The organism is Bradyrhizobium sp. 33ap4 (genome assembly GCF_032654765.1).
GTDB lineage: Bacteria > Pseudomonadota > Alphaproteobacteria > Rhizobiales > Xanthobacteraceae > Bradyrhizobium > Bradyrhizobium australafricanum.
Window position 1 is genome coordinate 1 of record NZ_JAUMTJ010000047.1, and the last position, 56,802, is coordinate 56,802.

53 protein-coding genes and 1 pseudogene (1 of these 54 only partly in view) are annotated in these 56,802 nt (G+C 65.1%); 31 read left to right on the top strand and 23 right to left on the bottom strand.

The annotated features are described in order from the left end of the window. Window positions 1-140 precede the first annotated feature (140 nt). Together Q2M23_RS30205 and Q2M23_RS30210 are read right to left on the bottom strand one after the other, a co-directional pair. The gene (locus tag Q2M23_RS30205; RefSeq protein ID WP_410469790.1) at window positions 141-2,342 is read right to left on the bottom strand and encodes a putative bifunctional diguanylate cyclase/phosphodiesterase; all 2,202 of its coding nucleotides are present in this window, start codon (window positions 2,340-2,342) and stop codon (window positions 141-143) included. 353 nt (window positions 2,343-2,695) lie between these two features. Then, window positions 2,696-3,133, bottom strand: a complete 438-nt coding sequence (locus Q2M23_RS30210) for a L,D-transpeptidase (protein WP_225163662.1) — start codon at window positions 3,131-3,133, stop codon at window positions 2,696-2,698. Between the two features lie 195 nt (window positions 3,134-3,328). On the opposite strand from Q2M23_RS30210, the gene mepA reads away from it, so the two are divergent. The 6 genes from mepA (at window position 3,329) to Q2M23_RS30240 (ending at window position 8,779) form a co-directional block, all read left to right on the top strand. Continuing rightward, entirely contained in the window at window positions 3,329-4,291 is a 963-nt protein-coding gene (gene mepA, locus Q2M23_RS30215) for a penicillin-insensitive murein endopeptidase (RefSeq protein ID WP_316398004.1), read from the top strand. A 131-nt stretch (window positions 4,292-4,422) separates the two neighbouring features. Then, complete coding sequence (locus Q2M23_RS30220; RefSeq protein ID WP_316398005.1) at window positions 4,423-4,932, top strand: hypothetical protein; 510 nt, start codon at window positions 4,423-4,425, stop codon at window positions 4,930-4,932. Window positions 4,933-5,137: 205 nt separating this feature from the next. Beyond that, window positions 5,138-5,923 carry a molybdate ABC transporter substrate-binding protein gene (modA, locus tag Q2M23_RS30225; RefSeq protein WP_316398033.1) on the top strand — a complete coding sequence of 262 codons (786 nt, stop codon included), beginning with the start codon at window positions 5,138-5,140 and terminating at the stop codon, window positions 5,921-5,923. A 4-nt stretch (window positions 5,924-5,927) separates the two neighbouring features. Next, window positions 5,928-6,623 (top strand): molybdate ABC transporter permease subunit, encoded by a 696-nt coding sequence (gene modB / locus Q2M23_RS30230; RefSeq protein WP_316398006.1) that lies wholly within the window; start codon window positions 5,928-5,930, stop codon window positions 6,621-6,623. A gap of 103 nt (window positions 6,624-6,726) precedes the next feature. Continuing rightward, entirely contained in the window at window positions 6,727-7,398 is a 672-nt protein-coding gene (gene modC, locus Q2M23_RS30235; RefSeq protein ID WP_057019517.1) for a molybdenum ABC transporter ATP-binding protein, read from the top strand. A 94-nt stretch (window positions 7,399-7,492) separates the two neighbouring features. Further along, window positions 7,493-8,779, top strand: a complete 1,287-nt coding sequence (locus tag Q2M23_RS30240; protein WP_316398007.1) for a hypothetical protein — start codon at window positions 7,493-7,495, stop codon at window positions 8,777-8,779. 9 nt (window positions 8,780-8,788) lie between these two features. Here the strand turns inward: Q2M23_RS30240 and Q2M23_RS30245 are convergent, their stop codons facing one another. Then, window positions 8,789-10,582 carry a potassium/proton antiporter gene (locus Q2M23_RS30245; RefSeq protein ID WP_057019518.1) on the bottom strand — a complete coding sequence of 598 codons (1,794 nt, stop codon included), beginning with the start codon at window positions 10,580-10,582 and terminating at the stop codon, window positions 8,789-8,791. A 221-nt stretch (window positions 10,583-10,803) separates the two neighbouring features. Between Q2M23_RS30245 and Q2M23_RS30250 the strand changes: the two genes are divergently transcribed. Then, window positions 10,804-12,120, top strand: a complete 1,317-nt coding sequence (locus Q2M23_RS30250) for a mechanosensitive ion channel family protein (RefSeq protein WP_057019519.1) — start codon at window positions 10,804-10,806, stop codon at window positions 12,118-12,120. A 167-nt stretch (window positions 12,121-12,287) separates the two neighbouring features. After that, entirely contained in the window at window positions 12,288-13,112 is an 825-nt protein-coding gene (gene map, locus Q2M23_RS30255; protein ID WP_016844429.1) for a type I methionyl aminopeptidase, read from the top strand. 25 nt (window positions 13,113-13,137) lie between these two features. On the opposite strand, the gene Q2M23_RS30260 is transcribed toward map, so the two are convergent. Further along, a complete protein-coding gene (locus Q2M23_RS30260) occupies window positions 13,138-13,857 on the bottom strand; it encodes a DNA-3-methyladenine glycosylase I (protein WP_057019520.1) in 720 nt (239 codons plus the stop codon). A 124-nt stretch (window positions 13,858-13,981) separates the two neighbouring features. On the opposite strand from Q2M23_RS30260, the gene radC reads away from it, so the two are divergent. From radC to Q2M23_RS30285, 5 genes are all read left to right on the top strand, one after another. After that, window positions 13,982-14,695 carry a RadC family protein gene (radC, locus tag Q2M23_RS30265; RefSeq protein ID WP_076831172.1) on the top strand — a complete coding sequence of 238 codons (714 nt, stop codon included), beginning with the start codon at window positions 13,982-13,984 and terminating at the stop codon, window positions 14,693-14,695. A 364-nt stretch (window positions 14,696-15,059) separates the two neighbouring features. Continuing rightward, entirely contained in the window at window positions 15,060-17,183 is a 2,124-nt protein-coding gene (gene glgX / locus Q2M23_RS30270; RefSeq protein WP_057019522.1) for a glycogen debranching protein GlgX, read from the top strand. A gap of 240 nt (window positions 17,184-17,423) precedes the next feature. Further along, window positions 17,424-19,289, top strand: a complete 1,866-nt coding sequence (locus tag Q2M23_RS30275; protein WP_316398008.1) for a sigma-54-dependent Fis family transcriptional regulator — start codon at window positions 17,424-17,426, stop codon at window positions 19,287-19,289. Window positions 19,290-19,372: 83 nt separating this feature from the next. Then, window positions 19,373-20,956: a hypothetical protein gene (locus Q2M23_RS30280; RefSeq protein ID WP_057018921.1), complete on the top strand. Its 1,584-nt coding sequence runs from the start codon at window positions 19,373-19,375 to the stop codon at window positions 20,954-20,956. Then, entirely contained in the window at window positions 20,956-21,360 is a 405-nt protein-coding gene (locus Q2M23_RS30285; protein ID WP_057018922.1) for a hypothetical protein, read from the top strand. The genes Q2M23_RS30280 and Q2M23_RS30285 overlap by 1 nt, the downstream gene beginning before the upstream one ends. A 9-nt stretch (window positions 21,361-21,369) precedes the next feature. On the opposite strand, the gene Q2M23_RS30290 is transcribed toward Q2M23_RS30285, so the two are convergent. Continuing rightward, window positions 21,370-22,125, bottom strand: coding sequence for an SDR family oxidoreductase (locus tag Q2M23_RS30290; RefSeq protein WP_057018923.1), 756 nt, complete (start codon window positions 22,123-22,125; stop codon window positions 21,370-21,372). Between the two features lie 380 nt (window positions 22,126-22,505). Here Q2M23_RS30290 and Q2M23_RS30295 point away from each other — a divergent pair, with 380 nt between their 5' ends. Further along, window positions 22,506-22,982, top strand: coding sequence for a hypothetical protein (locus Q2M23_RS30295; protein ID WP_316398009.1), 477 nt, complete (start codon window positions 22,506-22,508; stop codon window positions 22,980-22,982). A 213-nt stretch (window positions 22,983-23,195) separates the two neighbouring features. Here Q2M23_RS30295 and Q2M23_RS30300 read toward each other — a convergent pair whose 3' ends face one another. The 3 genes from Q2M23_RS30300 to Q2M23_RS30310 all read right to left on the bottom strand — a co-directional run bounded on the left by Q2M23_RS30300 (window position 23,196) and on the right by Q2M23_RS30310 (window position 27,661). After that, a complete protein-coding gene (locus Q2M23_RS30300) occupies window positions 23,196-23,750 on the bottom strand; it encodes a flavin reductase family protein (protein ID WP_057018925.1) in 555 nt (184 codons plus the stop codon). 109 nt (window positions 23,751-23,859) lie between these two features. Continuing rightward, window positions 23,860-24,960 (bottom strand): LLM class flavin-dependent oxidoreductase, encoded by a 1,101-nt coding sequence (locus Q2M23_RS30305; RefSeq protein WP_316398010.1) that lies wholly within the window; start codon window positions 24,958-24,960, stop codon window positions 23,860-23,862. Window positions 24,961-25,315: 355 nt separating this feature from the next. Then, complete coding sequence (locus Q2M23_RS30310) at window positions 25,316-27,661, bottom strand: mechanosensitive ion channel family protein (protein WP_253588666.1); 2,346 nt, start codon at window positions 27,659-27,661, stop codon at window positions 25,316-25,318. A gap of 310 nt (window positions 27,662-27,971) precedes the next feature. On the opposite strand from Q2M23_RS30310, the gene Q2M23_RS30315 reads away from it, so the two are divergent. After that, window positions 27,972-29,702, top strand: coding sequence for an ATP-dependent Clp protease adaptor ClpS (locus tag Q2M23_RS30315; RefSeq protein ID WP_057018927.1), 1,731 nt, complete (start codon window positions 27,972-27,974; stop codon window positions 29,700-29,702). A gap of 7 nt (window positions 29,703-29,709) precedes the next feature. On the opposite strand, the gene Q2M23_RS30320 is transcribed toward Q2M23_RS30315, so the two are convergent. Then, window positions 29,710-31,800, bottom strand: a complete 2,091-nt coding sequence (locus tag Q2M23_RS30320; RefSeq protein WP_316398034.1) for a tetratricopeptide repeat protein — start codon at window positions 31,798-31,800, stop codon at window positions 29,710-29,712. A 317-nt stretch (window positions 31,801-32,117) separates the two neighbouring features. On the opposite strand from Q2M23_RS30320, the gene Q2M23_RS30325 reads away from it, so the two are divergent. Both Q2M23_RS30325 and Q2M23_RS30330 read left to right on the top strand, forming a co-directional pair. Further along, complete coding sequence (locus tag Q2M23_RS30325) at window positions 32,118-32,582, top strand: Rrf2 family transcriptional regulator (RefSeq protein ID WP_168857299.1); 465 nt, start codon at window positions 32,118-32,120, stop codon at window positions 32,580-32,582. Then, window positions 32,569-33,387, top strand: coding sequence for a class I SAM-dependent methyltransferase (locus Q2M23_RS30330; protein ID WP_316398011.1), 819 nt, complete (start codon window positions 32,569-32,571; stop codon window positions 33,385-33,387). The genes Q2M23_RS30325 and Q2M23_RS30330 overlap by 14 nt, the downstream gene beginning before the upstream one ends. Window positions 33,388-33,427: 40 nt before the next feature. Here Q2M23_RS30330 and Q2M23_RS30335 read toward each other — a convergent pair whose 3' ends face one another. The 9 genes from Q2M23_RS30335 to Q2M23_RS30375 form a co-directional block, all read right to left on the bottom strand. Further along, a complete protein-coding gene (locus Q2M23_RS30335) occupies window positions 33,428-33,595 on the bottom strand; it encodes a hypothetical protein (protein ID WP_168857300.1) in 168 nt (55 codons plus the stop codon). A 48-nt stretch (window positions 33,596-33,643) separates the two neighbouring features. After that, window positions 33,644-34,063, bottom strand: a complete 420-nt coding sequence (gene mscL / locus Q2M23_RS30340; RefSeq protein WP_076834941.1) for a large conductance mechanosensitive channel protein MscL — start codon at window positions 34,061-34,063, stop codon at window positions 33,644-33,646. A gap of 78 nt (window positions 34,064-34,141) precedes the next feature. Further along, a complete protein-coding gene (locus Q2M23_RS30345; protein WP_229192794.1) occupies window positions 34,142-34,426 on the bottom strand; it encodes a hypothetical protein in 285 nt (94 codons plus the stop codon). A 77-nt stretch (window positions 34,427-34,503) separates the two neighbouring features. After that, entirely contained in the window at window positions 34,504-34,908 is a 405-nt protein-coding gene (locus Q2M23_RS30350; protein WP_229192793.1) for a DUF3597 domain-containing protein, read from the bottom strand. Window positions 34,909-35,186: 278 nt separating this feature from the next. Further along, on the bottom strand, window positions 35,187-35,687 hold the full coding sequence (locus Q2M23_RS30355; RefSeq protein WP_057018933.1) for a GTP-binding protein: 501 nt from the start codon (window positions 35,685-35,687) through the stop codon (window positions 35,187-35,189). Beyond that, entirely contained in the window at window positions 35,687-37,438 is a 1,752-nt protein-coding gene (locus tag Q2M23_RS30360; protein WP_316398012.1) for an OmpA family protein, read from the bottom strand. Before Q2M23_RS30360 ends, Q2M23_RS30355 begins: the two co-directional genes overlap by 1 nt. Before the next feature lies 1 nt (window position 37,439). Continuing rightward, entirely contained in the window at window positions 37,440-37,826 is a 387-nt protein-coding gene (locus tag Q2M23_RS30365; protein WP_229161741.1) for a hypothetical protein, read from the bottom strand. A gap of 139 nt (window positions 37,827-37,965) precedes the next feature. Beyond that, entirely contained in the window at window positions 37,966-38,622 is a 657-nt protein-coding gene (locus tag Q2M23_RS30370) for a response regulator transcription factor (protein WP_028335911.1), read from the bottom strand. Between the two features lie 49 nt (window positions 38,623-38,671). After that, window positions 38,672-39,742 (bottom strand): sensor histidine kinase, encoded by a 1,071-nt coding sequence (locus Q2M23_RS30375; RefSeq protein ID WP_316398013.1) that lies wholly within the window; start codon window positions 39,740-39,742, stop codon window positions 38,672-38,674. 247 nt (window positions 39,743-39,989) lie between these two features. On the opposite strand from Q2M23_RS30375, the gene Q2M23_RS30380 reads away from it, so the two are divergent. From Q2M23_RS30380 to Q2M23_RS30400, 5 genes are all read left to right on the top strand, one after another. Further along, window positions 39,990-40,304, top strand: a complete 315-nt coding sequence (locus Q2M23_RS30380) for a hypothetical protein (RefSeq protein ID WP_225161524.1) — start codon at window positions 39,990-39,992, stop codon at window positions 40,302-40,304. A 222-nt stretch (window positions 40,305-40,526) separates the two neighbouring features. Then, window positions 40,527-40,979, top strand: coding sequence for a MarR family winged helix-turn-helix transcriptional regulator (locus Q2M23_RS30385; RefSeq protein ID WP_076834935.1), 453 nt, complete (start codon window positions 40,527-40,529; stop codon window positions 40,977-40,979). Window positions 40,980-41,020: 41 nt separating this feature from the next. Next, window positions 41,021-41,635, top strand: a complete 615-nt coding sequence (locus Q2M23_RS30390) for an isochorismatase family protein (RefSeq protein WP_076834934.1) — start codon at window positions 41,021-41,023, stop codon at window positions 41,633-41,635. Further along, entirely contained in the window at window positions 41,622-41,951 is a 330-nt protein-coding gene (locus tag Q2M23_RS30395; protein WP_253588658.1) for a hypothetical protein, read from the top strand. Before Q2M23_RS30390 ends, Q2M23_RS30395 begins: the two co-directional genes overlap by 14 nt. Then, window positions 41,948-43,210: an MFS transporter gene (locus tag Q2M23_RS30400; protein ID WP_316398014.1), complete on the top strand. Its 1,263-nt coding sequence runs from the start codon at window positions 41,948-41,950 to the stop codon at window positions 43,208-43,210. Before Q2M23_RS30395 ends, Q2M23_RS30400 begins: the two co-directional genes overlap by 4 nt. A 68-nt stretch (window positions 43,211-43,278) precedes the next feature. Here the strand turns inward: Q2M23_RS30400 and Q2M23_RS30405 are convergent, their stop codons facing one another. Then, window positions 43,279-43,455 (bottom strand): MJ0042-type zinc finger domain-containing protein, encoded by a 177-nt coding sequence (locus Q2M23_RS30405; RefSeq protein ID WP_316398015.1) that lies wholly within the window; start codon window positions 43,453-43,455, stop codon window positions 43,279-43,281. A gap of 391 nt (window positions 43,456-43,846) precedes the next feature. Here Q2M23_RS30405 and Q2M23_RS30410 point away from each other — a divergent pair, with 391 nt between their 5' ends. The 6 genes from Q2M23_RS30410 to Q2M23_RS30435 all read left to right on the top strand — a co-directional run bounded on the left by Q2M23_RS30410 (window position 43,847) and on the right by Q2M23_RS30435 (window position 51,395). Then, window positions 43,847-44,554, top strand: a complete 708-nt coding sequence (locus tag Q2M23_RS30410) for a TetR/AcrR family transcriptional regulator (RefSeq protein ID WP_076834932.1) — start codon at window positions 43,847-43,849, stop codon at window positions 44,552-44,554. Between the two features lie 20 nt (window positions 44,555-44,574). Beyond that, the gene (locus tag Q2M23_RS30415; RefSeq protein WP_057018944.1) at window positions 44,575-45,546 is read left to right on the top strand and encodes an ABC transporter permease; all 972 of its coding nucleotides are present in this window, start codon (window positions 44,575-44,577) and stop codon (window positions 45,544-45,546) included. Between the two features lie 42 nt (window positions 45,547-45,588). Continuing rightward, window positions 45,589-46,605 (top strand): sugar ABC transporter substrate-binding protein, encoded by a 1,017-nt coding sequence (locus tag Q2M23_RS30420; protein WP_057018945.1) that lies wholly within the window; start codon window positions 45,589-45,591, stop codon window positions 46,603-46,605. 76 nt (window positions 46,606-46,681) lie between these two features. Beyond that, window positions 46,682-48,805 (top strand): ABC transporter permease, encoded by a 2,124-nt coding sequence (locus Q2M23_RS30425; protein WP_028335920.1) that lies wholly within the window; start codon window positions 46,682-46,684, stop codon window positions 48,803-48,805. After that, window positions 48,802-49,902 (top strand): hypothetical protein, encoded by a 1,101-nt coding sequence (locus Q2M23_RS30430; protein ID WP_316398016.1) that lies wholly within the window; start codon window positions 48,802-48,804, stop codon window positions 49,900-49,902. Before Q2M23_RS30425 ends, Q2M23_RS30430 begins: the two co-directional genes overlap by 4 nt. Next, window positions 49,899-51,395: a sugar ABC transporter ATP-binding protein gene (locus Q2M23_RS30435; RefSeq protein WP_316398017.1), complete on the top strand. Its 1,497-nt coding sequence runs from the start codon at window positions 49,899-49,901 to the stop codon at window positions 51,393-51,395. The genes Q2M23_RS30430 and Q2M23_RS30435 overlap by 4 nt, the downstream gene beginning before the upstream one ends. A 78-nt stretch (window positions 51,396-51,473) precedes the next feature. Here the strand turns inward: Q2M23_RS30435 and Q2M23_RS30440 are convergent, their stop codons facing one another. Genes Q2M23_RS30440 through Q2M23_RS30450 form a run of 3 tightly spaced genes read right to left on the bottom strand, consistent with a single transcriptional unit; the run spans window position 51,474 to window position 52,982 of the window. Further along, window positions 51,474-51,848 carry a hypothetical protein gene (locus Q2M23_RS30440; RefSeq protein ID WP_057018949.1) on the bottom strand — a complete coding sequence of 125 codons (375 nt, stop codon included), beginning with the start codon at window positions 51,846-51,848 and terminating at the stop codon, window positions 51,474-51,476. Between the two features lie 50 nt (window positions 51,849-51,898). Then, window positions 51,899-52,186 carry a DUF5658 family protein gene (locus tag Q2M23_RS30445; protein WP_225161514.1) on the bottom strand — a complete coding sequence of 96 codons (288 nt, stop codon included), beginning with the start codon at window positions 52,184-52,186 and terminating at the stop codon, window positions 51,899-51,901. Next, window positions 52,173-52,982: a sterol desaturase family protein gene (locus Q2M23_RS30450; protein ID WP_057018950.1), complete on the bottom strand. Its 810-nt coding sequence runs from the start codon at window positions 52,980-52,982 to the stop codon at window positions 52,173-52,175. Before Q2M23_RS30450 ends, Q2M23_RS30445 begins: the two co-directional genes overlap by 14 nt. 229 nt (window positions 52,983-53,211) lie before the next feature. Between Q2M23_RS30450 and Q2M23_RS30455 the strand changes: the two are divergent. The 3 genes and pseudogenes from Q2M23_RS30455 to Q2M23_RS30465 form a co-directional block, all read left to right on the top strand. Further along, window positions 53,212-53,532, top strand: a pseudogene (locus tag Q2M23_RS30455) (recombinase family protein); the annotation flags it as partial. A gap of 259 nt (window positions 53,533-53,791) precedes the next feature. Beyond that, window positions 53,792-54,310, top strand: coding sequence for an isoprenylcysteine carboxylmethyltransferase family protein (locus Q2M23_RS30460; protein ID WP_316398018.1), 519 nt, complete (start codon window positions 53,792-53,794; stop codon window positions 54,308-54,310). 206 nt (window positions 54,311-54,516) lie between these two features. Beyond that, window positions 54,517-55,764, top strand: coding sequence for a tyrosine-type recombinase/integrase (locus tag Q2M23_RS30465; RefSeq protein ID WP_316398019.1), 1,248 nt, complete (start codon window positions 54,517-54,519; stop codon window positions 55,762-55,764). 54 nt (window positions 55,765-55,818) lie between these two features. Here the strand turns inward: Q2M23_RS30465 and Q2M23_RS30470 are convergent, their stop codons facing one another. Continuing rightward, window positions 55,819-56,802, bottom strand: partial view of a hypothetical protein gene (locus Q2M23_RS30470; RefSeq protein WP_316398020.1) — the 3' portion only. 306 nt of this gene lie beyond the right edge of the window; only the last 984 of its 1,290 coding nucleotides appear in the window; its start codon lies beyond the right edge, outside the window; it ends in the stop codon at window positions 55,819-55,821.

Below are 56,802 nucleotides of genomic sequence, written 5' to 3' on the forward strand. Positions count from 1 at the left end.
GAAAAGACCGATTTGCCTCGGTCCTGCCGAGCATGCACCGCGACACAGTGAATCATTCCCCGGACACCCCTGCCGCACGCGGGGCGAGGTAAGGGGAGCCCGACGCTCGATCGAGGTTACATCTCTGCCTCTAGGCTCCACTACGCCACCAGCGCCGTCGCGACGCGCTGCGCCTTCAGCAGGCTGATGACCTCGGCGTTCGGCCGCGCGCGGCTGAACAGAAAGCCCTGGCCCTCGTGGCAGCCTTCGGCGCGCAGGCGGCTCAACTCCGCTTCGGTCTCGACGCCCTCGGCGGTGATGGTGACGCCGAGCCCGATGCCGAGGCTGACGATCGAGCGCACGATCGCCTGCGCGTCCGGGTTCGCACCGAGGTCGCGCACGAACGACTGGTCGATCTTGATCTTGTCGAACGGGAAGCTGCGCAGATAGCTGAGGCTGGAATAGCCGGTGCCGAAATCGTCCATCGACATCCGCACCCCGAGCGCACGCAGCGCATGCAGCGTCGCCAAAACCTGGCTGCTCTTTTCGAGCAGCAGCGTCTCGGTGATCTCAAGCTCGAGCCGCCGCGCCGGCAGGCCGGATTGCCGCAGCGCGTCGGTGACCAGCGCCAGCAGATTGCCGGTACGGAATTGCAGCGGCGACAAATTGACCGCGACGCGCACGTCATCCGGCCATTGCGCCGCGTCCATGCAGGCGCGATGCAGCATCAGCGCGCCCAGCGGATTGATCAGCCCAGTCTCCTCGGCCACCGGGATGAACTCGCCAGGCGAGATCATGCCGCGCTCCGGATGCGGCCAGCGCACCAGCGCCTCGAAGCCGGTGATGCGCCCGCTCGCAAGATCGACCAGCGGCTGGTAATAGGGCCGCAGGCCTTCGTTCTGGATCGCATCGCGCAGGTCGATCTCGATCTTGCGGCGGCTCTGGGCGCGCGCGTCCATCTCCGCCTCGAAGAAGGAGAAGGTGCCGCGGAATTCGCTCTTGGCGCGCGACAAGGCCATGTCGGCGCTCTTCAGGAGCTTTTCGGAATCCTCGCCGTCGCCGGGCGACATCGCGATCCCGATGCTGGCGCCGATCACCACCGAATGCCCCTCGAGCAGATAGGGCTCGCCGATCGCGTCCAAGATCCGCCGCGCCAGCAGCACCGCGTCCTCGGGCCGCATCACGCCGCCCTGCACGATGGTGAACTCATCGGAGTTGAGGCGGGCCAGCGCATCTTCCTCGCGCAGCGTCGAGCGCAGGCGCTTGGCGACCGCGCGCAGCAGCTTGTCGCCGATGCCGTGACCGAGCGTCTCGTTGACCGCCTTGAAATTGTCGAGACCCAGCATCAGCACCGCGACCTTGTCGGTCGAGCGGCGGGTGTGCTGCAGCATCTCGTCCATCTGCTGGCGCAGCAGATTGCGGTTGGGCAGGCCGGTCAGGCTGTCGTGCTGGGCCATGAAGGCGAGCCGCGCCTCGGCGCGCTTGCGTTCCGTGATGTCCATCAGCGCGAGCAGCATCGCCGGCTGGTCGCCATGCATCAGCTGGCGCGAATAGATCGCAAGGTCGATCAGCGTGCCGTCGGCGCGCACATGCTTCCAGGTCCGCGCCGCCTGCTCGTCGCTGCTGCGGCCGGCCGCCCAAGGCAGGTCGGCGTCGAACGCCTGCAGGCTCCTGATCGTCATCCGCTCGAATTCGGCGCGGACATAGCCGTAATGCGCGATCGCGGCGTCGTTGACCGCGAGGATCCGCTCGCCGTCGAGCGCGCACAGGATCATCGGCACCGGATTGCCGTCGAACAGCAGGCGGAACGACGCCTCGCGCTGCTTCAGTTCGGTGATGTCGACGCGCAGGCCGACGATGCCGCCATCCGAGGTCAGCCGCTCCTCGATCAACACCACGCGGCCGTCGGCCAGCACCTGCTCGTGCCGCTCGCCGGGCTGGTACATCTTCCTGAGCCGTTCGGCGATCCACTCTTCCTCGCGGCCGGCAGCCTCGGGATAGTCGCCGCGCGCGACGCCGATGCGGATGGTGTCTTCGAGGCGCGCACCGTGCTCGAACAGGTCGGAGCTGCGCTTGTAGATTTCCGAGTATTTCTTGTTCCAGAGTGTGTAGCGGCCTTCCGGATCCAGGAACACGATGCCCTGCGGCAGGATGTCGATCGCCTCACGCAGCCGCGCGTTGGATTTGCGCGCCTCGGCGATCGCGGCTTCGGCCTGCGCGCGCTGGCGCACCAGTTCGCCGATCTCGACCGCGGGGCGGCGCGATCTGCCCGACACTTTCGGCATCGGTGTGGGACGACGGCCCCGAGGACGGGACAGTTTGGCCTGGTTCGGTTTCTTGGTCTTTTTCTTCGGCCGCATCATCGGTATCGCACGCCCCACGCGCATTCCAGTTCGGCGATATATCTGCGATAAGTCTCTGAAAAATTGGTATCTCTTGGCGAGTAGCTGCGCTGCCTGAGAAACCCTTGCATGCCTGCTTTGCAGGCGAATTCACGCCGGGCGCGAGTTTGCTCCCGGCGCGCCGGCGGCGCACGGCACAGATTCGCAGCGTGGAAGCGCCGGCGCTTGGTGAAGGAAGCGTAAACCGGCGCGCGATTGCACAATGAATGCGCCGAAGACGCTTCAAGCGCATCAATGTTCGTCAGCGTGCGGCAGGGTTATCGCGCGGTTAAAGCGCGGTGCGCCTCAGCCTTCGGATTTTGCCGGATCATACCTTAGTTGGTGATTTCGATGCGCGTGCCGCCTCGGCCGTTGCGCTCGACCAGCCCATAGAGCATTGCGGCGTGCGAGGGATGCAGGCGCACGCAGCCATGCGAGGCCGGCCCGCCAAGGCGCGTGAGTTCGTATGTTCCATGGATGGCAAAGCCGCGGTGGAAGAAGATCGAGTGCGGCATCGGCGAGTTATAGTACTTCTTCGAGTACCAGCGGCGCGCCAGCATCTGCGGACGGAACACCCCACTCGGCGTGCCATAGCCGCGGCGGCCGGTCGACACCGGCCAGTTGTAGCGTCTCGCGCCATCGACGCTGACCGCCATGCGCTGCGATGATTTATCGATGTGAACGACGACGTCGGCCCGCGCCGGCGAGAGCGCCAAAATCGGCGCGGCAATCGCGGCGGCAAACGCCAGCCGTACGCACGATACGCTCGTCACAACAACGCCTACCCTGAAATTATTGCGGACATGATGTCGCCCACAACGTGCGCTTGTAAAGTGGCGTGGCTCACATCGGAGCCTGGAAGCCGCAGGTAATCTTAATCCACCCTGTGGGCGATCAAGCGAATGGGATGAAAGCGCGGTCCGCCTGCTCCGAATCCATGCTAGCCTTGCGCCGACAGAGTGATCCGAATGACACCCCGCCTGCGTCTGTTCCCACTCCTGATCTTAGCCCTCGTCGCCTGCACCATCTCCGCGCGGGCGCAGGACAGGGGCTCGCTCAATCCACAGCCGCTGCCGCCGCTCGCCAACCCCAACGATCCAAAGATCGGGGCGAAGCAGCTGTTCGCGCGCAAGGTTTTGCCGGCGGCGCTGCCGACCCGGTCGATCGGCGGCTACACCAAGGGTTGTCTCGCCGGCGCCGCGCAGATGCCGCTCAACGGCGACACCTGGCAGGTGATGCGCCTGTCGCGCAACCGCTACTGGGGTCACCCGAACATGATCGCGCTGCTGAAGCGGCTGGCGGCCAACGCACACAAGGATGCCGGTTGGCCAGGCATCCTGGTCGGCGATATCGGCCAGCCGCGCGGCGGCCCCGCGCTGTCCGGTCATGCCAGCCACCAGATCGGGCTCGACGCCGACATCTGGCTGACGCCGATGCCCGATCGCAAATTGTCGCGCGAGGACCGCGAGGAGATGTCGGCGGTGATGATGGTGCGCGACGACCGGCTCGACATCGATCCGCGCGTCTTCACGCCGGGCCACGTGCTGGTCATCCGCGACGCGGCGCGGGAGCCGGCGGTGCAGCGCATCTTCGTCAATCCCGCGATCAAGAAGGCGCTATGCCGCGAGGCCACGGGCGATCGCGGCTGGCTGTCGAAGATCCGGCCGTGGTGGGGCCACGACTACCACTTCCACATTCGCATGCGATGTCCGCCCGGCAGCCCGGCCTGCGAGAGCCAGAAGGCGCAGGCTGAGGGCGAAGGCTGCAAGCCGTCCGATCTCGCCTTCTGGTTCAAGGATTCGGTGCTGCACCCGAAGCCTCCGCCGAAGCCGCCGAAACCCCGCCCACCGATGACGCTGGCGCAGATGCCGGCTGACTGCAGGACGGTGCTGAACGCCCCCGACGCCAAGCAGCAGCTGCCAGGGCAATGACATCTTCGTCAGGCGGCTATGCCGGCCGGCTCGAACTGCGATATGATCTCGTGCCGTCGCGCCGTAAGCGCGTTCGGGCGATGGATCGGGGCGGCTGATCTATTCTATCCGTCATCATGAATGGACCAGACATGCGCAAATCGCTCCTCGCCGCATCGCTCGTACTCGTCTCGACCTCCGCTTTCGCGGCGGAGCAGCCGAGCGGCTGTGACAAGTTCAAATGGTCGATTGAGCGCGCACGTGCCGCGCTGACCGCGTCCGATCGCGCCAAGGTCGTATCAGGGAGCGAGCAGACGGCGCTGCCGGCGACCGCGATCACGCTGGCGCTGGTGGCCCCCGGCGACGCCAAATTGCCGACTCCGCCGGAGCGCGCGCCGAAGGAGGGCACCTTCGCCGGCTTCACCAGCTTCAAGGCCGCGCCGAAGGCCGGGCTCTATACCGTCAGCCTGTCGGCCGGGGCCTGGGTCGACCTGGTGCAGGACGGGCATTTCCTGAAGCCAAAGGCGTTCAGCGGCGCGACCGATTGCGACGGTATCCGCAAGACCGTGAAATATGACCTCGCCGCCAGCCCCTTCGTGCTGCAGGTCAGCGGCTCAAAAGAGAACTCGCTGTCGATCGCGATCCAGCCGGCGGACGAATAGGACGAGCGGTTAGACAAACGGTCGCCTTTACCGTAAGCCCCAGCCTGCTATGTTTGCAGTGCGATATCCCTGAGGACCGTAAGTCCGTCGGGGACCAGCGGAACAGCGCTTCCGTTCGTCGCAGGCCAGACCTCACCCAACGCCTGATTTGCGCGCCCGTTCGCGCGTGAACCCGCACGGAGCGCTTTCCATGCCACGACTTTCAATTTCAAGGCTTGCCGGACTTTTCACCGCCTTCGTCATCCTGCTCGGCGCGCTGCATTCGCCCGCGAGAGCGGACGACAAGACGCTCACCGTGTTTGCCGCCGCCTCGATGAAGAACGCGCTCGACGACATCGATGCAGCCTATACCGCCAAGTCCGGCGTCAAGATCACCGCCAGCTATGCCGCGAGCTCGGCGCTTGCCAAGCAGATCGAGCAGGGTGCGCCGGCCGACGTCTTCGTCTCCGCCGACACCGACTGGATGGACTATGCGATCAAGCAGAAGAACATCAATGAGCAGACGCGGGTGAACCTGCTCGGCAACTCGATCGTGCTGATCGCGCCGAAGGATTCCAAGATCGACAACGTCAACATCGGACCGGGCTTCGATCTCGCCAAGCTAGCCGGCGACGGCAGGATCGCGACCGGCGACGTCAAGGCGGTGCCGGTCGGCAAATACGCCAAGGCCGCGCTGGAGAAGCTCGGCGCCTGGCAGTCGGCGGAGCCGAAATTCGCGATGGCCGAGAGCGTGCGCGCCGCGCTGACGCTGGTGGCACGCGGCGAAGCCGTGCTCGGCATCGTCTATTCGACCGACGCCAAGGTCGAGCCGGGCGTCAAGATCGTCGGCACCTTCCCGGCCGACACCCATCCGGCCATCATCTATCCGGTCGCGGCGACCACGACCGCGAAGCCAGAGACCGCCGAGTACCTGGCCTTCCTGCGCTCGTCCGCGGCGAAGACGATCCTCGAGAAATACGGCTTCAAGTTCCTGATCAGCCCGACGACTTAAGCACGTGTTCGAGATCTCGCCGGCCGAATGGACGGCGATCCTGCTGTCACTGCGGGTCGCCGTCATCGCAACACTGGTGGCGACCCCGTTCGGGGTAGCGCTTGCCTGGCTGCTGGCGCGGCGCGATTTCTGGGGCAAGTCGCTGCTCGATGCCGCCGTGCATCTGCCGCTGGTGCTGCCGCCCGTCGTCACCGGCTATTTGCTGCTGCTGACCTTGGGCAAGCGCGGCCTGGTCGGCGGCTGGCTGGCCGACCATCTCGGCATCGTGTTCGCATTCCGCTGGACCGGCGCGGCGCTCGCCTGCGGCGTGATGTCGTTTCCGCTTCTGGTGCGGCCGATCCGCCTCTCGATCGAGGCGGTCGACCGCCGCCTCGAGCAGGCGGCCGAGACGCTCGGCGCTGCGCCGTGGCGGGTGTTCGCAACCGTGACGCTGCCGCTGGCGCTGCCCGGCGTGCTGGCCGGCATGGTGCTCGGTTTTGCCAAGGCGATCGGCGAGTTCGGCGCGACCATCACCTTCGTCTCCAACATTCCCGGCGAGACCCAGACCATTTCGTCGGCGATCTATTCGCTGATCCAGACGCCGGATGGCGACCCCGCCGCCGCGCGGCTCGTGATCATCTCGATCGTGCTCGCGGTCGGCGCACTGGTCGCGGCTGAAGTGTTCGCGCGTCGCGCCACCGCGCGCCTGCATGGGCAATAGAGCATGATCCGGAAAAGTGTGAAGCGGTTTTCCGAAGAGGCCATGCTCAAACAAGGAGCTAAAGCGCGATGACGATTCAACTCAATCTCATCGCGCTTTAGCCATGCTGCGCGTCGACATCACCAAGCAGCTCGGCGAGTTCTCGCTTGCAGCCTCGTTCACCAGCGAGGGCCGCGTCACCGGTCTGTTCGGCGCGTCCGGCTCCGGCAAGACCTCGCTGATCAACACCATCGCGGGACTGTTGCGTCCCGACCGCGGCACCATCGTGATCGACGGCGAGACCGTCGACGATACCGCGACCGGCATCCACGTCCCGAGCTGGCGCCGCCGCATCGGTTACGTGTTCCAGGACGCGCGGCTGTTTCCGCATCTCGATGTCCGCCAGAACCTCGACTACGGCCGCCGCATGAACGGCCTCACCGAAGATCCCGCCCAACACCGGCGCGTCGTCGACCTGCTCGACATCGGCGCCCTGCTCGACCGCCGTCCCGGAAAGCTCTCCGGCGGCGAGCGCCAGCGCGTCGCGCTCGGCCGGGCGCTGCTGTCCAAGCCGCGGCTGCTGCTGCTCGACGAGCCGCTGGGGGCGCTCGACGAAAGCCGCAAGCTCGAGATCCTGCCCTATCTGGTGCGGCTGCGCGACGAAGCCGGCATCCCGATGGTCTATGTCAGCCACGACGCGGCCGAGCTGCGCCAGCTCGCCACCCAGATCGTGATGCTGCGCGGCGGCCAGGTGACCGCGTTCGGCGGTGTCAAGGTGCTGACGGCGGGCGCCTAGCTGGCCGTTTTTCCGAAAGTCGGCATAAGATAGCCTATCTTGTCTGCCAGGCCCGCGTCGGGACGTCCGATCGGGCATAGGGAAGGGTGTATTTGTGCGACTGACTGGCTGGGTGTTGCTGCTGATCGGCGGGCTGCTGTGCGCCACGATTTCGTGGGCCGCGCTCGGCTTCCTGCTGATGGGCGTCGGCCTGATCGCGCTGCAGGTCGACGAGCGGCGCCGGCGTCCGGCCGATGCCGCCGTGCCGGCCGGCGCCTCGGGATTTACCCCGCCGCGCCTCAGCGACGGGCTGCAGCCGCCGACCCTCGATCCGATCGCAGGCCAGGATACCGGGCAGCGTCAGTCGCGCCGGGTGGCCTGGCCCGACAAGAAGGGGGACGCAGCCTACGGCCGGGAGACTTACGACCGCGAGGCCTGGCGCCGGCTTGTCGACAGCGATCCTGATCTCGCCCAGATCGCCAATGTGCTCGCCGATTACGGCCCGCAATATGTCGATGAGCTGGCGGCGAGCTATCTGGCCGCCCCCGATAAGGGCCGCCTGGCGGCGATCGTCGACGGCATCATCGCGCGCACCGGGGACGGTCAGCCGATCCCGCCGCCGCCCGCACCAGTCGAAGCATCTCGGCCGCCGCCGCTGCCGCCCCCGCCAAAGCCGGTGATCATTCCTGCCGCCAAGCCGGCGACTTCGCCAAGCAATCGCGCAAACGCTCTCGAAGCGTCCCTGCTCGCCACAGTCGAGGAGGCTTCCGCCAAGATGGCCGCCGAACGCGCGGGTCTCTTCAAGCCTGCCAAGGAGCCTGGAACGGAGCCGGGCAAGGCCACCGACAGCCGACCGCAGGCGGCGAGCCAGCGGGAACCGCTGTTCGGTCGCGCCACCCGGGACGCGAAGCCCGCCGGGCCGCCGCCGGTGCCGGTCACACCGCCGCCGATGCCGGCTACACCGCCGCCCATGCCGGCCGACACGCCCGCCGCTCTCGAAGCATCGTTGATCGCCGCCGTCAGCGAGGCTGCCGCCCGGCGGGCGGACGCCCCCAAGGATGCGTTCAAGGATGCATCCAAGGATGCGTCCAAGCCGGCACCGGGGTCAGCGCCGCCGGCGCGGCGCGAGCCCGAAATCCGTGCGGTCGCGCCCACTCCACCGACGCCACCTCCGCCGGCTCCCGCCACGACGCCAGCTGCGACGACACCACCTGCGAAGACAGCGGCCGACAATCTCGACGAGACGCTGCTCGCGGCGCTGGCCGAGATTTCCGGCCAGAAAATCAAGGGCGAGACCAAGCCGGACGCGGCGTCAAAGGGCCCATCCGGTCCGCCGGACGACGGGCTGTCCGACATGATCAGGAAGTTCGCGCCGGATTCGAGCTTCCTGCGCAAGACGTAACGGCGCGCCTCAGACCCCCGCCACCGACGCCCAGATATCGGCGAGCTTGCGCTTGACGATCTGCATCCGCGTTTGCGGCGCGACCTTCTCCTCTTCCTCCGGCAGGCGCAGGCCGACGACGTTAACGCGGCCACCGCTGATGCTGCGCGCCACCAGCACGATCTCGTCGAGCGCCAGTTCGGCCCCTTCCTTCGGCGCGCGGTCGAGATTGACGTCGAAATAGTCGGCGAGCGTCAGCTTGGCCTGGTGCTCGTCGACCTTGACGCCATAGATCTCGGCGAGTTCGCCGAGCGTATGCTCCGCCGACACCATGAAGTCGCCGAGCAGATGCGGATCGGGCGCGCTCGACGGCGCCATGTCGACGAAGAAGCGGTCGAGCGCCTCGGCGCGCTCCGGCGGCGCCAGCAGGTAGATGTAGTCGCCGGGCGCGACCGGATCGGCCTCGGTCGGCGTCAGGATCCGCTCGTCGCGGATCACCAGCGTCGGCTTCGACCAGGACGGGATCAGCCCGCGGCGGAAGTACAGGCTCTTCGGCCGCACCGGATAGCCGACCAGCTGCTGCTCGAGCTGGCCAGGCAAATCGAGCTCGACGCGGCGCGGGCCGCGTTCGGCGCGCGGCAGCGCGACATGCAGCCGCCGCGCCGCCGGCGCCAGCGTCCAGCCCTGTAGCAGCAGCGAGATGATGACGACGACGAAGGCGACGTCGAAATAGAGATAGGCCTTCGACAGGCCGACCAGCATCGGGATCGAGGCGAGGAAGATCGCGACCGCGCCGCGCAGGCCGGTCCAGGCGATGAAGACCTTCTCCCGCCAGTTGAACTTGAACGGTGCGAGGCAGATCAGCACCGCCAGCGGCCGCGCCACCAGCATCAGCGCGAACGCCACCAGCACGGCGCCGCCGGCGCTGGAGAGCAGGCGATGCGGCGAGACCAGGAGGCCGAGCAGCACGAACATCACGATCTGCGCCAGCCAGGTCGCGGCGTCGAGGAACGTCACCACCGAATTATGCGCGCGGGTCGGCCGGTTGCCGATGATGATACCGGCGAGATAGACCGCGAGGAATCCCGAGGCGTGCACGATCTGCGAGCCGCCGAAGATCACCAGTGCCGCGGTGGTGACGAACGGCGCATGCAGGCCCTGCGGCAGCGCTACATAGTTCAGCGCGATCACCACCAGCCGGCCGCCGATCACCCCGATGATGGCGCCGAACACCGCCTCCTGGATGAACTCCAGCGCGATGTGCGAGGCCGAGCTCTGGCCGATCGAGATGAACTCGACCAGCATCAAGGTGAGGAAGATCGCGAACGGATCGTTGGTGCCGGATTCCGCCTCCAGCGTCGCGCCGACGCGTGGGCGTAGCCGCAGACCCTGGGTGTGCACCAGCAGGAACACGGCAGCCGCGTCGGTCGAGGCCACGACGGCGCCGACCAGCAATGACTCGGTCCAGTTGAGGTCGAGCACGAAACGGGCGACCGGCGCTGTGATCAGCGCGGTCAACAGCACGCCGGCGGTCGCCAGCACCATCGAGGGCACCAGCACGGTGCGGATGCTGGCAAACCGCGTCTTCAATCCGCCGTCGAACAGGATCAGCGCCAGCGCCACCGAGCCGACCAGATAGGTGGTGCGGACGTCGTCGAACTGCAGCCGGCCGGGGCCGGAATCGCCCGCCAGCATGCCGACCAGCAAGAACACCAGCAGCAAGGGAGCGCCGAACCGCAAGGCCAGCAGGCTCGACAGGATGCCGGCCATCACCAGCACCGCACCGAGCAGGATCGCTATACTGACGGAGTCGAGGGATGCCATGCGCCTTCGGAGGTCTCAAATACTTGCAATTGCATCCTTATCGTCGCCACACTGGGACGCCAACCGATTTCTGACATAAGCGGCAATGTGCCCGGTCTCATCAGCCCTAGGTCGCCCCGACACTGTGTTGTATCGATGGTCGCGTGTGCGCCTTTGTGGGATTCTCGCGGGGCATTCGAATCACATTTGGCTGACCCGCGCTTCGAGTTGAGATTTTGCCGATGGACATGAACTGGAAGGACGTCCTCGAATCGATCCAAATGGCGGCGCGCTCGGTCGGCGCCGAGGTCGCCTCGCCCTGGTTCTATCTGCAATTCGGCATCATCCTCGCCGCCGCCGGCCTCGCCTACGCCGCCGACACCGCCATTCATGCGCGGGTCGACATGTCGTCGCTGGCGATGCGCTGGCCGCTGCCGCTCCGGCACTTCGCCCGCGTGATGGTGAAGAGCGCTTCCACCGCCGTGTTCGCGGTCCTGATGATCATCTCCCGCATCGTGATGTGGCACGCGACCTGGCCGAGCCGCAGCTATCTGATCGCGGTCTCCGCCAAGCTGGCGCTGGCCTGGCTGGTGATCCGCCTCGTCACCTCGGTGATCGACAACGCCTTCATCGTGAAAACAGTCTCGATCGCGGCCTGGGTGGTCGCCGCCCTCAGCATCATCGGCCAGCTCGATTGGGCGGCCGACACGCTGGATGCATATGCGGTCGTGGTCGGCGGCCTCCGCCTTTCGCCGCTGCTGCTTATCAAGGCCGGCGCGCTCCTGATCGTGGCACTGTGGCTGACCAACCTCGCCGGCAATTTCGCCGAGAGCCGGATCAACCGCGCCACCGATCTGACGCCGTCGATCCAGGTGCTGCTGGTCAAGATCATCCGCATCGGATTGATGGTGACGGCGATCGTGATCGCGCTCGGCGCGGTCGGCATCAACCTCTCGGCGCTCGCGGTGTTCACCGGCGCGGCCGGCGTCGGCATCGGTCTCGGCCTGCAGAAGATCGTCGCCAATTTCATCAGCGGCCTGATCCTGTTGGTCGACAAATCGGTGAAGCCCGGCGACCTCGTCACGATCGGCGACAATTCGGGCCGGATCAGCGCGATGAAGACCCGCTACATCTCGGTCGCCGCCGGCGACGGCCGCGAGTTCCTGATCCCGAACGAGGACCTGGTGACGCAGAAGGTCACCAACTGGACCTATACCGACAAGAACACGCTGGTGAAGATCGCCTTCTCCACCAACTACGACGCCAATCCGCGGCAGGTCTGCAAGCTCGCGATCACGACCGCGGCGGCCCATCCGCGCGCCACCAAGGGCCGGACGCCGAACTGCATCCTGACCGAGTTCGCCGAGGCCGGGATGAAATTCTCCCTGACCTTCTGGATCGCCGACCCCGACGGCATGGACAATGTGAAGAGCGACGTCATGCTGTCGCTGTGGGACGCCTTCAAGCAGGAGGGGATCAGGGTGCCCTACCCGGTGCGGGAACTCCGCATCCGCGGCGGCGCGCTGCCGGTCGAGAGCGTGGTCGAGGTCTCCAATTAGCGCTTGAGCGCGGTCTTTTCGCCGCAGCGGTGGTCGCTGTTCCGGATATGGCCTGAAAATCAAGCCGTTTGGGCATGTCCCCATGCCCAACCTTGGCTTGCGCCGGGCGCGCCGATCATTAAATTAGGGCCTGAAATCAGCCCCTTGCCCGCAGAAGCAGCCCGCCCATGAGCTATATCGACGCCACCGACACCTCGCTTCGCAAGACCGGTCAGATCAAGCTGCACGGACCGAGCGGCTTTGCCGGCATGCGCAAGGCGGGCGCCCTGGTGTCGAAATGCCTCGATGCGCTCACCGACATCGTCAAGCCGGGCATCCCGACTTCGGTCATCGACGAGTTCGTTCGCAAGTTCGCCTTCGACCACGGCGCCTATCCGGCGACGCTGATGTATCGCGGCTATCGCTACTCGACCTGCACCTCGATCAATCACGTGGTCTGCCACGGCATGCCGGGCGACCGGCCGCTGAAGGAAGGCGACATCGTCAATGTCGACGTCACCTTCATCGTCGACGGCTGGTACGGCGACTCCAGCCGCATGTATGCGATCGGCGCCATCGCGCGGAAGGCCGAGCGGCTGATCGAGGTGACCTATGAGGCGATGATGCGCGGCATCGCCGCGGTGAAGCCCGGCGCCACCACCGGCGATATCGGCCATGCCATCCAGAGCTATGTCGAGCCGCAGGGCATGAGCGTGGTGCGCGACTTCTGCGGCCACGGCCTCGGCCGCCTGTTCCACGACGAACCGAACATCATCCATATCGGCCGCCCCGGCGAAGGCGCGCCCTTGAAGCCCGGCATGTTCTTCACCATCGAGCCGATGATCAATCTCGGCAAGCCGCATGTGAAGATCCTGTCCGACGGCTGGACCGCGGTGACCCGCGACCGTTCGCTGTCGGCGCAGTTCGAGCATTCGGTCGGCGTCACCGCCGACGGCGTCGAGATCTTCACGCTGTCCGAACGCCATGGCGAGAAGCCGTGGGTTCAGGTCTAATCGGGTTCAGCTGTAACCGTCCTCGTCAATAATCGCTCCGCGTGCGCTCGATGATCTCCTCGGGCGTATGGTTCTCTCCGATCGACATCGCGCAGATCCGCGACAGATGCAGATAGGACAGTCCGGTCTCCTCCGCCCAGGCGTTGAACTGCGCCTGCACCTTGGCGAGATCGCGCTTCGACTTGACCTCCTCGGCGATATCGAGGCCGGCATCGCGCAGGCAGGCGACGACGTCGCGCGAGGTGACGAAGCCGTCCCAACCGAGGAAGCGCAGCAGCATCTGTCCGGTGTTGCCGCCGAGCCGGCTGCCGCGCTTGGCCAATAGCTCCAGCAGTCCAACCTCATCCGATGACGGCCAGGCGCTAAGGAATTTGCCGAAGCTGCCATGCTCGCGCGCGATCTCCTGCACGAAGCGGCCGTTGTCGCGCACCGACATGATCTTGGCGCCGTTGCGCACGATCCTGGCGTCGCTGACGAGCTTCTCCCAGAATTCGTCGGGCTTGAAGGCGAGCTTGGCGGGCTGAAAGCCGAGGAACGCCTCCTCGAAGCCCGGCCATTTGGCGTCGATCACGCTCCAGGCAAAGCCCGCGCAGAACACGCGCCTGGTCATCTCGGCCAGCACGCGGTCGTCGCTGAGCTTTGCCAGCGCCTTGGCGCCCGCCGGCGGCCGCAGCAGTTTCTCCAGCGCCTTCGGCCCGCCCTTGCGCTTCTCCGCGCGCGAGCGGATCACCTTGAATGATGTCACGCCGCCCTCCCCCTCTTGCTCTCGAACCGTTGCCGCCGACGGTAATTCGCCCGAAGCATCGTGGCAAACCCGGCAGTTGCATCGGCTCTTGCAAATCGCCGCGAGCACGGCATGGTTGTAGCCGATGCCCGCCAAAGCCAGTGACAGCCCCGATCAGCCCGACGAGACGCCACATTATCACGGCCATCGCGAACGGCTGCGCGAGCGCTTCTATGCGGCCGGTCCCGACGCGCTGACCGACTATGAGCTGCTGGAAATGGCGCTGTTCGCCGCGATCCCGCGCCGCGACACCAAGCCGTTGGCCAAGGCGCTGTTGAAGAAGTTCGGCTCGTTCGCCGAGGTCGTGCACGCGCCGGTGGCGCGGCTGCGCGAGGTCGAGGGCGTCAAGGATGCCTCGATCAACCAGCTCAAGCTGCTCGCCGCGGCCGCCGGCCGGATCGCCAAGGGTGAGATCAGGCGCAACGTCGCGCTGTCGTCCTGGAACGACGTCATCGACTATTGCCGCACCGGCATGGCGTTCGCCGACAAGGAGCAGTTCCGCCTCCTGTTCCTCGACAAGCGCAACCAGCTGATCGCCGACGAGGTGCAGCAGACCGGCACCGTCGATCACACCCCGGTCTATCCGCGTGAGGTGATCAAGCGCGCGCTGGAATTGTCCGCCACCGCGCTGATCCTGGTGCACAACCATCCGTCCGGCGACCCGACGCCGTCGCAGGCCGACATCCAGATGACGAAAGCCATCGTCGACATCGCAAAGCCGCTCGGAATCGCCGTGCACGATCACATCATCGTCGGCAAGAACGGGCATACCAGCTTCAAGGGCATGCGGCTGATTTAGCATTGCACTCAACAAGCCCTCCGCTGTCGTCCCGGCTTAGTGCGCAATTGCACACGGGGGCCGGGACCCATAACTACGGGGTTGCGTTGTCGAAGCACGCTGTGGCTCCAGCTTTGCAAGCCAATTTGCTTTCGTGGTTATGGGTCCCGGGTCGCGCAGCGCTTGCCCGGGACGACATCGAGATTGTGGCAGAGAGTCATACGACCGCATTCTCGCGACATCTCTTGCCGAGCCTTGCATCTCGTTCCGCCCGCGTCATACGAACCAAGCGTAACTGCCGCTAAACTAGCCCATGCAACGTTTCCCGCGCGGCGGCGTTTGTTGCAGATTGATCTGACGGCCTGTCAGGGGCCTTGGGGGACCGATGTCCGATTACGTCATTGAGGAGGGGCTGCCCTATCCGCTGGGCGCCCACTGGAGCGGCCACGGCACCAATTTCGCGGTGTTTTCCGCCAACGCGACCAAGGTCGAGGTCTGCCTGTTCGACGGCGAGCGCGAGACGCACCGCTTCGAGCTGCCCGAATATACCGACCAGGTGTTTCACGGCTTCATCAATGGCGTGCAGCCGGGGACGTTCTACGGCTATCGCGTTTACGGTCCCTACCAGCCGGACGGCGGCCACCGCTTCAACCCGAACAAGCTGCTGCTCGATCCCTACGCCTGCGCCCATGCCGGCAGCCTGACCTGGAATCCGGCGGTGTTCGGCTACAAGATGGAGAGCGGCGACGACCTCACCTTCGACGAGCGCGACAGCGCGCCGTTCATGCCGAAATGCGTGGTGGTCGATCCCAATTTCGACTGGGTCCAGGAGGCGCAGCGGCAGGACGTGCATTGGGACGAGACCGTGGTCTACGAGACCCACGTCAAGGGGTTCACCAAACAGCACCCGGGCATCGACGAACATTTGCGCGGCACCTATGCCGGCTTCGGCTCGAACGCTGCGATCGACCATCTCAAGGCGCTCGGCATCACCTCGGTCGAGCTGCTGCCGGTGCATTCCTTCATCAACGACAGCAACCTGCTGGACAAGCACCTCACCAATTACTGGGGCTACAACACCATTGGCTTCTTCGCGCCGGATCCGCGCTACGCCGCCGACGTGCCGAACAGCCTGCGCGAATTCAAGGAGATGGTGTCGCGGCTGCATGGCGCCGGCCTCGAAGTCATTCTCGACGTCGTCTACAACCACACCGCCGAAGGCAACGAGCGCGGCCCGACGCTGTCGTTCAAGGGCATCGACAATGCGAGCTATTACCGGCTGCTGCCAGACAAGCGGCGCTACTACATCAACGACACCGGCACCGGCAACACGGTGAACCTGTCGCATCCGCGGGTGATCCAGATGGTGATGGACAGCCTGCGCTACTGGGCCGGCCACATGCATGTCGACGGCTTCCGCTTCGATCTCGGCACCATCCTGGCACGTGAGGTCTACGGCTTCGACGAGCAGTCCGGCTTCCTCAAGGCGATGAACCAGGACCCGCTGCTCGCGACCGTCAAGCTGATCGCCGAACCCTGGGATTGCGGCCCCGGCGGCTACCAGGTCGGCGGCTTCCCGGCGGGCTGGGCGGAGTGGAACGACAAATACCGCAACGTTGTGCGCGATTTCTGGCGCGGCGAGGCGGCGCCAGGCAGCCTGGCACCGCGGCTGCTCGGCTCGCACGACGTGTTCAACCGCGAGGGCCGCCGCACCTGGGCCAGCGTCAACTTCATCACCGCCCATGACGGGTTCACGCTGAACGACTGGGCGAGCTACAACAACAAGCACAATGAGGCCAACGGCGAGCACAACAATGACGGCTCGTCGGACAACCACTCCTGGAATTGCGGCGCCGAGGGCCCGACCTCCAATCCGGATATCCGCACTTTGCGCGAACGGCAGAAGCGCAACATGCTGGCGACGCTGCTGGCCTCGCAGGGCACGCCGATGCTGCTCGGCGGCGACGAGTTCGGCCGCACCCAGCGCGGCAACAACAATGCGTACTGCCAGGACAACGACATCTCGTGGTTCGACTGGAATTTTTCCGACGACGGCGGGAAGCTGCTCGCCTTCACCAAGCGGATGATCAAGCTGCGGCGCGACTACCCGATCCTGCGCCGCAGCCGCTTCCTCTCCGGCGATCGCGATCCCCAACTCGAGATTCGCGACGTGGTCTGGATCAGCACGACAGGCGCCGAGATGACGCAGGCCGACTGGAGCACCGGCTGGATCAAATGCTTCGGCGTCGTGCTCGACGGCCGCGCGCGCAAGACCGCGATCGCGCGTGAGGGCGAGGACGACACTGTGCTTGTCATCCTCAACAGCTACGAGGGCGAGGTCGACTTCAAGCTGCCGCCGACGTCAGCCGGACCGCGCTGGTCGCGGCTGCTCGACACCAACGCGCCGGAACAGCCGGCAGGCGCGCAGTTTGCGTTCGACGGCACGTACAAGGCGGTAGGGCGTTCGTTCGTGCTCTTCACCGCTGGCGAGGTGAAGTCATCCCCGTAGCCCGTTGGCTCCACTCGGGCTGCGATCCGCCTTCTCCTTCCCCCTGAAAGGGGGAAGGTCGGGATGGGGGTCAGCCGCAGGCGATGCTGCAAGAGAGCAGATCCCCACCCGCTTTGCTTTCACCAGCAAAGCGACCTCCCCTTTGCAAGGGGAGGTAAGAGTCCCGCGACGCCGTCGGCCAATTGACATTCGGCCGCGGACTGCCAGACTTCGCGGAAAATTAGGGGTGGAGACCTCTGGATGGCCAACCTTTCGGCCTCAAATCACGTCGCCCGTGTTCTGTCGGCGGCCAACCAGGTGGCCGGCGTCGACACCGAGACGCGGATCGCCGCGTCCTGGCGGCGCTGCCTGGTCAATCACAACCTCGATCCGGCCCGGCGCGGGCCGCCGCAGACCCTGACCGAGGCCGAGATCCGGCACATCGCCGAGCCGATGGAGGATTTGATCCAGGTCGCGATCCCCGAGCTCGAGGACCTCGCCCGCGTGCTCCACGATTCCGGCTACTGCGTCAATCTCGCCGACCCCAACGCCACCATGCTGGTGAGCCGGTTGCCCGGGGGCGACTACGCGCGGATGTTCCTTGAGTGGAAGATCTACACCGGCTCGAACTTCGCCGAGACGTTCGAGGGCACCAACGGGCTTGGCACCGCGCTCGCCGAGCAGCGGCCCATCCTGGTGCATGGCGACGAACATTTCCGCGAGCAGTGGCACATGTTCACCTGCGCGGTGTCGCCGCTGTTCGATCATGCCGGGCGGCTCGCCGGCGCCGTCAACATCACCTCGTGCCGCAGCGACCTCGGCCGCAGCGCGCATGAGCTGGCGCTCGCCGTCACCACGGAGGCGACGCGGCGGATCGAGCAGTCGTTCTTCCGCCGGCGCTACCGCGCCTCCTGGATCGCGATGCTGCCCGGCGACGGGCACGGCATGCTGGCCTATGACGACGACCGCCGTGTCGTCGGCGCCTGCCGCACCGCGCGCGCGGCGTTCGGCCTGACCGATGCGATGATCGACGACGGCATCGACCTGTCGCATCTTATTCAACTCGACGATCGCGCGACACGGGCCGCGGACGAGCAGGTCGCGCTGCGCCGCGCCGACGGCACGCCGTGGGGACGCGGCCATCTGGCGCCGCCGGTGCGGGCGCGTTCGCCGCGCCTGCCATCCACACCGCCGCGCGAAAAGCCGGCCGGACAGTTTTCCGGCCTGCACCGGCTGGCGGGCCGCGATCCCGTGCTGATCAAGGGCGTGAAGCGGCTGATGACGCTCGGCAATCTCGATCTGCCGATCCTGCTGCATGGCGAGACCGGCGCCGGCAAGGACGTGTTCGCGCGCGCCATCCATGCGGCGAGCAATCGCGCCGGCCGCAACTACGTCGCGCTGAACTGCGCAGCGATGCCGGAGAGCCTGATCGATGCCGAGCTGTTCGGCTACGAAGCCGGCGCCTTCACCGGCGCGCGGCGCGAGGGATCGAAGGGGCTGATCGTGCAAGCCAGCGGCGGCACGTTGTTCCTCGACGAGATCGGCGACATGCCGCTTTCGCTGCAAACCAGGCTGCTGCGCGTGCTGGAAAACCGCGAGGTCTGGCCGCTCGGCGCGCTGAAGCCTGTCGCGGTCGACATCCGCCTGATCAGCGCCACGCACCGCGACCTGGCGCGGATGGCTGAGGACGGCAGCTTCCGCTCCGATCTGTATTATCGGCTGCGCGGCATGGAGATCCGCCTGCCCGCGTTGCGCGAGCGTGCCGACCGCAAGGACGTCATCGCACAGATCGCCGACGATGAAGCGCCGCACTGCCGCATCGCGGCCGACGCCTGGGCGCAGCTGATGGCCTATCCGTTCCCCGGCAACATGCGCCAGCTTCGCCACGTGCTGCGACTCGCCGGCGCCACCGCGGAGGACGGCGTCATCACCGAGGCCGATCTCGATCTGCCGCCGTTCAGCGCACGCGGCGCGGAGGCCGATCACACAGCGAGCGAGCGCACCGCGATCATCGATGCATTGCGCGCCAATGACGGAAGAGTGACGGACGCGGCCAAGGCGCTCGGGCTCAGCCGCGCGACGTTGTACCGGAAGATCAAGGCGTTAGGGATCGCGCTGGACAGCTAGACCAGAACGGCCCCTGCTGTTCCGGCGGTGCGGGAAAGGTGATATCGTACGGTTTTCGCCTTCAACGCCACGGAGCGGGTCCCATGACACGGTTTCCCCTCGCTGTGGTCGTTGGCCTCATTGCCGCGACCATTTCGCAGCCTGCCGCCTCGGATTCCACTGAGCAACGATTGGGCAAAGTCCATTTTGTAACATCCTGCAAGCCCGAAGCGCAGGAGCTGTTCGATCGCGCCATGCTGTATCAGCATTCGTTCTGGTACAGCGCGTCGCGACGCACCTTCGAGGAGGCGCTGGAGGCCGACCCGCAATGCGCCATCGCCTATTGGGGCATCGCGCTCAGCTATCTCTACAATCCGCACGCGCCGCCGCCGCCGGAAAACCTTCCGCTCGGCCTTGAAGCTGCGAAAAAAGGCCAGGCGCTGAATGCCGGCACCCCGCGCGAGCGCGAATACATCGATGCGATCGCGGCGATGTATGTCGACTACGACAAGGTCGATCACCGCACCCGCGTGCAGCGATTCCTCGCCGCCGAAGAGCAGGTCGCGATGCACTATGCCGACGATGACGAGGCGCAGATCGCCTATGCGATCACGCTCAACGTCGCGGCCTCGCCGGGCGACAAGACCTACGCCAACCAGCTGAAGGGCGCGGCGCTGCTCGAACCGATCTTCAAGCGCCAGCCCGAGCACCCCGGCATCGCCCACTATCTGATCCATCTCTACGACTACCCGGCGCTCGCGGAGAAGGGCCTCCCCGCGGCGATGCGCTATGCCAAGATCGCCGAACACGCGCCGCATGCCCAGCACATGCCGTCGCACATCTTCACGCGCGTCGGCTATTGGAAGGAGTCGATCGCCTCGAACAAGGAATCCGCGCGCATCGCCAAGCAAGACGGCGAACAGCAGGACCAGGCGCACGCGATGGACTATCTGGTCTATGCCTATCTCCAGCTCGGCCAGGACAAGGAGGCACGTGCTGTGATCGACGAGCTCGGCAAGCTCCAGTTCAAGCTCGACCGGTTCGCAGGCCCCTTCGCGGTGGCGGCAAGCCAGGCCCGCTATGTCTTCGAACGCGGCGACTGGAAGGGTGCCGCCGCGCTTCAAGTGCATCCCACCAAATACGCCTATGCGGATGCCATCACCTATTTCGCCCGCGCGGTCGGCGCCGCGCGCTCCGGTGACCCCGCCGCCGCCAAAGCCGATGTCGCCAAGCTGATCGAGCTGTGCGACAAGTTGAAGGACGCCAAGGACGCCTACTGGTCCAACATCGTCGACATCCAGCAGCAGATCGCGAGCGCCTGGGTGCTGTACGCGGAAGGCAAATACGACGATGCGCTCAGCGCGATGAATGCCGCCGCGGAGGCGGAAGACAAGACCGAGAAGCACCCCGTCACGCCGGGACCGCTGGCGCCGGCGCGCGAGCTCTACGCGGCGATGCTGCTCGATCGCGGCATGGCCAGGGAGGCGCTCGCCGCCTATGAAGCCGTGCTCAAGAAGGAGCCCAACCGGCTGGCGACTTATCTCGGCATGGTCAAGAGCGCCAAGGCGGCCGGCGATCAGGCCAAGATCCGGGAATGCGCTGATCAGATTGCCCGGCTCACCGCGGATGCCGATCTGTCGCGGCCGGAGTTGATCGAATTGCGCCAGACTACCGGAAGCAAGCTGTGATGCCACGGGCGACATGGCGCAACGGCGGTGCGGCGCTGCTCGGCGCCGTTGCGCTAACGCTTTGCCACACACCGACACTCAGTGCGATGGAGATCCTCGGCCAGGCCGGCGTGCTCGGCGAATGGGAGCTGACCGGACATCTCACCGAAAGCGCGCCGGGCGCGCCGAGGCAATTCTCCGGACCGCTCAAGATGAAGCATGTGGGCATCTGCACGCAGGACGGGCCGGACGAACGCGCCGGAGAAATCAAGCTGCAAATCACGGGCGCGGATTCGCAGGTCACCGCCGAGCTGGTGCTGGACGGCGCGCCCTGCACCTACAGCGCCCGCAAGACGCGCAATTACGAGGGCACGCTGTCCTGCGAAGGACGCGCGCCCGTCCCACTGCTGGTGTGGCTCAAATAGCCGATACCGTCAGGCCGCCGGTCGCGCGCGGCGCAGCCATTCGTTCAAATCGATGCGGCCGAGGCGCGCCTCGCCGAGCGGCACCAGCGAGTGCTGCTCGACCCGGCCGCCCCAGTAAAGCGCGTCAGGGTCTTTCACCACCTCGCGCGGGTCACCTTTTGCCTTCAGGTAGCGGGCCACGATCTCGTTGAACGGCGCGCGGTCGGGACCTGCGATCTCGACGATGCCGTTGCGCGGCGGCTCGAGCGCGATATCGGCGACGAGCGCGGACACGTCCTCCGCCGCGATCGGCTGGAACAGGCCGGGCGAGAGGCTGACGGTGTTTCCAACCGCGCCCGCATCGGCGATCGCGCCGACGAATTCCATGAACTGGGTCGCGCGGATGATGGTGTAGGGAATCCCGGACGCCTCGATCAGCTTCTCCTGCGCCACCTTGGCGCGGAAGTAGCCGTTCTCGGGCGTGCGGTCGGTGCCGACGATCGACAGCGCGACATGGTGCTTGACGCCGGCCGGCTTCTCCGCCGCCAGCAGGTTGCGGCCGGAGGTCTCGAAGAATTCCATCACCGCCTTGTCCTCGAACGAGGGCGAATTGGCGAGGTCGATCACCACGGCCGCGCCGGCCAGCGCCTCCTTCAACCCCTCGCCGGTGATGGCGTTGATGCCGTTCTTCGGCGAGGCGGCGACGACGTCATGGCCGCGCTGGCGCAGAATGGCAACGGTCCTTGAGCCGATCAGTCCGGTACCGCCGATCACAACGATCTTCATGGTGATACTCCTTGTCGGTGACGAGGTTTCTTGAGACATGCTTTGCCGGATTTGCCGGCGGCAATCGTCATTGGTACGTCGCGCGACCTCTTGTGTCGCTCTCTCGCACGCAACCACACTATAGCACGCCACGGCTGTTCTGATGTCGCGGAGTCTGTCGTCTGACGAGCATGAGCCGTTGGTGTCTACGCTTGCTGAACCTCCTACCGTCGCGTAGACTAATGCGTGCGTTCCAGCCAGCGTGCTGGGGTACCGAAAGCTTCGACCGCTGCCGGGATATAACCGCGGGCTCTCTTTCGTGCTGCAACGCAAATGCTGGGCATGACGTATAGCCCGCTGTGCACTCCTTGATTTGATTTCAGCAAACGCAGGAGGAGTCTATGCGGAATTTTATCACCTTTTTCGTTTCCAGCGTGGCAATCATCGTTGCGGGGTCGACCGCGTTAGCGGGTGAGAAGGTGCTCGAGTTCAAGCTCGTCACCAAGCCTGTCGACGTCAAGGTCATCGAGGCAGCAAACGTCGAGGGGCAGACGGTCGTTTCCGGCAAGTTCTTTGGTGTCGCCATCTTCAGTGATGGCCATATCGGGGTGAAGGAGTTCGTCCATTCAGGAGACATGCTGAAGGGCTCGGGCTCCTATTACGGTTACAGCACCTACACGTTCGAGGAAGGCGCGATCACCGCGCGTTACACCGGCGCGATCAAGGACGGAAAATCAAACGGCGAATATACGATCCTTTCGGGCACGGGCGCTTATGCGAATGCAACGGGCACAGGAACGATCGAAAGCGCGCCGAACCCCTTCAAGGGGGTCAATCTTCTGAACATCAAACTGGTCGTGAGAACGCCGGGGTCATAGCAGCGCAGCGTCCGCGGGACCACGGCAAGGACAGCGACGCCTCACATGAGCGTTGGCTCGGCCAGCGGTCGCACGGCCGGGCCAAAGCCATCAAACGCGTGCAAGACGGGTCGTCAGCATTGCGCCCTCAAGGCGACGCAGCCCGACAGCTCTCAAACGATTGAGAGAGGATCGGGTACCTGGACCCGTCCGCCTCGCAGATGTCAGTACGTTTCAGGAAAATTCGTTCCAGCTCACACGCCGCGCATCGACGTCGCCGAGCTCGACCGGATCATGGATGTTGCGCACGCTCTGGAAGCCGGAGCGCAGATAGATCAGCGGGTCGACTGTGGTCGCGGCGCGGACGTGCTGGACCTCGCCGATGAAGATCGAATGGGTCTTGGTCTCGAGCTCCTGCGCCAGCACGCAGTCGAACGCCGCGACGGCATCCTCCAGCACCGGGGCGCCGGTGGCGCCGGTGGTCCAGCGCCCAAACGCAAAACGGTCGTCGCCGTTGACGCCCTTCTGTCCGGAGAAGGTCAGCGCCAGCAGCGCGTGGTCCTCGTTCAGGAAGTTGATGACGAAATGGCGCTCCTCGCGGATGCGCTGATGCGCGCTGGCGTTACGGTTAACGCAGACCAGCACCGAGGGCGGATTGTCCGACAGCGAGCAGGCCGAGGTCACGGTCAGGCCGGTGCGCTGCCCGGTCTCCGAGCCGACCGTCACCAGCGCGACGGCGCCCGCGCAATGGCGCATCGCCTGCTTGAAACTCTGTGCGTCGACCGTCATGCCGCAAACCCTGTCTGAGCATGATCCGCCGGATCATGCTTCGGTAAAAACACTTCGTACAAGATATGCGAGGCGGGGTGCGAGGCAAGCCCCGCACCCCGCGCAGCTGTCATGCAGCCTTCTCGAACTCGGCTCCGAGATGCTTGAGCCGCGGCATCACCTCGCTCTTGAGCAGGTCCAGCGAGTGCCGCCAGGCTTCCGGCTTGTGCTTGTAGTCGAAGCCGAACACACAGAGGACGCCGAAGCCGCCGACGTCCCGGTAGATCTTCTCGATCTTCTCGGTGACCGTCGCGGGCGAGCCGACGATCCAATTCCGGCGTGCGCAATATTCGACGGTGACGTCGCTGTCGGGCACGTCGGGCGCGTGCTTCAGATAGTCCTTGAAGCCGAAATGGCCGAGCAGCGGCAGGAAGTACTCGCCCATCATCCGGCCCATCATGTCGCCGGTCGACAGCTTCCACGCCTCCTCATCGGTATCCGCCACGAACACCTCGCGCACCAGCCGCCAGTCCTTGCGGCTCGGCTTGCGGCCGGTCTTGGCGGCGCCGGCCTCGACCGAATCCCAGTGGCTGCCGACATAGGCCGGGTTGAGGTTGAGGCTCATCGGGATGAAGCCGCGCTCGCCGGCGAGCTTCAAGGTGTCCGAATTCTTCGACAGGCCGGCGACGCCGATCGGCGGATGCGGCCCCTGCAACGGCTTGATGTGCGGCTTGAGGAAGTCGAACATCGTGTCCGGCTTGCTCACTGTCCAGTACTTGCCCTTGTGCGTCCAGGGTCCCGGCTCGGACCACATCTTCAGGATGATCTCGAGCGCCTCGCGGGTCATGTCGCGGTTCTGGCCCGACATGCCGTCGACATTGAACATCGCCCAGTCGCTGGGCAGGCCCGAGGCCGCGACGCCGAAGTTGAGGCGCCCGTTCGAGAGATGATCGAGCATCGCAACGCGGTTCGCGAGCTCGGCGGGATGATGATACGGCAGCAGGAAGCCGCCGGGCCCGATGCGCAGATTCTTGGTCTGCAGCAGCGCCTGCGCCACCAGCAGGTCGGGCGACGGGTGCGGCTCCCAGGGTGCGGTGTGATGCTCGCCGATCCAGGCTTCCTGGTAGCCGAGCTCGTCGAGCCAGCGCAGCGTCTGCAGGTCCCAGTCGTGGCCCTCCTTCAATCCGCACTCCGGCGGGTGCGAGGGCATGGTGAAGTATCCAAGCTCCATGTGCGTTTCCTTCCTTCGCGTTGGGTTCAGTCGTGCAATGCGTCTTGCCGCGCATTGCATGACGATCAGCAAGCGCTGTGCCAGCGGAGGAAGTCGCAGGGAATGGGTGAGAACGGCCGGATTTCGGCCGGCTGCGCGCCGGTCAGCGGGCTTGGCAAGGCTGGCAGCGTCTCACCGTCGCGAGACCTGTCGCAACCATGAGACGCGCCGGCAAGCATTCGCGCTGGTTGGCTCGGGCTGCCTTCGCACACACGGAAGCAGATACTCTCGCGGAGACTCCCCCTCACCCGAATTCGAGCTTCGCTCGAATTCGACCTCTCCCCGCAAGCGGGGCGAGGTGAAGCAGAGCGCCGGATCAGCCCGCCGCGCGGCGCGGCTGGGCGTTGGTATCGGGCTCGGAGGGTGGAGGAAGCTGCATCAGGATGGTCTGGCCCATCGAGGCGATCTCGATGCCCTCCTCCTGGAAGCGCCGTTTCATGCGGCGGTTGAACTCGCGTTGCACCGCCCAGCGTCCGCTATCGGTGCAGCGGATCTGGCCGACGATGGTCACGACCGAGCCGTCGACCTTGTCGACGCCCCACAATTCGAGGTCGCCTCGAATGAATGCGCGATACGCCGTCTCCTGGCGCATTTGGGCGACGATGTCCTTCAGCACCTCGCCGGCGCGGTCGGTGTCCTCCTTGTAGGACACGTTGACGCTGACCGCGGCATTGCCGGCGCCGCGGCTGGAATTGGTGATCGTCGTCACCGCGCTGAACGGCACGACGTGCACCGAACCGTCGCCGGCGCGCAGCCGCATGGTGCGGATCGAGACGTTCTCGACCACGCCCGAGAGGCCCGACACCGTGACGTTGTCGCCGACCTGCACGGTGTTCTCGATCAGGAGGAACAGCCCGGTGATCAAGTCCTGCACCAGCTTCTGCGAACCGAAGCCGATCGCGATGCCTACGATGCCGGCGCCGGCCAGCAGCGGCGCGACATTGACGCCGATCTCGCTGAGCGCCGTGAGGCCGACCACCGCGACGATCATGCAGAACAGCGCGGTTCGCAGCATCGGCTGAAAGGTGCGCAAGCGCGCGGCGCGGGCGTAATGCCCGTCGCGCGACAGGGTCTCGATCTGCCGGTCCATCAGCGCATTGGCGACTTCCCAGATCACGGCCGCGGCCAGCGCGGCAATGCCGATCGTCACCAGCGCCGAGATCAGGCGGCTTCCGATCTGGCCGCCATAGAACCAGACGATGGCATCGACGCCCCAGACCTCGAGCAGCGCGACGAAGCCAATGAAGGCGATCACTGCCGTGACCACCTTGCGCAGCAGCGGCAGATAGCGGTTGGCGCGCGTCTCCAGCCCCGGGAAGCGCTGGATCAGCTCCGGGCTGATGCGAAAGCCGCGATCGATCAGGCTCAGCACCACCATGGTAACGAGGCGGGTAACCAGCAGCACCGCGACAGTGCCGACGAAATATTGCAGCAGCAGCGAATAGCCGTTGCGGATGTTGAGCGCCCACACTGCCCACAGCGCGAGGTCGAGCGCGATCGCCAGCACATGCCAGAGCGCCGCGAGCCGGTTGCGCGTTCGCGCCGCAAGCCCGGTGCGATCGGCCGGCGCGCGGATGGCGTCGGCGACCTGGCGGCGGCACTGCAGGATGATGACGACGACGAACAGATGCACGACCAACATCACGAGCCGGATCAGCGCGGCATAGCCGGCGCGATGCAGCCCGAGCAGCAGCGCGACATTGGCAAAGGCGATGCCGGAGACGCCGACGGCGACGATGCGCCGGGCCCAGATCTCGATATAGGCCGCGGTCTCGGCACGGACGCGGAACAGGCCGAACGGCCCCGCCAGCGCGCGCACCGCGCAAATCAAGACGCGCGAGAACACATAGGCGTTGACGACGGCCAGGATCACGAGCCGCGTGGTCGATTGATCGCCGATCTCGGTGCCGAGCAGCGCGGTGGCGATGCCGCCGAACACGACGACCGGCAGCAATTCGAGCAAAAGGCGCCCAAGCACGAAGGGCAGCCGGACCAGCGACTGCCAGGCCCGCGCCAGGCTGAGCCGGCGCCGCTGCAACTCGGGCGCCGGCGTGACGTCGGCAACCGACGACGGCGGATCGACGATGGCGAGCGTCTGCACCGGCATGCGCGCGGTCTGCGGCAGCCGCGCTTCCAGGAACGCGACCGGCCGCTTGATCAGGCGGAACACCACCCATTCGGCGGCCAGCGCGCAGCCGAACACCAGCGCCAGCTTCCAGGCGATATCGATCAAGAGGCCATAGGCGACCGGATCGTTGGCGGTACGCACGAACCAGTAGTAGAACGCCGGGAAATGCGTCAGCGTGCGCGCGACGTCGGCGACCTCGCGCGACATCTCGCCGACCTGCTCGGACACCATCAGCAACAGCTGTGCGCCGAGGCTGTCGGCGGTGAGCGGGATCGGCGAATGCTGCTCCGGCGCAGGCGCCGGCTGGGCCGCCGCCTGCGGCGAGGCATTGGCGATGGCGCGCAGCGTGTTGATGATCTCGCCGCGCTTCTTGTCGTCCTGCAGCGTGTCGAGCGCACGTTTCGCCTGCTCGGGCGTCAGCGCGTCGCCGGTAGCGGGTTGCGGCGGCGCCGGCTTGGCGGCCGGCTGCGCCAGCGCGGGAGAGACGAACAAGGTGAAGACGAGAAGCAGCGCAAGGCGAAGTTTGTGCGACACGAGGGCCTCATAAAATAACTGCGCGACCGCAAACCCTTGGGAGGAATCTGCTCTCGCGCTCGCGCCATGTCGGATACTCCTTTTCGCCCCGATGGTGTGTCGGAAGTTTGCCGCTGTGACGGCCATCTCTTGGCATTTACCGCAACACAATCGTCACAGGCGTTGAGCCGCGTTTACACTTCCAGTGCGCGTTCCCGGCCGGCTCACTACACGTCAGGGGTGAGACCGCAGAATCTTTCGCTTGACGCGCAGGAGCCGCCGTGATGTTCTTACTTTGTTCTTTTGTTCCCAATTGCGTTTCGGGAGTTTCATGCACGACGTTTTTGCCGAGAACGGTCCGGTCAGGCTCTTCATCCATGATGACGACGAGACACCGATAGAATTCATGCGCAACCTGCTGCGCACGGTATTCGGCAAGTCCCGGAAAGAGGCTGTTGCCGTCACCGCGCGAATCGAGGCCCAGAACGGATTCGCATGCGGCCCCTATCCCGCGACGGTGGCCAAGGCACTGCTGGAGTCCGCCCAACAGCTGATCCGCAACAACGGGCATCCATTGCTGATCACCGCATCGGCCGCCGACGCGGCCCGGCCGTGCGATCTCTGTGGCGCGCTGGAGCCCGTCACCGACGTGTTTCTCATCCGCCGGACAGTCTGCCTGTGCGGCAACTGCCTGATCGCCGCGCGGGCAAGCTCGGAAAATCTACCGAGCGAGGAGTTCAGATATGCCTTCATGGCGCTCGATTGGCATTTTGCCGGGACGCCGCGCAATCAGATCATGACCCGGTCGCGACAATTTCCCGGTCACATGCGAGCGGACGTTCAGATCGCGATCGACAGGTTGTTCGATGTGCCGATCCATTTCTTCGGCATTCATGAGCAACACCGCTATGAGACCCTCGCGATTGCCTCGCTGATGGAGAACAGCCGCAACGCGCCGCCGATCGCGCCGCCGCAGTATCACGACGTCGACGTTGGCGAGCCTGAGTCGGTGAAATGCCTGACCAATGGCTTGTGGCTATGCCAAACCGGAGAGCTGCGCTACGCGGTGCTGCTCAGCTACCATCGTGATTATCAGACCGAGCCGGGCTTGCGGATCGAGCTCGCGGTGCCCGCAGGCGTCGCCGGAAACGCCTTGGTGCAGCGGACCTTTGCCGAGCTGGAAGCGGCCGTGTACGCGGCACGATCCTATCGCGGCAAGATCCTGTCGCTCGAGGATGCCGCCGACTATCGCGGCCGCGCCCGCGGCGTGACCGTGCATCGCCTGCCGACGGTCGCGCGCGATGACGTGATCCTGCCGGACCGGACGCTGCGGCTGCTCGACCGCAACGTGCTCGACTTCGTCGAAAGCCGCGATCTGCTGCGCGAGCTCGGGCAGTCGACCCGCAAGGGCATCCTGCTCTACGGCCCGCCCGGCACCGGCAAGACCCACACCATTCGCTATCTCGCCACCAACCTGCCGGATCACACCACGCTGATCATCACCGCCGAGCAGGTCGGCCTGCTCGGCGCCTATATGAGCCTCGCGCGGCTGCTGCAGCCGACCATGGTCGTGATCGAGGATGTCGACCTGATCGCGCGCGACCGCGAGGACATGGGCGGACCGTGCGAGGAATCGCTGCTCAACAAGCTGCTCAACGAGATGGACGGCCTGAAGGAGGACTGCGACATCCTGTTCGTGCTGACCACCAACCGGCCCGAGGAGCTGGAAGGCGCGCTGGCCGGCCGGCCCGGCCGCATCGACCAGGCCATCGAGGTGCCGGTGCCCGACGAGACCGGGCGCGGCAAGCTGATCCGACTGTACGGCAAGGGCCTGCCGCTCGAACCGCCCGTGGTTGACGCAGCGGTGCAGCGCACCGCCGGGGTCAGCGCCGCATTCATCAAGGAGCTGATGCGCCGCATCGCTCAGGCCAGCATCGCCCGCGGGGGAGGCCAGGATGTCACTGCTGACGACATCGGCGCAGCGCTGAACGAGATGCTGTTCGACGGCGGCCGGCTCAACGTGAAGCTGCTCGGCGGCGCGCAGGGGATGAGTGCGGGGTGATGGCCGGTCAACGCACTAAACGTGCCGGCAACAGCAACTCGCGCTCGCCGCCGGCGAGCCGCGCGAGTTCGTCCGACACGCGCGCCAGCGCGCGATCCCAGGCCTGCGGTCTGTCCTGGCGGAACAGCCGCATGGTCGGATACCAGGGCGTGTCGGCGCGATCGCGCAGCCAGCGCCAGTCGAGCGCATAGGGACACAGCATCCAGACCGGGCGGCCGAGCGCGCCGGCGAGATGCGCCACCGAGGTGTCGACGGCGATGACGAGATCGAGCGCGCAGACGGCCGCCGCGGTGTCGGCGAAATCGCCGAGCGTCGGCGCGAGGTCGACGATACCTGCGCCAAGGGCTCGCAGCACCGGAGCATCGTCCGGCCGCGGCTCCTTCTGCAGGCTGTACAGCTGCACGCCCGATGTGACCAGCCGCGGCAGCACGGCGTCCGCCGGCAGCGAGCGCTGGCGGTCGCCCTTGTGCCTGGGATTGCCGGCCCAGACCACGCCGACCTTCAGCGCGGTCACGCCGGCGAGCGCCTCGCGCCAGCGCGCGAGCTTGCCGGCATCCGCCCGCAGATAGGATATCGCTGCGGGAATGGTCTCGACGGTGGTGCGGAAGATCCGCGGCAGGCTCAGCAGCGGCAGTTGCAGATCGAACGGCGGCAGCGGCTCGCCGCGCGCGAACACCGCGACATCGGGCAGCATCGGCCGCAGCAGCGCGACCAGCCCCGGCTGCACCTGCAGAATGATCCGACCGCCCCTGCCCTCCAGCATCGGCACATAGCGGACGAAATTGATGGCGTCGCCGAGTCCATATTCGGCAAACAACAGCAGCGTGCGTCCCGCCAGCGGCTCACCCTGCCATTCCGGCTCGTCGAACACCGGATCGCCGTCGCTGAGCATCTTGGATTTGCGCCGCCACTGATACTCTTCGAACCCCTCCTCGAACTCGCCGTTCATCAGCAGGAAATGGGCGTGGTTGTAATGCGCCAGTGGCTGCGTGGGATCGAGCGTGATGGCGCGGCGCGAGGCCACTAGCGCGGCGTCGATTTCGCCGGCATTGCGCAGCGCGACCGCAAGATTGGCGTGGCCCTTGGCATAGAGCGGGTCGAGCTCGATGGCGCGCCGATGCGCCGCGACCGCCGCCTCGACCAGATTCTGCGCCTCGAAGATGATCCCGAGATTGGTGTGCGCGGCGGCGTAGTCCGGCTTGAGCGCCAGCGCGAGCTCGGCGCAGGCGATGGCGTCGTCGACCTGTCCGAGCTCGAACAGGCCGGCGCCGAGATTGTTGAGGATAACGTGATCGGACGGGTCGCGGGCCGAGACCTGCCGGTAGATGCGGACGGCCTCCGCGCGCTCGCCCAGCTCGTGCAGCACCATCGCCAGCAGGCGCTGCGGCGCGAGGTTGCCGGGATCGAGCGCGATCGCGCGGCGGTAGTGCAGGATCGCATCCTCCAGCAAGCCCTGGCGATAGAGCGCGGCGCCAAGGCCACAATGCAGCCCGGCATTGTCAGGATCCGCGGCAAGTCCGCGGCGATAGGCCGTGGCGGCCGCTTCGTGCCTTTTCTGATCGGTCAACACATTGCCGAGGTTGAGCCAGACGCCGCGATAGACCGGATCGCGCGCGATCACCTCGCGATAGGCCTGTTCCGCCTCGACCGGTCGCTGCTGCCCGGCCAGCGCGACGGCGAGGTTGAACCGCGCCCGCGTCAGGCCACCATCGAGCGCAATCGCGCGCCGGAACGCGGCCTCGGCCTCGTCGAAGCGCGACAGATCACACAATGCGACGCCGAGCTTGATGTACAGGCCGGCATCCTGCGGCCGCAGCGTCACGCCGCGCTCGAACGCCGCCACCGCGCCCTCGTGCTCGCCCTTCACGGCGAGCGCATCGCCGAGGGTGGCGAAGGCCGGTGCATGGTCCGGATCGAGGTTGAACACCCGGTTGAGCAATACCGCGCCTTCCGCGGCACGATCGGTCACGAAGGCGATGACGGCGGACAGATGCAGCGCCGGAACATGGTCGGGATCGGCGGTGAGGATGTCGCCGCACAGCGTGCCGGCCTCCGCCGCGCGGCCCGCGCCATAATGCGCCACCGCATCCCGCAACATCCGATCGACCGCCACGCTGCCCACGATACCGCCCCTGCCAACGACCCCGATGCGGATTAAACGGGCGACACCGCGAAATCCGGCACGCGATTCCAGATTGAAGAATCACGACCGGGCGCGGGCTGATCTTCTCCTTCCCCCTGAAAGGGGGAAGGTCGGGATGGGGGTCAGCCGCGGACGACGCTGCAAGTGGAGAGAGCTGATCCCCATCCGCTTTGCTCTGGCGAGCAAAGCGACCTCCCCTTTTCAAGGGGAGGTAGGAGGGCGACCAGGAGCCCCCCTTGACGGCCGCCGCTTCATGTAACATATGACGTTACATGATCCGCGATAGCCGCCTGTCCAGTGTCCTGCATGGCCTGCTCCACATGATCGGGGCCGGCGAGCCGGTGACGTCGGAGCAACTTGCGCAGGCGATGGCCACCAACCCGGTGGTGGTGCGCCGTGTGATGGCGGGGCTGCGCGAGCAGGGTCTCGTGCATTCGGAGAAGGGCCATGGCGGCGGCTGGACGCTGGCGCGCGATCCGGCCGACATCACGCTCGCGGACATCTATCGCGCGGTCGGCGCGCCCACGATCGTCGCGATGGGCCATCGCTCGGAAAATCCCGGCTGCCTGGTCGAACAGGCCGTCAACGACGCGCTCGGAGACACGTTTCGCGAGGTCGAGGCGCTGTTCCTGAAGCGGCTCGGCGCGGTGACGCTCGATGTGCTCGCGAAGGATTTCAAGCGCCGGCTCGCCAAACACAAACAAAGTCTCGAGGATCAGATTCATGCAGTCAAGTGAGCAGGCGAAACCTCTGCCGTACAACGATCCCGCGCATTGGGACAAAATGGTCGCCGCCTATGAGGCGCAGTCGCAGCCGTTCACGACATTGTTCGCCGACGCCGCGGTCGCAACGCTTCCGATCGACCCGTCATCCAGGGTGATCGACGTCGCCACCGGCACGGGCGCCGCGGCGCTGGCCGCCGCCCGCACCGGAGCCGAGGTCACCGCGATCGATTTCTCCGCCGGCATGGTGGCGCGGGTCCGCGCGCTTGGTGTGGCGAATATCGAGGCGCGGCAAATGGACGGCCAGGCGCTCGATCTGCCGAATGCCGCGTTCGACGCGGCTGTGTCGGTATTCGGCGTGATGCTGTTTCCGGACTGGCGCGCCGGCCTCAGCGAGATGGCGCGGGTGACGCGACCGGGCGGATCGGCGGCGATTGCGGTCTGGAAGAGCGCCGATGGCGCCGCCGTGCATCTCCTGCTCTCGCAGATCATCCGGCGGCTCTATCCCGACAATGTCACGCCGATGCCGGGCACGGGCCTCGCCGAGCTCGCCGACCCCGACCGCCTCGCCGCTGCGCTCATCGCCGCCGGCTTCTCCGATCCGGCGATTGCCGAGATCACCCACGACTTCAAGCTCAATGTCGCCAATCCCGCCGACGTCGACAAATTGTTCGAGTTCATGCCGCATTGGAGCGGGCTCGATGCCGACCAGAGCGCCGCAGTCGCGCGCGCCTTCCGCGCCGAGATCCAGCGCAGGCGGGTCGGCGACAGCTTCGCGATTCCGTCGACCGCGCTGATCGCGACGGCCCGGCGGGCTTGACCGAAACAGCCGCGATCCGGTCGTGCGAGGTCATGGCCGCCTAGCGCTTGTCGTCGTCCGGCTTTTCTTCATCGCTCGGCGGCTGCAGGCCGGGACTGTTGGCCCAGCGGTCGAGTTCCTCGATCACCCGCCGATGGCTCGGCCGCAGCGGCTCTGCACCACCGGGCTCTTGCGATAATTTTCGGGGCAGCTTGACCTGATCTGGCATGGCTAGGCTCCAGAGCTGGGGCTGTACGCGCGATACGAGGCGCGATCGCTACGCGCGCGACTTGAGGAGATCGCGAATCTCGGTGAGCAGCTCCTGATCCTTGGTCGGCTTCGGCGGTTCGGCCGGCGCCGCGGGCGCTTCGCGCTTGAGCTGGTTCATGAGGCGGACCACGATGAACAGCACGAAGGCGACGATCAGGAAGTTGAGCGTCAGCGTCAGGAAGTTGCCCCAGGCCAGCACCGCGCCCTGCTTCTTGGCATCGGCCAGGTTGGTCGCCGTCACCGACTTCGACAGCGCCGTGAAATAGTTGGAGAAGTCGAGCCCGCCGCTGATCGCGCCGATGATCGGCATGATGACATCGGCCACCATCGACGAGACGATCGCGCCGAACGCCGCGCCGATGATCACGCCGACGGCGAGATCGACGACGTTGCCCTTCATGGCGAATTCCCTGAATTCCTTCAGCATCTGATCTCCTGTTTTCCAAATGAATGCGGTGGCACGGCCCGGCGACTGGATCGCCGGCCGCTCCAAGGGGACGAAAGACTATTTGCGATCGGCCGGCTTCGCGGGCGCCGCGACCGGCTGCGCAGGCGCGGCCTGCTCCCATGGCGCCGGCAGGATGACCCGCGCCGGCGGCGGGTTCTGCGCGGCGCGCTGCACATTCGCATTTTCCGGCCGCGGCTCGTCGCGGGCGTTATCCGCGCGGGCGGTGGCGACATCGATGCCGAGCGCCAGCGCGACGGATCCGAGTGCCGCGCCGACCAATACGGCGGACCGCACCACACCAGCGCGCGGCCTGTTCAGGATGGCAGGATGAGATGAGGTCATCGCAACTGCTCCTCACGCAATAGACATCGTTCGGAACCGCGCGGGCGCGAGCGCCGCGCGCGGCTGGAGGCGGGACGTCAGGTCTTGATGTCGTCCGGCAGCTTGCCGCCATTGGCGGCGAGCTTCGCCATCACCTGCTGATGCAGCCAGACATTCATGGCGGCGCTGTTGCTGGTGTCGCCGGTGTAGTGCAGCTCCTTCGCGAGCTCCTTGCGCGCCGCGAGGCTGCTGTCGAGGCCGAGCGCCTTCATCAGGTCGACGATCGAGCTGCGCCAGTCGAGCTTCTCGCCGGTCGCCGCGGCCGCCTTGTCGACGATCGCGGCGACGTCGACGGATTGTGCCGCCGCCGTGCCGGGCGCAGCGGATGCAGCCGTCGACGTCGAAGGCGCTGCGCCGGGCGCAGCCGCCGTTGTGCTCTCAGCGGTTTTGGCCTGGGCGCCGTGGCCGAAGATTGCACCCATGATGCTTCCAAAAATGCTCATGATCTCTCGCTCCGTGCGCCCGAGATACCGTTCGTCCCGTGGCTGTTTCCAGTGACGGGGCGGACGATAGGCAGGCCATTGGCCGAGCGGAAGATGACCATCGTCACTATCGGAGTGTGGGACGGCGTGGTGCTGTCGGCGGAGCGTGCGGCTTTCTGCGGCCGCGCGAGAGCCTTTCATCGTACGCCCCACGTGCGATGAAGTCAGCCGTCCCGGCCCGATTCGCCAGCCCCGAGAAGTCGGGGCGGCTGACACAGACGTGTGCGCGTTGTCGCTAGCTAGAGCTGGCGGCGGCGGATGGTCTGGGCGAGTTCGACAAAGCTCTCGGCGATGCCGACGCCGGTCTTGGCGCTGACCGATTTGACGCTCGACTTCGCAAGCCCGGCAATCGCGCCCGCGCTGCCCGCGGCTTCCGGCAAGTCGATCTTGTTCAGCAGCGCCCGGTAGGGCCGGCCCGGGAAGCGCTCCTCGAAGCCGCGGACCAGTTCCACCATGCGGGTCACCGTCTGCGGCCGCGTGACGTCGGACACGATGATGGCGGCGGATGCGCCGGTGACATAGACCGTGTCGAAGATCTGCGTGCCGAAATCGCCGTCGGTGTCCCACAGCACGAGGCGCATCGGATCGCTGCCATCCGCCGGCGCCACGTCGTGGCTCAGGATCTCGACGCCCAGCGTCGATTTGTACTGGCCCTCGAACCGGTTGTAGATCAGCCGATAGAGGATCGACGTCTTGCCGACCCCCATATCGCCGAGCAGCATGACTTTCGCGGTGAGCATCAGCGGGCCACTTCGCCTCGATAGACCGTCTCGAACGCCACGCGGCGATTACCGCCGACGGTGGCGTCGACCCGGTCGGTGATCGGCATCGTCGCCGCGCGCGAAACCAAAATCAGCCGCGACGGATCGACCCCGAGCGCAGTCAGCCTGCGCTGGACCTGCTCGGCTCGCTTGCGCGCCAGCGTCCGGTTGGTGCCTTCCGTGCCGCTCTGATCGGCATAGCCGACGATGCGCAGCCTGAGATCGTTGTTCGCCATTAGTCCGGCGAGTTCGCGCAGCTGCTGCTCGGCCTGGTCGTTGTCGAGGACTTCGTCTGAATTGTTCGCGAAGAAGATCGCAGTGGTGGCGATGAAGCGGTCGAGCCGCGCCGCCGGACCGTCGGCGACGGCTTGCAGCTTCGAATATTGCTCGGCCAATTTGGCATACTGCTCGCCGAGCCTGTCATATTGCTCGGTCAGGGCGACATATTTCTGGTCGCCCGACTTCGCCTGCGCACCGATCGCCTCGCGCATCTGGTCGAGGCTCGCCTGCAGGCGCGTCAGGCTCTGCTGCAGGCCCGCGATGCCGGCCTGCGATGCCGCGATTTGCTCGGGTGCGGACACCAGACCGATGTGGTTGACGATCTTGTACGGTGCCGCGGCCGCGGCGAGCGCATCGATCAACGGCGCGGTTTCCAGCTGGCTCGGCTCGATGCCTGAAACGGCCACGCTTCGGCTGCCGTGATCGAAGTCGAGCCGCAGCGGGAACGAGGCCAGCAACGGCTGCTTTGCGGCGAGCTGTTCCAGCGCCGCCTGGGTCCGCCGCTCCAACAGGCCGCGCGTCACCGATGTCGCGGCAAGCCAGAGCAGCAGCGCGGCCACGGCCGCGAGCAAGGCGAACAGGATCACCTTGCCGCGCCGGCTCGCGATCCGCCGTGGCGTATCGTCGGTCTCGATCGCGGCTGCCAGCGACGCCAGCATCGGCCCGTCGCAATCCGCGCCGCGGTCGATGCGCTCGATCGCATCGAAGAACAGCGAGTTGATCCTGGCATTGTCGGCTGGCCGCAACGGTCCCAGGCACTCCGCCGCCAGAATGAAGCGGGGCGAGGCGCGCAGCGCGAGCTGTCGTCCGCCGAAATCGAGCGTCTGCAGATTGCCTTCGCCGGCCAGCGCCTGCACCGAGAACTCCAGGATCGCCGCGACCATCGCGCTGAGCAGGTCGGCGCGTTCGTCGGCGGTCGCATCGCGCTTCCAGTCCGCGATCAGGCGGCCATTGCCGCGTTCGATGATCAGGAGCCGGTTGATCTGCGGCGGCTGATCGGCGAGCACGAATTCGCTGATCGGGCGTCCCGTCACCAGCGATTTGACGCGGCCGACCCACAATTGCGCCGAGGTCAACGCATTGATGCGCTGCTCGAGCGAGGCAACCAGCTCCCTGAACGAATTCGCCACCGCGGCGCTGACCAGCCGGCCGACGATCGGATAGAGCGCCTCGATCATCTGCTCGCGCGAGTTCTTGATCTCGCTGCGGATCGCCGAGACCACGACCGGCGCAATCGCGCTGGCGAGCTCGCGCGGCCGGTTGACCTCGGCGCGCTCCAGCGCCTCGACCAGGATGCCCGCGGTTGCCGTCTCCAGGCGGTCGGCGTTGCCGACATAGCGCTGCAGCGAGTCGAGGTCGGCCTCCAGCGACGTCAGGCGCGTCGCCTCGGGCTGAAACAGCAATGTCTTGAGCTGCTCGATCTCGCGGTTCTGGCCGGCAGCAGCTGCCATGCTATTTGCCCGTGCGGCCGGATCCCAATCCGCTGATGACCGAGCCGAGCTGGGTGATCGCCGCGCCGACATCCTTCAGCGAGTCGAGCCGCTTCTGCTCGGTATCCCGCTCGAGGTCGGAGAGCCGCGCAGAAAGCGCGGTGAGCTCGTTAGTGAAGTCCGCCTGCATCTGCTTGAGCGATGCCTGCATCTCCTCGCGCAGACCCGAGAGGTTGGTCTCGAGCGAACGTTGCGCGCCGCCGAACAGCAGGTCGCGAACCTGATCGATCGCCGCCATGCCATGCGCCGCCGGATCCACGCCGTTGCCGGCCGCCGCAGCGTCCGCCGGTCCGTCCGTACCTTTGGTCTGGCGCTCGATACCCTTCATGGTCATTTCCCGCTTACTCATAGCTGCGCAATCCGGACCTGCGATGTCAAAAAGCAAATCCGAAACAACCCTATAGCCAATTTTGCGGGCGCGGCCCAGAGAAAGGCGAGCAATCTCAGCCGGATCAACCGCGTGGTTGTGCGATCACGGCCAATTATTTCTAGTAAGTTATTGCCTTTATTGCGAGTTCTGTACGGTTCTTGACCTGGCATTTCTCCAGAATCGTGCTGACATAGTTCTTCACGGTTCCTTCGGCCAAATGCAGCTGCTCGCCGATCTCGGTGTTGCTCTTGCCCTCGACGATCAGCGTAAGAATTTCATTCTCCCGTGCCGTCAGCCCGTCGCGAACCGGCAGCTTCGCCGAGACGCGCGGGCCGCGCAGCCGCTTGAACTCGTCGAGGATGCGCGCGGCGACGCCGGGCGAAAGCCCGGACTGGCCGTTGATGACCGCGCGGATCGTCGAGGCGATCTCCTCCATCCTGGCGTCCTTCAAGAGATACGCCTTGGCGCCTGCGCTCACCGCCTCGAAGATCAGGTCGTTGGTCTCGAACGTCGTCAGCACCACGATATGGGTCTGCGGCAATTCGCGGAGAATCCGCTGGGTCGCGGCGATGCCGTCAACCCGCGGCATCTGCAGGTCCATCAGGATGACATCCGGCCGATAGCGCCGCGCGAATTCGATAGCCTGCTCGCCGTCGGCCGCGCCGGGAAGGATCTCGAAATCGTCGTTCTGCTGGGCGAGCAGCGTGGCGATACCTTCCCTGATCAGCGTCTGATCCTCGGCGATCAGCACCCGTATCTTCTCAATTCTGCTCACGAGCTTTCCGTCATCCTCTCGAAAACGTGTTGCATGCGCGGCAACGAATTCAATCGGCCAGCACGCCGGCTGACGCTGCCGGCGGCACCGCCACGGGGAGCGAGATCCGGACCAGCGTTCCCTGCCCGGGCGCGCTCTCCACCGCGCAGCTGCCGCCGACAAGTTCAGCAAATTCGGCCATACCAATCAATCCGAAATGTCCTGGCGTCGGGACCGCGAGATCGAAGCCGCAGCCGTCATCGCGGATCTCGACAATCAGCTTGCGGCCGACCGCGGCCGGTTCGTCGAAGGCGTGAAAGAAGACGCGGCGCGCCCGCGCATGCGTCTGAACATTGCGCAGTGCCTCGCTGAGGATGCGCTGAACCGTCAGGCCGCAATCGCGCAGGCCGGAGCGCGCCGCTTCGTCGATCTGGATCGACACCCTGACACCGCTGCGCGCGGCGAAGTCGCTGAGCAGCCCCTCGACATCGGGATCAAGCTTCAGGTCGTCGGGCGTGCGCAGGCGGTCGATGGCTTCGCGGGCGCGGTTCAGGCCGCTCGCGGCCGCATCTTCAGCTGTCGCGAGGCTGTCCGCCACACGGGCGGGATCGGCCGACAAATAATGCCGGATCAGCCGGATCTGGGTCAGCAGCGCCACGATCGAGTGCACCAGCGTATCGTGCAGATCGCGAGCCAGCCGCAGCCGCGTCCGCGCCAGCGAGGCAAAGCGCACCTCCGCGCTCGCCGCCTCGAGCTGCTGCTCCATCAGGCGCCGGGCGCGACGCTCGCTGCCGAGCAGCGTTTCGACCTGACGGCCGGCAAAATCCGGCATGGCGATGACGAAGTAATGCGACTGCGCGCCGTTCCACAGCACGACCGCCGTCATCGGTTGCGTGATGTCAGGCGACGCGCCACGCACACCGGCCAGCGCGATCATGTCCCGCTGGCCGCTGGCAAGCGCCGCCAGCTCGGCTTCCATGCCGACCAGCAACACACACTCGCAGCAATCGACGCCGGTTGCGGGAAGCCACTCGACCAGCCGGCCGATCTTCCGCTGCATGCTTCGATCGGCGCCGATGACGGCGAGACCGATGACGTCGGCTTCTGCGGCCGCAAGCAAATCCGCGCTCAGATCGATCATGCGTTGCCCATCAACTCAGCGAGCAGCCACTCTGGCGTAAGCCGGCAGCGGTCGCAAACGAATATGACTTTCGTCACAACCGGTCCTGACCTTCGTCAGATGCCACGGCTGCTCGAAATGCGGTTCTGTCTCACGAATGAGCAACAGCGCAAGCCATGATGTGCCACATGCCGGCGTCCATGGCGATGCCGGCCGGGCGCCGGGCCTCGCGAAAGGTCGCGCCAGTCGGCCGGAATGTGAGCTGACAATGAAGGGCGCACCACGGAAACCGTCGGGCATCGAGCTGCGCATGCTGGCGGAAGCAAGCAAGCCCGCGCGGCGCCGGCGCCTGAGCGCAACCCAGAAGATGGCATTGCAGGAAGCGCTCGCCGGCCGCCTGCAGCTCTATCCGCGCGGATATGCCGCGAGCAAGACGGGGCCGTTCCACTCCCGACGCGCCATTCTCGGACTGGTGCGCGCCGGCCTGATGAGCCTCAGCGCAACGGCGCGCTATGCGGCCGTGACCAGGCGCGCGCGCGAGATGTACGAGGCCGCGGCAAGCAGCGACGCTGCGCCCGAGTAAGCGCGCGCCATTACGCTGAGGCGCTCAAAACCCTCACCGTCCATTTCATTTCTTCGCTGAGACCTGGCCGGCGTCACGCACGCGCGGGCGCTGTCGCGTGCCGCGCCGATTCCGGCTGCGAATAGCGTCAAACCAGCCGGTTGGCTGCAGCAGGACACGTATGCAGATAAACTGCGAAGATAATCTTTACAGTTTACCTTCATATATGCTATCCGATCCGGCATGAGCAATGGACCGGCCCGCCCCGGCTCGGCGCGCACATCCGCGCTGGCCGAAGATCTTCGCCTGTTGATTGGAAGGCTGAAGCGGCGGCTTCGCGAGCAGGGTCAACGCGAGGACCTCCCGCCTTCCCAGGTCGCGGTGCTGCTTCGCCTCGAAAAGGATGGCCCCGCGACCGTGTCCAGCCTGGCGCGATCGGAGGGTATGCGTCCGCAATCGATGAGCTCGGCGATATCGGCGCTCGAGGCTGCGGGCCTGGTCCGCGGCGCGCCGGATCCGGACGACGGCCGGCAGACCATCATGTCGCTCACCGATAGCTGCCGCGAGCGGCTTCGCACCGGCCGCGCCGCACGGCAGGACTGGCTGTCGCGCACCATCGCCGCGCGGCTGTCGGCGCGGGAGCAGGACGAACTCGCCGCCGCCGTCGGCTTGCTGAAGCGGCTGGTCGAGGATTGAGGCCGGCTGCGCTGCGACAGCTTGCGAGAAAGGTAACGACCATGGCCCTGACCACGCTCGATCCGATCACCGCATTGATCGTCATCGATCTGCAAAGCGGCCTCATGGGCTGGCCCTTCGCCCATCCGATCGGCGACATCGTGGCTCGCGCCGCCGCGCTTGGCGCTGCGTTCCGGCGGCACGGTCTGCCGGTCGCGCTGGTCAATGTCGACGGCAGCTCGCCGGGACGAACCGAGCAGGCGCCGCGCCATGGAAATCCAATTGGAAATCCCATTGGAAATCCATTTGGCGGCCCGCTTCCCGACGGATGGACCGATCTCATTCCGGAGCTCGACCGACAGCCCGGCGACATCGTTGTGACCAAGCGAACGCGAGGCGCATTTGCCAGCACCGACCTCGAAAGCCTGCTGAGAGCGCGTGGCGTCACGCAAGTCGTGATCGCCGGCGTCGCCACCGCGGGCGGCGTCGAATCGACGGCGAGACAGGCCTATGAGGCGGGCTTCAACGTCACGCTCGCAATCGACGCCATGACCGATGCGCGGTCGCACGCGCATGAATACAGCATCGAGCACGTGTTCCCGCGGCTTGGCGAAACCGGCTCGACGCAGGCGATCATCGATCTCGTTGAAAGGACCAACGCGCATGAACTGGCTTGATCTCGTCGCCTATTTCTTCGGCGGCGTCTTTCTCACCAATGCGATCCCCCACGTCGTCGCCGGCATGATGGGCGAAGCGTTCCAGAGCCCGTTCGCCAAACCGCCCGGCGAAGGCCTGTCCTCATCGACCGTCAACATCGTGTGGGGCTTCTTCAACCTCGCGGTCGGATATCTTCTGGTCTGCCGCGTCGGCGACTTTGGCTTGCGAACCACCAGCGACGTTGCAGCGCTCGGGCTCGGCGGTCTTCTGATCGGCCTGTTCCTGGCGCGGCGGTTCGGGCGGTTTCACGGCGGGAATGAACCTCAGAGAACATGAGACGCGTATTTCGATCGCTCGCGAGCTTCAACTACCGGGTCTGGGCGGCCGGCGCGCTGGTATCCAACATCGGCACCTGGATGCAGCGCGCGGCGCAGGACTGGCTGGTTCTCACCCAGCTGACAAATCACAGCGCGTCCGCCGTCGGCATCGTGATGGCGCTGCAATTCGGGCCACAACTATTATTGATGCCGTGGACCGGCTTTGCCGCCGATCACTTCAACCAGCGCAAACTGCTGATGGCGACCCAGGCGACGATGGGCGCGCTCGCACTCATCCTCGGCATTCTCACCGTCACCGGGCTGGTGCAGCTCTGGCACGTCTACACCTTCGCGTTCCTGTTCGGCTGCGCGGCGGCGCTCGATGCCCCGGTGCGACAGACCTTCGTCGCCGAACTGGTCAGCGATACCAATCTGTCGAATGCGATCGCGCTGAACTCGACCTCGTTCAACGCCGCGCGCATGATCGGCCCCGCCGTCGCCGGCCTGATTATCGCCTCCGTCGGCACCGGCTGGGCATTCCTGTTCAACGGCGCATCGTTCCTGGCGGTGCTGACCTCGCTGACCCTGCTGCGCACCTCCGAGCTGCGCCCGAACGCGCGCGCCCATCGCACCAAGGGAAGCGTGATGCAGGGCTTCCACTATGTCTGGTCGCGGCCCGATCTCAGGGCGACGCTGATCATGCTGTTTCTGATCGGGACCTTCGGACTGAACTTTCCGATCTTCATTTCCACCATGGCGGTTGGCGTGTTCCACACCGATGCGCGCGGCTTCGGCCTGCTGTCGTCGATGATGGCGCTCGGAACGATGTCGGGCGCGCTGCTGGCAGCGAGCCGCGAGGAGCCGCGCTTCGGCTCGCTGATGCTGGGTGCCGCGATCTTCGGGCTGGGCTGCACGCTCGCCGCATTGGCGCCGAGCTATCGGCTGTTTGCCGCGGCGCTGGTCGTGATCGGCGTCGCCGCGCTGACCGTCACCAACACCTCGAACGCGCTGATGCAGCTCTCGACCGAGCCGGCGATGCGCGGTCGGGTGATGGCGCTGCGGCTCGGCGTTGCGCTCGGCGGCACGCCGATCGGCGCACCGATCGTCGGCTGGGTCGCCGATCACCTCGGCCCGCGCTGGGCCCTCGGCGTCGGCGCCGCCGCCGGCTTTGCCGCAGCGATCGTGGCGATCGGCATGCTGTCCCGATCGGGCGGCGAAGCCGAGCGCCGCAGCCAGGAGGCGCGAAGGAGCGAGGTCAACCTGCCGCAGCAGCGTTGAGCATGGCGCCACCGACCGGCGCTGCTACCCTGTGTTTGAGCACGTGTCCTTCACGCGAACCGAAAACGCTAGTAGGCGTAGGACGTCTTGCCCGGCTGCACGGTCAGCCGAAAGGCGACGTCGGCCGAACCATCCATCAGCTCGATGATGTGGTCGCACACCAGGCAGCGGAACTCACCCGCGGCGCCGCCCTTCGACGTCAATTCGATCCGGCGATAGCCGGCCTGGCAATGGGGACACGTCACGTCAGATTTTCGCATCGAATCAGCAAGCCGTTGCGCTCTTGAGCTTCCCACACGCCCATCATCGGAATGTGACGCCCGTCTAACCGGCGTGCTGGTCGACCAGACTACCTGGAATTTGTGCTGTGCTTTCAGCGCGAAAAGTTCCCGACGATGGCCAGAACGACGACGCGCCCAGGCCGGCAACACGGCCGCGGACCCAAAAAACGAGCGAGCGCTCTCTCAGAAAATTTCATCATCCCCCTTTTCCGGGCGCCGTTTCGTGGGCTAGGAATTAGACAAGGGCGTAAAGCCCGGCTCGGACCAGCAACAAAATGAAATGGTCCGGGAGCATAGCCAGGGAGGCAACGTGGGTCTCGCGCGTCAGCGACCGGGGACGGCGAATGCGTTCGCGATGGACGTGCTTTGCGCGCGCATCCTCGAACGTCATCGGGATTCCATCCGGGTCCAGAAAACCCATCTCGCCGTTCCGAATCTCACGCGCATCATCGGCGCCACGCTCACGCTTTCCAACAAGCACGGCTTTCACGCCACCACGCTGCGCCAGCTCGCGGAGGCCTCGGGCCTCAGCATGGGCGGCCTTTATACGTATTTCGACAGCAAGCCGACGCTGCTGTCGATGATCCTCGGCGAGGTCGCCGAGACGGTGGCGGAGGTCCTCAACTCGCCGCCCGCGGACGTGAAGCAGGATGCGCGCAAGCATCTGCACTGGATCATCGCGACCCATGTCCGGATGAGCGAGGCGATGCAGCCCTGGTTCGTGTTCTGCTTCATGGAAGCGAAGTCGTTTCCGCCGGCGGAGCGCCAGCGCGCCATCGAGATGGAGGTGATGACCGAGAAGATCATCGCCGGCGTCCTCAAGCAGGGCGTCGCCAGCGGCGTCTTCACGATCGACCAGGTCACGCTGACGGCATCGCTGATCAAGCCGCTGCTGCAGGACTGGTACGTCAAGCGCGCCAAGTACCGCAGACGTGGCACCTCGATCGAGGCCTACATCAACACCGTCGGCGCATTCGTCGACGCTGCGGTCGCAGCCAGGACGCGGCCCGGCCGCGTCGCGACCGGCTCCCGCACCAGATCCAGGCAGACGGCGCACCTATAGACGCAAGGAAGGGCGAGGCAATGAAGCGCTTGCGGTTCAATCAACAGGAGATCGTCTTCGCCGTCTTTGCCGTGCTGTTCCTGGCGTTCTCGATCTTCCTGCGCGGCTTCCTGACGCCGGAGAACATGCTGACGCTGCTGCAGAACGTCGCGGTGCTCGGCATCCTCGGGCTTGCGATGGCGATCGTCGTGATCGGGCGCGGCATCGACATCTCGCTGATCGCAGCCCTCGCGGTGCCGCCGGGGCTCGTGCTGCAGATGGTGCAGAACGGCCACTCGCTGCCGGCCGCGCTCGCGACGGCGGTGCTGCTCACGATCGCGTTCGGCCTGGTCAACGGCTGGCTGATCGCCTATGCCGAGGTCCCTTCGCTGTTTGCGACGCTGGCGACCGGCCTGCTGCTCGCCGGCCTCGGGCAGGCCGCGCTGTTTCAGCTCGACGTCGTGCAGTGGAGCGACGGCATGAAGGGCTTCGAGCGGCTCGGACAAGGCACCATCCTCGGCATTCCGACCTCGATCGTGATGTTCGCGATCGCCTGCGTCGTGGTCGCGTTCCTGCTGCGCCAGACGCGCTGGGGCGCCTATATCTACGCGATCGGCGATAATCCCTACGCCGCCCGCGTCACCGGCATCCCCTCGCGCCCGATCATCGTGCTGCAATATGTCGTCGCGGCGCTGATCGGCTGCTTCGCGGGCCTCGTGATGGCGGCATCGGTCAACTCGATGCCGACCCGCATCTTCAATTCGACCCTGATCTACGACGTCATCCTCGTCGTCGTGCTCGGCGGCATCGGCCTGTCGGGCGGCCGCGGCGGCGTGCTCAACGTCATCATCGGCACGCTGCTGATCGGCACCATGCTGAACGGCATGACCATCATGGACATTTCCTACGCCGGACAAAATCTCGTCAAGGGTGTCGTCCTGCTGCTCGCCGTCATCACGGATTCATTCCTGAATCCGCGCAACGAAGAAACGGCACAGCAGGGTGACATCTGAACCAAGCCACAAGAACATTCAATCACGACCAAGGAGGAACCAATGAAATACGCTGTCAGCACTGCAAAGGTGATCGCCGCGGCGCTTGGGCTTGCCGCCATCGCCGCCCCGGCTCTGGCCCAGCAGGGCCTGGACGAGCCGTTCCAGAAGCCGTTCAGGGAAGCCCTCGCCGGCAAGACGGTGGCCTACGTTCCGGTCGCCATGAACTTCGACCTCACCGAAGGCTGGTACGCCGGCATGAAGAAGGAGCTCGAGCCCTTCGGCGTGAAGTTCGAGATCCGCGATCCCAACTGGAACACCAATGCCGGCGCGCAGGCAGTGACCTCGCTGATCTCGGAGAAGCCCGCCGTGATGGTGATCCACAATCCGGACGTGCAGACCTACGCCAAGTTGCTGCAGCGCGCCGAGAACGAAGGCATCTACGTCATCCAGATCAACATGGGATCGGCCTATCGCTCGTCGGCCTTTGTCGGCGCCAACTGGATCGAGATCGGCGAGCGCGACACCGAAGCCGTGGTGAAGGCCTGCCAGGGCAAGTCGAACAAGATCGCCATCGTGCAGGGCGCGCTCTCGGCGGCCGCCAGCGCCTACACGCTCAAGGGCGTCGAGAACGTGCTCGCCAAGCATCCGGAGATCAAGGTGGTCTCGAGCCAGGCGGCCGACTGGGATGCCGCGAAGGCCAAGGCGATCACCCAGACGGTGCTGAAGCAGAATCCTGATCTTTGCGGCATCGTCGGCTTCTGGGACGGCATGGACATCGGCACCGCCGCTGCGGTGAAGGAAGCCGGCCTGACCGGCAAGGTGTTCGTCGCGACCTCTGGCGGCGGCGAGCGCAAGGGCGCCTGCGAGCTGGTGAAGTCCGGCGCGTTCGATCTCAACATGAGCTACGACGTGCCCACCCAGGCCGCGCAGATGGCCGGCACGATCAAATGGCTGCTGTCGTCGGGCGCCAAGGCCGGCTCGATCAAGGGGTCGGAATACACGACGCTGATTCCGATCACCAAAGAGAACGCGGACAGCCAGACCGCGTGCTGGAATCTCAGTGACCTGAAAAAATAGTCGAACCATTCCCGCTCGACGTCCCGGGCGATCTCACCCGGGACGTCGATTTTCCCAAATCGAACGCCTTGCTGGAATGCCGATGCGCGACACCCTGACGAGCCTGCGTTACCGCTACTGGCCGGATCATCTCCTCGGCGAGATCCTGTCCAAGCGTTGGACCGAGACCGCAATACCGGTGATCCTGCTTTTGATCGTCGGCTTCGCGCTCAGCCGTTCCATCGATCACTTCCTGTCGCCGTCGAGCCTTGCCGACACCGCGCGGCAGGCCGGCGAAATCGGCTTTATCGGCCTCGGCATGGCGCTGGTCGTCATCGTCGGCGGCATCGATCTGTCGGTCGGCTCGATCTTCGCGCTGACGGATTTCTGCGCGCTCTATCTGCTCGACGTGCTGAACTGGCCGGTGCCCGCGGTGGTCGTCGCCACCCTCGTCTGCGGTGCACTGCTCGGCGCCGTCAATGGCGTCCTGATCGGCTACTTAAGGCTGCGCGCCTTCATCACCACGCTGATCACCCTGATCATCTACCGCTCGGCGTTCGATCTGTTGATCCAACGCTACTCCAATTCGATCGCCGCGGCCTTCCCCGACATCCCGTCCTGGAATTTCATCGGCGGTGGCGACGTGTTCGGCATTCCGAGCGTCGCAATCGTCTACATCGCGATCGCCATCTTCGGCCATATCTTCATGACCCGGCTGCGCCCGGGCTGGCACATCACCGCGATCGGCGGCTCGCGCCGTTCCGCCTACAATTCCGGCATTCCGGTCCGCCGCACCATCGCGCTCTGCTATGTCGCAAGCGGCGTGCTGACAAGCATCGCCGCGCTGTTCTTCGCGGCCCGGCTCGGCACCGTCGGCGGCGATATCGGCGTCGGCCTCGAGGTGATCGTGCTGACCGCGACCGTGCTCGGCGGCATCACGCTCGGCGGCGGCAAGGGCTCGGTCGCAAAATCGCTTGTCGGCGTGCTGATCGTGCTCTTGATCACCAACGGCCTGACCACGCTCAATGCGCGTGGCGGCATCAACCGCATGGCGCTGGCGGGCATCCTGCTGGTCGCAGCGATGGTCGACATCCGCTGGCAGAAGAACCGCACCCGCATCATCAGCAAGGTCTATGTCGCGCCGACCTATCATGCGCTGCCGCCGCCGCCGGCCACCGAGATCGGCCAGGGCGGCCCGTTCGAGCAGAACGACAAGCTGCGCGACGTCGAATTGATCGGCCTCGGCCGCATCGAGGCGCCGGAGGACGTGATCCTCGATCGCAACAACAATCTCTACGCCGGCTCGCGCCATGGCGACATCATCCGCTTCCATGCGCCCGATTATCAGCGCATGGAGGTGTTCGCCCATATCGGCGGTCAGCCGCTCGGCATGGCGTTCGACCGGCAGGACAATCTCTATGTCTGCATCGGCGGCATGGGCCTTTACCGCATCACGCCCGACGGCACCGTGGAGAAGGCGACCGACGAGACCAACCGCAGCATGCATTCGGTGAACGACGACAGCCGGCTGCGGCTGGCCGACGACCTCGACATCACCGACGACGGCCTGATCTTCTTCTCGGAAGCCACCGTGCGCTACGAGATGGACGAATGGCCGATCGACGGCCTCGAGGCGCGCGGCAACGGCCGCATCATTTGCTACGACACCAAGACCGGCGCCACGCATACGGCGCTGCGCGGCCTCAAATTCCCCAACGGCATCTGCGTCGCCAGCGACGGCCAGTCGATCCTGTTCGCCGAGACCTTCGGCTGCTCGATCAAGCGGCTGTGGTTCGCGGGGCCGAAGAAGGGCCAGGTCGAGGTGGTGATGGACAATTTGCCGGGCTATCCCGACAACATCAATCTCGCCTCCGACGGCAATTACTGGCTGGCGCTGGTCGGCATGCGCAGCCCCTCGCTCGACCTTGCCTGGAAGATGCCGGGCTTCCGCCGCCGCATGGCCAAGCGCGTCCCGGTCGACGAATGGCTGTTCCCGAACATCAACACCGGCTGCGTCGTCAAGTTCAACGAGCAGGGCAAGATTCTCGAATCGTTCTGGGACCTGCGCGGCGAGAACCACCCGATGATCACCTCGATGCGCGAGCACCGCGGCTATCTCTATCTCGGCGGCATCATGAACAACCGGATTGGCCGCTACAAGCTGGAGAACGCGGACCCGAACTTCGTGCAGTATGACAAGCGCTGGGGGAAGCTGTCGTGATCGCGGCCGCCAGGGAATTCGCCAACCGCTTTCTCGGCCGCGGCGAGGCCACCATCACCGTACCTTCGTTCGACGGCGCGCTGAAGCCGAACCAGAAACTGGAATCTGCAACCACCTTGCTGGAATGCGAGGCGCTAGAGGATCTCGCAACCGACGGCCGAAACCTCTATGTCGCCGACGGCCGGCGTCTGCTGCGCCTCGACGGCGGCGGCGCGGCCGAGCTGCGCAGCTTCGAGCAGCCGATTTCGGCGCTCTGCGCGCTCACCACCGGCGGCGGCATCGCGGTCGCGCTCGGCGGCCGCGAGGTGCGGCTCTACGCCGACCCCTCGTCGGGCGAGCCGAGCGTGACGTTCAGCGACGCCGCCTTCAACGCGATCAACGCGCTGACGCAGGCCGGCGACGGCACCCTGATCGCAACCGACGGCTCGGCGACCTGCGGCATCGATGATTGGGCGCGCGACCTGATGGAGCTGAACCGAAGCGGCCGCGTGTTCCGGCTCGACCCCAGGACCAGATCAGTGCAGCTGCTGGCGTCGAAGCTCGGCTACGCCTTCGGCGCCTGCGCACGCGGCGACGGCGTGCTGGTCAGCGAGAGCTGGCGGCATCGCCTCGTCCTCGTCTCGAACGGACGGCCGCTGCAGGTCGTGCTCGGCCATTTGCCCGTCTATCCGTCGCGGCTGTCGAAGGCCGCGGGCGGCGGCTATTGGCTGACCGCATTCACCGCACGCACCCAGCTGATCGAGTTCGTGCTGCGCGAGCCGGCCTACCGGCGCCGCATGATGGCCGAGATCGACCCGGCCTATTGGGTGGCGCCGCGGCTGCGCTCGGGGTTCTCGTTCAAGGAACCGATGCAGGGCGCCCACATCAAGACGATGGGCGTCATCAAGCCGTGGGCGCCGCCGCGCTCCTACGGCCTCGTCATCCGGCTGAGCGAGGACGGCAAGCCAAAGTATTCGCTGCACAGCCGGGTCGACGGCATCAATCACGGCATCGTCGCGGCGCTCGAGCTGGGCGGTGACCTTGTGCTGATCGCCAAGGGACCGGGCCGCGTGCTGAAACTGCCCCTCGCCGGGCTCGCCGAGGAGACAGGCTCATGAGCGACACCGTGTTGTCCCTGCGCAAGGCCACCAAGCTTTACGCGGGCGTGCCCGCCATCGAGGGCGTCGACTTTGATCTGCGCCGCGGCGAGATTCACGCGCTGGTCGGCGAGAACGGCGCCGGCAAGTCGACGCTGACCAAGGTGATGGCCGGCGTCGTGACCTTGACGTCCGGCGGCATGAGTGTCGATGGCACGGAGGTCGCGCCGCGCACGCCGCTGGAGGCGCGCAATCTCGGCATCGCCATGGTGTTCCAGGAGAACAGCCTGGTGCCGACCATGACGGTCGCGCAAAACCTGTTTCTCGGGCAGGAGAAATTCTACAACCGGCTGCGCGGCATCTACATCGCCGCCCAGCAATTCCTGCAATCGCTGAATTTCGACGTGACGCCGACCGCCACCGTGAGCGGGCTCGGCGCCGCCAAGAAGCAGATGGTGGAGATCGCGCGCGCGGTTCTGCACAAGGCCAAGGTCATCATCTTCGACGAGCCGACCGCGTCGCTGACGCCGGAAGAGAAGAAATATTTCTTCGACCTGGTCCGTGACCTCAAGAAGCGCGGCGTCTCGATCATCTTCATCTCGCACGCGCTGGAAGAGGCGCTACTGCTCGCCGACCGCATCACCGTGCTGCGCGACGGCAAGCATGTCATCACCGACGACACGGCGAAATTCGATCGCGCGGCGATCGTGCAGGCGATGGTCGGCCGCGATCTCTCCAACACGCTGTATGGCGCGCGGAAGACCAGCGTCCGGCCGGCCGGTGCGCGCGTGCTCACGGTGCAGAACCTCAAGATGGCGCCGATGGTGAAGAACAATTCGCTGTCGGTGTTTGGCGGGCAGATCACCGGCGTGTTCGGCCTGGTCGGCGCGGGCCGCACCGAGACCTTCAAGATCGTCTCCGGCGTGTTGAAGCGCGACTTCTTCCACGGCGGCGAAATCATGCTGCACGACAAGCCGGTGCGCTACCGGGTTCCGGCGCCGGCGGTCAAGGCCGGCATCGCCTATGTGACCGAGGATCGCAAGGTCGAGGGCTTCTTCGAAACCGCCTCGATCGCCCGCAACATCTATCTCGGCCTGCTTTCGAAGTTTCCCGGGGGCCGCATGATGTTGTCGCGGCGCGAGACCAATTCGGTCGGCAAGACCTGGACTCAGCGCCTCAAGGTTCGCGCCATCGGCGACGAGGCCAAGGTGGTCGAGCTGTCAGGCGGCAACCAGCAGAAGGTGGTGATCGCCAAATCGCTGGTGCAGGAGCCCGAGCTGATCATCTTCGACGAACCGACCCGTGGTGTCGACGTCGGCGCCATCGTCGAGATCCACGAGCTGATCAACCAGCTCGCCGACGAAGGCAAGGCGGTGGTGGTGATCTCGTCCTATCTGCCCGAGATCATGGCGCTATCCGACCGCATCCTGGTCTCGCGCCAGGGCAAGGTGGTCGAGGAATTCTCCGCGCTCGAAGCCACCGAGGAGAAAATCATGTACGCGGCGATTCATTGATGCCTGAAACGCGATGCGATTTTGGTTGAAGCGTCAGGTGCGGCGCGGGAAGCCGCCTGCCGCGATCCTGGTCGAACGCTACTTCGGTCCGACGGTTCCGGTCACCTTCAGTCTCGCCGATCTCACCCAACCCGAGACGTCGTTGCCCGTCCCCGGATTGAGATACATCACCGACGACCAGCCATCCCTGGTTTGCGCATACGCGATCAGTGCGTCATTCGGAATGACGAACACGCCGCGGATCGGACAGTGCAGATTCGGTGCGGAGTAGAATTGCAGCCGTCCCGTGCCCGTCACCACATTGGCCAGCGGCGGCGACAGCATCGGGACGCGGCTGGTGCCGGTCTGCGGCTCCTTGCAGTTCGACGGCGTCTGCGCGTGCACGGTCGCCCCCGGAGCACCCAGGATCAGGGCACAGCAGACCATGCAGGCGACAACGAACCTGTCCGACATCGCTGATCCTCTTGACGTCGCCGATTGCGGCAACCGGCGAAGGGATTGATTCAGTTCGTGCCCGCGATGATGACGAGATTGTTCAGGACAGGCGTGGAGCAGAACGCGACGACGAGAGCGATGTTGTAAACGTTGTTGCTCCGCCAAAGCAGCCACGTGACCACGAACGTCAAGCCAAGCTTGGGCACCAGCCACCAGACGCCGAACCATGTCTGCGCCAGATGCATGAACGGGTTCAACTCACCCAATCCGAGACTCAGGATCACATTCGTCGACTCAAGGTCGGCGTAACCCAGCAGCAGCGCGAGGAGCACCAAAAGACCCTTAACCCAATTCATTCCGAGACTCCCGATGCCAGTAATGCCGAAGATGCCGGATTGGCCAGATCACACTATTGATGATGTCCACGCGCTCGGCAGGCACGAGGCCCGTTGCAGGATATTCGTCCGGCTTCGGTATCCAGGCCGTGCCGAACAGAATGTCGAGAAACGGAAAGCAGGCAGCGAAGTTTTTGTCCCTGTGCTCGGGAAGGACCGAATGATGGATCCGGTGCCATTGCGGATTGTTGATCCATGTCACATACCGACCGAGCGGAATGCGGACGTTGAGATGGGCACACGCATCGGGCATGAAGAAGATAAATCCCACCGCGATCACCATGTCCGGCGGGATGCGGAACAGGATCGCCATGATCGGAAGAAAGGCGTCGGACAACACCCGCTCCAGCCAGAAATGCCGGCCGCCGGTAATGAACGTGACGCCGTTCGCGCTGTGATGGAAGGAGTGCATCGCCCATAGAAAGGGGATCGCATGTTGGAGGCGATGATACGTGTACTTGTAGAGATCGAATGCAACCACGATGATTGCGAGTGACACGTACCACCAGTAACCGTCGGTCGGCAGCTTGATCCAACCGAGACCGGTATAGCTCGCAATCTTGCCCGCGGTGATCGCCGCGATCGGAGCGAGCATGGACGACAACCCGAGGCTCACGATCACCGCGAGCCAATCATCACGAAACTCGGCGTAGGGAACGTCCGCAATCGGCCATCTTTTTTCCAGGATGCGGCTGGTGTAGACGATGCCCAGAAACACGGCCGCATAAAATACGGCGTTTGCGATGTCACTCTGCATGAGGGATGACTCGCCGGTTCAAAAGGACAGACAATAAGAATAAAAACATTTCTGTGCCTATAGGCTAAAAAAGCTTATTTTTTCTCAACGCTCCGGCGGGGGCAAGCAGGGTTTTTACGGGGCGGCCCTCGTCTTCGGCCCGATTCTGGCCCGCGCGGGCGCATTTTTCCGGGCCGGTCTCCGATCCGGTGCGGCGATAGCCCGCTGAAGCGAACCCCGCGCCCGCCCGCAGGACATTGTGCGCACCGTGAAGGCGCGTGGTGCATCCCTGAGGGGCTATACAGAGCAACCCATCGACACCAGCACAGCAGCGGGCAAGCGCTTCCTGGACATGCTCGGTGTGTTCACCGAGTTCGAGACCAACCTCCGCAAAGAGCGGCAGCTTGAGAGTATCGCGGAGGCCAAGGCACGCGGGGTCTACCAAGACCACAAAGCGTCCATCGACACCGCCAAAGTGAAGGCGCTTAAGGCTGAAGGCATGGGAGCGTCCGCTATCGCGAAGGCGCTCAAGATTGGCCGCGCGTCGGTTTACCGGGCTCTTGAGGATTGAGGAGGGAAGCCAATGACACCCACAGCGCCCTCCAACTGTGACCACGGGCTGTGTGAGTGCAGTGGAACGCAATCGATCCAGAAGTGTCTGGGGATGCTCTACTGAAGACGAGCACGCATCAGCTGCCCGAACCAATGGGAGCTTGCGTGAATGGCGCGCCGTGGCCGATGAAGATGGGCACTACGTGTTCGCCGTGGCGCTATGATGCAACGGTTCAATTTTGCCGACCGCCTTGCGACAGGACGGAAAGGAGGTGCCCATGCCGAAAACGATCGCGGTATTGGGCTCTGCCCTCTTCTTTGCGGTTGCGCCCAGCTCGGTGGCGGGGCTCGTTCCCTGGTGGATTACGCGTTGGGAGTTTCGGCCGCCCTTCTTCGATCTCGACGCGACGCGCGCCGTCGGGATCCTGTTGATCGTCGCCGGTCTACCCGGGCTTGTCGACTCGTTTGCACGCTTTGCGCTGCAAGGATTGGGCACGCCGGCGCCGGTCGCACCGACGCAGAACCTCGTGGTGACGGGTCTCTATCGCTATGTGCGCAATCCTATTTACGTTGCCCTTGTCGCCGTCATTCTGGGCCAAGCGGTCTTGTTCGGCGACCAGCGCCTTCTTGGGTACGGTGCGTTGGTGTGGCTCGCCTTCCACGCGTTTGTCGTGGGGTACGAGGAGCCGGCGCTCGTTCGTATGTTCGGAACGGAGTACGAGGATTTCCGGGCCAATGTCCCGCGCTGGATTCCGCGGCTCACGGCCTGGCGAGCCGCACTCCGGAATCATTCGTGACGCGGGCGCCACCGCGGGAAGGGCGTGGTACCGCGCCCTGTCGTAAAATGGCGCGCCCGGAACGATTCGAACGTCCGACCCTCAGATTCGTAGTCTGTATTTCTTTATTGATTTTATTAATGAAATTGGCGATTTGTTGCATTTTTGTTGCATGAGTTCATAGTTCGACGTAATACAAAATGGTCACACGTGATGCAGGATCGGCCATGTCAATCAGGAAGCGTACCTGGAAGACCGCCAATGGCGACGCTCGCACGGCATGGGTGCTCGATTACTTCGATCAAAACCGCAAACGACGCCTTCGCACCTTCGACCGCAAACAGGATGCAGAGAAGTTCGAGGCCACAACACGCATCGAGATCGGTAAGGGCATTCACGTTGCCGATCGCGACTCCATCACCGTAAAAGAGGCAGGCACCCTGTGGCTCGCGGAATGTCGAGCCGAAAACCTCGAACCCACCACACTCGAGCAATACGATCAGCACCTTCGGTTGCATATCGTACCCTTCATCGGGTCAGAGAAGTTGTCGCATCTCAACGTGCCGTTCGTCAGTTCCTTCCGAACCAAGCTTCGCGATGAAGGGAGGTCCCCCGCAATGGTCCGCGGAGTGATGGGATCGTTGGGTGCCTTGATTTCGGTTGCTCAGCAACGCGGCCAGGCCGCACACAACCCCGTCCGCGAATTGAAGCGATCACGACGGAAAGGCAGCGCGAGCCAGCAGCGTCACAAGGCAAAGTTAAAGATCGGCGTCGATATTCCGACCCGCGACGAAATCCGGGCACTGCTCGCGAAAGCGAAAGGTCGATACCGGCCATTGCTGATGACTGCCGTCGTCACTGGACTGCGTGCCTCCGAATTGCGCGGCTTGCGATGGGAGGATGTCGATCTAGACACCAAGAAGCCCGAACTGCATGTTCGACAGCGCGCTGATCGACGCGGCATCATCGGTCCACCGAAATCGGCATCAGGCTATCGCACGATCCCCTTGCCTCCGGATACCGCTCAAGTGTTGCGCGAATGGAAACTGATTTGCCCAAAGAAGCGAGATCACAAGAGGGATCCGGGTAAGCTGCACCTCGTCTTTCCGAACGGCGCCGGCAACGTCGAATTGACGGGCAACATCATCAAGCGCGGCCTGATCCCGACCATGATCGCTGCCAGACTCGTCATACCCGCGCTCGATGAACAGAAGAAAGTAAGGCGTGACGAGAGCGGCAAAGTGATCTTTGAACCCAAATATACAGGGATGCATGCCTTGCGGCATTTCTTCGCCTCATGGTGCATAAATCGCAAGGTGGATGGTGGTCACGAATTGCCTCCGAAAATCGTGCAGGAGCGATTAGGTCATTCGACGATCGCAATGACGCTCGACATTTACGGGCACCTATTCCCGCGCGGTGATGACACAGCGGAGTTGGCGGCAGCCGAACAATCGCTTTTATCGACCATCTGAAAATAGCCGTTCCCGCAAACGAGACGAGTTTCGCGTTCGCCATAGCAAGCAACGTCATGAAGCTTTCGCGCTGCTAACCCGGAGCAGTTCACGGGTAACAGCGCGCACAAGCTCAGCTAGTTCGGCTAGCTTTGCATCTTCCTCCTCATGCGAAAACGGCGACATCAATGTTCCATGCATCACTGAGTTCCGTATTTCGTTCCAAGCTGAGAACTGAGATGAGGTAACTATCGATTGCGCGGCGAGACGCCGAAGGCTATTCTTGATTGTCTCATTTTCCGAGCTAAAATTTTGGACAGCTTTGACTGCCACACTCTTTAGGCGCGCAGACACCCCTGAGCTCTCGATCACATCAATTAAAGCGACCTTCTCGTCCCTCTCCGCCTTTCTGTCGCTGGACATTGTCCTCGCTGGTCGCAACAACTTGGTCAACCCTTCGCTCGTGCTGGCTAACGCAAGGGCCATCACCCAGCGGGATGCCCGGGCGACCCCGCTTAACTCATCGTAGAAGCCAGTGACGGGGTGGAGTTCATAAATTGGCTCACCACGTGAATCTCGCCTTAGCGCAATCATGTGGAGAAGTCCGCTATAACATTCAAAGAAATCAGATCCGTTGGGGTCATCACAACGCCAGAAAGCAGACCAACTGGCGTTCTTCACGCGAGGGACTGTCGAGACGCTTATCATCGAATGGCCGCCCAAGTTTCGCGCATAGAGACGCGGCATAAGCGGTTGACCGAACATTATTCGAAAGGGTTGGACCAACCATTGCTCGGCGTATGTTGGCGGCAGTTGTTCAGAGTGCTCGGCGACTATCGCAAGGCAAGCAGCTTCCCGCTCGAACGTAAAAGTTATGGTGGAGCCTAGCATTTCAATCTTTTTTTCATACTGGCCGCGCATCGCGAGCACGAGCGGATGAAGTCGATCGACAGAATAAATGAGCTCGGTGGATGATGTTGCGCTTCTGCTGGCGCTGGCATCGTCACAGATAAGAGATTCCAGTTCGCCCTCGGCCTCGAACCTTCCATCAACGAGGTC

Bases quoted from the DNA above. Each gene is read 5' to 3' on its own strand.
- Q2M23_RS30205 (WP_410469790.1), bottom strand. From the start codon at position 2,342: ATGATGCGGCCGAAGAAAAAGACCAAGAAACCGAACCAGGCCAAACTG.
- mepA (WP_316398004.1), top strand. From the start codon at position 3,329: ATGACACCCCGCCTGCGTCTGTTCCCACTCCTGATCTTAGCCCTCGTC.
- Q2M23_RS30220 (WP_316398005.1), top strand. From the start codon at position 4,423: ATGCGCAAATCGCTCCTCGCCGCATCGCTCGTACTCGTCTCGACCTCC.
- modC (WP_057019517.1), top strand. From the start codon at position 6,727: ATGCTGCGCGTCGACATCACCAAGCAGCTCGGCGAGTTCTCGCTTGCA.
- Q2M23_RS30245 (WP_057019518.1), bottom strand. From the start codon at position 10,582: ATGGCATCCCTCGACTCCGTCAGTATAGCGATCCTGCTCGGTGCGGTG.
- Q2M23_RS30250 (WP_057019519.1), top strand. From the start codon at position 10,804: ATGGACATGAACTGGAAGGACGTCCTCGAATCGATCCAAATGGCGGCG.
- map (WP_016844429.1), top strand. From the start codon at position 12,288: ATGAGCTATATCGACGCCACCGACACCTCGCTTCGCAAGACCGGTCAG.
- radC (WP_076831172.1), top strand. From the start codon at position 13,982: ATGCCCGCCAAAGCCAGTGACAGCCCCGATCAGCCCGACGAGACGCCA.
- glgX (WP_057019522.1), top strand. From the start codon at position 15,060: ATGTCCGATTACGTCATTGAGGAGGGGCTGCCCTATCCGCTGGGCGCC.
- Q2M23_RS30275 (WP_316398008.1), top strand. From the start codon at position 17,424: ATGGCCAACCTTTCGGCCTCAAATCACGTCGCCCGTGTTCTGTCGGCG.
- Q2M23_RS30280 (WP_057018921.1), top strand. From the start codon at position 19,373: ATGACACGGTTTCCCCTCGCTGTGGTCGTTGGCCTCATTGCCGCGACC.
- Q2M23_RS30285 (WP_057018922.1), top strand. From the start codon at position 20,956: ATGCCACGGGCGACATGGCGCAACGGCGGTGCGGCGCTGCTCGGCGCC.
- Q2M23_RS30290 (WP_057018923.1), bottom strand. From the start codon at position 22,125: ATGAAGATCGTTGTGATCGGCGGTACCGGACTGATCGGCTCAAGGACC.
- Q2M23_RS30295 (WP_316398009.1), top strand. From the start codon at position 22,506: ATGCGGAATTTTATCACCTTTTTCGTTTCCAGCGTGGCAATCATCGTT.
- Q2M23_RS30300 (WP_057018925.1), bottom strand. From the start codon at position 23,750: ATGACGGTCGACGCACAGAGTTTCAAGCAGGCGATGCGCCATTGCGCG.
- Q2M23_RS30305 (WP_316398010.1), bottom strand. From the start codon at position 24,960: ATGGAGCTTGGATACTTCACCATGCCCTCGCACCCGCCGGAGTGCGGA.
- Q2M23_RS30315 (WP_057018927.1), top strand. From the start codon at position 27,972: ATGCACGACGTTTTTGCCGAGAACGGTCCGGTCAGGCTCTTCATCCAT.
- Q2M23_RS30320 (WP_316398034.1), bottom strand. From the start codon at position 31,800: ATGTTGCGGGATGCGGTGGCGCATTATGGCGCGGGCCGCGCGGCGGAG.
- Q2M23_RS30325 (WP_168857299.1), top strand. From the start codon at position 32,118: ATGATCCGCGATAGCCGCCTGTCCAGTGTCCTGCATGGCCTGCTCCAC.
- Q2M23_RS30330 (WP_316398011.1), top strand. From the start codon at position 32,569: ATGCAGTCAAGTGAGCAGGCGAAACCTCTGCCGTACAACGATCCCGCG.
- Q2M23_RS30335 (WP_168857300.1), bottom strand. From the start codon at position 33,595: ATGCCAGATCAGGTCAAGCTGCCCCGAAAATTATCGCAAGAGCCCGGT.
- mscL (WP_076834941.1), bottom strand. From the start codon at position 34,063: ATGCTGAAGGAATTCAGGGAATTCGCCATGAAGGGCAACGTCGTCGAT.
- Q2M23_RS30345 (WP_229192794.1), bottom strand. From the start codon at position 34,426: ATGACCTCATCTCATCCTGCCATCCTGAACAGGCCGCGCGCTGGTGTG.
- Q2M23_RS30350 (WP_229192793.1), bottom strand. From the start codon at position 34,908: ATGAGCATTTTTGGAAGCATCATGGGTGCAATCTTCGGCCACGGCGCC.
- Q2M23_RS30355 (WP_057018933.1), bottom strand. From the start codon at position 35,687: ATGCTCACCGCGAAAGTCATGCTGCTCGGCGATATGGGGGTCGGCAAG.
- Q2M23_RS30360 (WP_316398012.1), bottom strand. From the start codon at position 37,438: ATGGCAGCTGCTGCCGGCCAGAACCGCGAGATCGAGCAGCTCAAGACA.
- Q2M23_RS30365 (WP_229161741.1), bottom strand. From the start codon at position 37,826: ATGAGTAAGCGGGAAATGACCATGAAGGGTATCGAGCGCCAGACCAAA.
- Q2M23_RS30375 (WP_316398013.1), bottom strand. From the start codon at position 39,742: ATGATCGATCTGAGCGCGGATTTGCTTGCGGCCGCAGAAGCCGACGTC.
- Q2M23_RS30380 (WP_225161524.1), top strand. From the start codon at position 39,990: ATGAAGGGCGCACCACGGAAACCGTCGGGCATCGAGCTGCGCATGCTG.
- Q2M23_RS30385 (WP_076834935.1), top strand. From the start codon at position 40,527: ATGAGCAATGGACCGGCCCGCCCCGGCTCGGCGCGCACATCCGCGCTG.
- Q2M23_RS30390 (WP_076834934.1), top strand. From the start codon at position 41,021: ATGGCCCTGACCACGCTCGATCCGATCACCGCATTGATCGTCATCGAT.
- Q2M23_RS30395 (WP_253588658.1), top strand. From the start codon at position 41,622: ATGAACTGGCTTGATCTCGTCGCCTATTTCTTCGGCGGCGTCTTTCTC.
- Q2M23_RS30400 (WP_316398014.1), top strand. From the start codon at position 41,948: ATGAGACGCGTATTTCGATCGCTCGCGAGCTTCAACTACCGGGTCTGG.
- Q2M23_RS30410 (WP_076834932.1), top strand. From the start codon at position 43,847: ATGGACGTGCTTTGCGCGCGCATCCTCGAACGTCATCGGGATTCCATC.
- Q2M23_RS30415 (WP_057018944.1), top strand. From the start codon at position 44,575: ATGAAGCGCTTGCGGTTCAATCAACAGGAGATCGTCTTCGCCGTCTTT.
- Q2M23_RS30420 (WP_057018945.1), top strand. From the start codon at position 45,589: ATGAAATACGCTGTCAGCACTGCAAAGGTGATCGCCGCGGCGCTTGGG.
- Q2M23_RS30425 (WP_028335920.1), top strand. From the start codon at position 46,682: ATGCCGATGCGCGACACCCTGACGAGCCTGCGTTACCGCTACTGGCCG.
- Q2M23_RS30435 (WP_316398017.1), top strand. From the start codon at position 49,899: ATGAGCGACACCGTGTTGTCCCTGCGCAAGGCCACCAAGCTTTACGCG.
- Q2M23_RS30440 (WP_057018949.1), bottom strand. From the start codon at position 51,848: ATGTCGGACAGGTTCGTTGTCGCCTGCATGGTCTGCTGTGCCCTGATC.
- Q2M23_RS30445 (WP_225161514.1), bottom strand. From the start codon at position 52,186: ATGAATTGGGTTAAGGGTCTTTTGGTGCTCCTCGCGCTGCTGCTGGGT.
- Q2M23_RS30450 (WP_057018950.1), bottom strand. From the start codon at position 52,982: ATGCAGAGTGACATCGCAAACGCCGTATTTTATGCGGCCGTGTTTCTG.
- Q2M23_RS30460 (WP_316398018.1), top strand. From the start codon at position 53,792: ATGCCGAAAACGATCGCGGTATTGGGCTCTGCCCTCTTCTTTGCGGTT.
- Q2M23_RS30465 (WP_316398019.1), top strand. From the start codon at position 54,517: ATGTCAATCAGGAAGCGTACCTGGAAGACCGCCAATGGCGACGCTCGC.